We start from the raw sequence: 56,141 nt of genomic DNA, 5'->3' as shown, positions 1-56,141 counted from the left end.
GCCTTGTTGTTCGGTCGAAGCATCTTATCCTCCTCCATTGGATGTTTTCTTTCGGTTCACGCGGCCCTGCCGCGGGCCAGCACCGGGCGGGCCAGGATGATTCCGCCCACGACCAGCAGCACCTCCAGCGTCGAGACGACGGCCAGTACCGGGTTCAGCTGATAGTTGATGTCCGCCCACAGCATCAGCGGCAGGGTCTTCATCCGCGGGCTGGACAGGAACAGCGACAGCACGAGTTCGTCGAACGAGTGCAGGAAGGCAAAGAACACCGCCGCCGCCAGGCCCGGCGCGATGGCGGGCAGCGTTACCGTGCGGAACACCGTCAGCGGCGAGGCGCCATGCACCGCGGCGCCCTGTTCCAGCCGCTGGTCCACCGCCTGCAACGAGGCCGCGACGATCACCACCACGATGGGGATGCCGCCGATGGCATGGGCGGCGGCCAGGCCCAGATAGGTGCCCACCAGCCCCAGTTTCAGAAACAGCGCGTAAAGCGACAGGCCCAGCACCACCGGCGGCACGATCATCGGGCTGACCAGCAGCAGCATCAGCGCCGATTTGTGGCGGATATTGCTGCGCACGATGCCCATGGCGGCCGTCGCGCCCAGGCTGACCGAGATCACCGCCGAAAGCGAGGCGATGCCCAGCGAGTTCCAAAACGCCGTCATCCAGTTGCTGTCCGAGAAGAATTTCTCATACCAGCGCAGCGACCAGTCGGGCGGCGGGAAGGTCAGGTAGCTGGCCTTGCTGAACGAGATCACCATGACGACGAAGATCGGGACGATGACCGTGACAATCACGCAGGCGCCCATGATCCACACCGTGGCGCGTCCCCAGCCGGCCGGCAGCCGGCCAAGCAGCCGCAGCAGCGGCCAGCCCAGCATATCGGCCAGCACCATGGCAAGCCCGCGGCGCGGCGCCCGGCTGCGGGCGGTCTTGTCGGCGGCGGGTTTGGCGGGCGCGTCGCCCAGCTTGCCCCCGCCCCAGATGAATTGGAAACCCATGATCCGGCCTGCCAGGCCGACCACGACCAGCGTGATCACCAGCAGCACCACCGCCAGCGCTTGCAGGAACCCCTCGCCGGTGATGGAATCGGCTTGCTGGGTGATGTGCATGGCGAACATCTGGTCCCCAGGCCCCCCCAGCAGCGTGGGGGTGATGAAGAAACCCAGCCCGGCCACGAAGACCAGCAAGAACCCCGCGCCGATGCCGGGCAGGGTCAGCGGCAGCAGCACCCGCCAGAACACCGCCAGCGGCCCCGCGCCCGAGGCCAGCGCCGCCCGCGTCAGCCCCTGGTCCAGCCGCGCCACGGATGCATAGATGCTCAGCACCATCAGCGGCAGCAGCACCGCGGTCATGCCCAACAGCACCGAGCCGCGGTTGAACAGCAGCGCCAGCGGCGTGTCGATCAGCCCCAGCGTTTGCAGCAGCTTGTTGATCGGGCCGTTGCGGCCCAGCAGCACCATCCAGGCATAGGTGCGGATCAGGATGGCGATGAAATAGGGCAGGATCACCGCGGTCGCGATCAGGACCTGCACGATCCCGCGCGTGCGATGGATCAACAGCGCCGTCGGATAGCCCAGCAGCGCGCAAAGACAGGCAACCGTAAAGGCGATCTGCATGGTGCGCAGCAGCGATTCCCAGTATAGCGGAACCGAGAACACCCGCTCGAAATGCGTGGACCAGGTCGGACCGGACATGCTGACCCGGAACAGGTCGATCAGCGGCATCAGATAGAACAGCGCCAGGAACAGCACCGCCGGCACCAGCAGCAGCGCCGGGTTCTTCAGCCGCTGCGCAAGGCCCGCGCGGGCGGCGGGGGCAAGGCTTGCCTGGGTCATGACAGCACCCAGCTATCGGCCGCGCCCCAGCCGACATTCAGGCGCGCGCCGACCGCCGGCAGGTCGCGCCCGGCGATGTCGGGACAGCGGATCAACAGGGTCTGGCCGTCGTCCAGCACCACCTCGATGCGCAGCACCTCGCCCAGGAACAGCGCCGAGGTCACGGTCGCGGGCATGCTGCCCGGCACCGGCGCGTCATGCAGGGCGATGCGTTCGGGGCGGACCAGCACCGTGGCCCTGTCGTCCTGGACGCCGTGGCGCGACTGCGCCTCGAAGACTTGACCGCCGGGCGTGCGCAGCGTCAGGACCCGGCCGTCGCGTCCGACCACCTGCGCGTCGATCAGGTTGCTTTCCCCCACGAACGAGGCGACGAAGCGGCTTTGCGGGCGGCGATAGATTTCGGCCGGGCGGGCGATCTGCACGATATGGCCGGCATCCATCACCGCAATGCGGTCGGACATGGTCAGCGCCTCGGACTGGTCGTGGGTCACGAACAGGATGGTGCTGCCGATGGTCTGGTGCAGTTCGCGAATCTCGATCTGGATCGATTCGCGCAACCGGCGGTCAAGCGCGCTCAGCGGCTCGTCCATCAGCACGACGCGCGGGCGCATGACGATGGCGCGCGCGATGGCGACGCGCTGCTGCTGGCCGCCCGACATCTGCGAGGGCAGCTTGCCCGCATGGTCCGAAAGCCGCATCATTTCCAGCGTTTCCGCCACGCGCCGGTCGCTGGTGGCGCGGTCCATCTTGGCCATGCGCATGGGAAAGGCCACGTTCTGCGCCACGGTCATGTTGGGAAACAGCGCATAGCTTTGGAACACCATCCCAAAGCCGCGCCGATGCGTCGGCACGTTCTGGATCGGCGCACCATCGACCAGGATCTCGCCGGCGTCGGGTGCCTGAAAACCCGCCAGCAGGTTCAGCAGCGTGGTCTTGCCGCTGCCCGAAGGGCCCAGCAGCGTGATGAATTCGCCCGGCTCGATGTCCAGGCTGATACGGTCTGCCGCGACGAAGGCGCCGTAATTCTTGACCACGTTGCGAATCGTGATGCCCGCGCCGATCGCCCCCTGCGAAGGTATGGCCCGCGCCGCTTGCATGTCCGGCGATTCCAGGCGCAATTCGCGCCGCGCCAATGTCTGCGCCATGTTTCCCCCTCTCGTTCTATATTACAGAACGTCATTCCGTATTTCATTCTCCGCGCTCTGCCCGACTTGTCAAGACAATCTGCATTCCGGAACAAACAGCACGGAAACCGGCCGAATGGAACGGATTGACTTGCCGGCCCGGCTCTGCCTATCATGATTTTCAGAATACTGTTCTATATTACAGAACAAAGGGCGCCCTGGGTGCCGAAAAGGGTGGAGGAACCATCATGCCAGATGATCTGCGGGCCTTGGCCAGCCGCGTCCGGCCCGGCATGTCGCTGGCGCTGCCGGTGGATTATGCCGGGGTTTCCATGGCGATGACCCGGCCGCTGATCGACCATGGCGCGGGCGACCTGCATCTGACATGCGTGCCCACCGGCGGGCTGCAGGTCGATATGCTGATCGGCGCCGGCCTGGTGCGCCGGGTCGAGACCAGCGCCGTTTCCCTGGGCGAGGCCGGCGGCGCGCCGCGCTTCAACCAGGCGGTGCGCGATGGCAGCATCCAGATCCTGGACGCGACCTGCCCCGCGATCCATGCCGGGCTGATGGCGGCGCAAAAGGGCGTGCCCTTCATGCCGATGCGCGGGCTGATCGGCTCGGACATCCTGGCCAACCGCCCCGAATGGCAGGTGATCGACAACCCCCTTGCCAGCGGCGATCCCATCGTGCTGATCCCGGCGATCCGCCCCGATGTCGCGATCTTCCACGCCCCCATGGCCGACCGCGAGGGCAATGTCTGGATCGGCCGCCGGCGCGAATTGGCGGCCATGGCCTATGCCGCGACCCAGACCCTGGTGACGGTCGAGCGTATCGTGGACCGCAGCCTGCTGGCCGACGAGCTGACCGCCGCCGGCACCTTGCCCGCGCTTTATGTCGCCGCCGTGGCGCTGGCGCCGCGCGGGGCCTGGCCCTATGGGCTGTGGGGCGAATACGCCGCAGACACGGCCGAGCTGATGCGCTATGCCGCCGCCGCCCGCACCGCCCAGGGCTTTGCCGACTATATGGCGCAAAAGGTGCCGGCATGACCGCCCTGCCCCGCGAAATCCTGATCTGCACCATCGCACGCCTGCTTGACGGCGTGCGCCATGTCGCGGTCGGCGCATCATCGCCCATGCCGGCGGCCGGGGCGATGCTGCGCCGCGCATTGGATGACGGCGCGCGGCCGGTGCGGCTGTCGATCCTGGGCTCGGTCGAGCATAATTTCTTTACCAACGGCTCGGCCGAACTGTTCGACAGCGCCGGACAGGGGCGGCTTGACGCCTTTTTCCTGGGCGGCGGCCAGATCGACGGACGGGCCAATGTGAACCTTGTCGGCGTCGGCGACTATCCGCAGGCCAAGGTGCGCTGGCCCGGCTCTTTCGGCTCGGCCTATCTTTACTTTACCGTGCCGCGCGTGATCCTGTTCCGAGAGGAGCATTCCCCGCGCGTGCTGGTGGACAAGGTCGATTTCATCAGCGCCCCAGGGGTCAGCGAACCGGATGTTCACCGGCCGGGCGGGCCGGTGGCGCTGCTGACCAGCAAGGCGCTGTTCGGCTTTGACAGGGCGCGGGCGGGATTTGCGCTGGAAAGCATCCATCCCGGCCATGACCTGGACGAAATCCGCGCGGCGACCGGCTTTGCCTTTGACCACGCCGCAGCACCTGCCACGACCCCGGTTCCCGATGCGGCCACACTGTCGCTGCTGCGCGGCCGGGTGCTGGACGAACTTGCCGAAACCTATCCCGCCTTTGCCGCCCAATGGCGCGGCGATCTGGCGGCCATGACTTCCGAAGGGGCGACCGCATGACCAATACCGGCTCATTGGCCAATCTCAAGATCATCGATGCAAGCCGGGTTCTGGGCGGTCCCTATGCCGGCCAGATCCTTGCCGATCACGGCGCCGACGTCATCAAGCTGGAACCGCCGACCGGGGACGAGACGCGCGGCTGGGGTCCACCGTTTCTGGGCGACGCGGCCAGCTATTTCCTGGGCCTGAACCGCAACAAGCGCGGCATCGCCGTGGACCTGTCGCAGGAAATGGGCCGCGAACTGCTGCTGGCGCTGCTGGAGGACGCCGATGTCCTGATCGAGAACTTCAAGACCGGCACCATGGAGCGCTGGGGCCTGGGCCAAGAGGAATTGTCGCGGCGCTTTCCCCGGCTGATCCATTGCCGCGTCTCGGGCTTCGGCGCGGACGGGCCGATGGGCGGGCTGCCGGGATACGACGCCGCCATCCAGGCGCTTTGCGGCATCATGAGCGTGAACGGCGAGACGGGCGGCCAGCCCCTGCGCGTCGGCCTGCCGGTGGTGGACATGGTGACGGGCCTGAACGCCGCGCTGGGCATCATGATGGCGCTGAACGAACGGGCGGCCAGCGGCAAGGGCCAGTTCGTCGAGACCAGCCTTTACGATTGCGGCGTCTCGCTGCTGCATCCGCACCTGCCCAATTACTACCTGTCGGGCAAGGTGGCGGGGCCTTCGGGCAATGCGCATCCCAATATCTGTCCCTATGACACTTTCGCCACCGGGACCGTGCCGATCTTTCTGGCCGTGGGGAACAACCGGCAATTCGCCGCGCTTTGCGCCGTGATCGGCCGTCCCGACCTGCCCGACGATCCGCGATTCTCGGACAACAGCCGGCGCAATCTCAACCGCGACGCGCTGAAAGAACTGTTGGAGGCGGCGCTTTCGCCCTTTGACTGCGCCGAGCTGTCCGAGCGGCTGATCCGGGCCGGCGTGCCCTGCGGGGCGGTGCGCAGCATCGACCAGGTGATCGCCGACCCGCATACGATCCACCGCGAGATGGTCGTGGATATCGGCGAATATCGCGGCACCGGCAGCCCGATCAAGCTGTCGCGCACCCCCGCCAGCTATCGCCTGCCGCCGCCGGCATTCGCCCAGCACAGCGCCGAAGTGATGGCCGAGCGCGCATTGGACCCCGACAGCTATCGCCAGGTGCTGCCGGGCCTGGACCCCGAACCCCAAGCCAAGAGAAAAGCATGACGGACCGCCTGACCATCGGCATCATCGGCGACGGTTTCATGCAGCCCGGTTTCTTTGAAGCCGCGCTGCGCGAGAAACTGCCCGGTCGCGACCTGGACATTCGCAGCCAGGAAATCGACTGGCCGCTGCGGCTGAAATCCACCAAATACGACCCGACCCTGCCCGTGGGCGAGTTCGTCGGCCGGCCCGAGGACTATTTCGGCTTCCTCGCCGATCTCGACATCCTCATTACTCATCTGGCGCCGATCACGGCGTCGAGCCTGGACCATGCCCCCCGGCTGAAGGCCATCGCCGTGTCGCGCGGCGGGCCGGTGAATATCGAAATGGCCGCGGCCCGCGCGCGTGGCATCGCGGTGGTGAACACGCCGGGCCGCAATGCCTCGGCGGTGGCCGAGTTCACCGTGGCCTCGCTGCTGGCGGAAACCCGCAACCTGATCCGCGGGCACATGACCGTGGCCAGCGGCAAGTTCGGGCGCGAGTTCTATCACTATGCCAATACCGGCCCCGAACTGTGCGAACTGACCGTGGGCATCGTCGGCTATGGCGACATCGGCACCAGGGTCGCGCGGCTCTTGCAACCCTTTGGCTGCGGCATCCTGATCTATGATCCGTTCAAGGAACTGACGCCCGAGGAAAAGGCCGCGGGTTTCGAAAAGGCCGATCTGGACGAGCTGATGGCGCGGGCCGACGTGGTGACGCTGCATCCCCGCGTCACGCCCGAGACCAGGGGCATGATCTCGCGCGAGCGCATCGCGATGATGAAACCCGGCGGCTATATCGTGAACACCACGCGCGGACAGGTGCTGGACTATGACGCGCTTTACGACGCGCTGGTCTCGGGACAGCTTCGCGGCGCGGCGCTGGACACCTTCGAGCCCGAGCCGCCGCCCGCCGACTGGCCGCTTCTGACGCTGCCCAATGTCACGCTTTCGCCCCATATCGCCGGCGCCTCGCGCTATTCCGCGATCAAGGCCGCGACAATGATCGCCGGCGACATCGCGCTGATCCTTGACGGCAAACCGCCGCTTTATCCCTGCAAGTGAGGCATCCCATGACCGACGAAGAACGCGCGCTGCGCCTTGAACTGATCGAATCCTGCCGCGCCATGAACCGGCTGGGCATCAACAAGGGCACCTCGGGCAATATCAGCGTCCGTCACGGCGACGGCTTCCTGATCTCGCCCACCGGCATCCCCTATGACAAGTTGCAGCCCGAGCATGTCGTGGCGATGAACTGGGACGCGACCTATGCAGGCGAGGTGCAGCCGTCCTCGGAATGGCGCTTTCACCGCGATATCCTGCAAGCCCGGCCGGACCTGAACGCGGTGGTCCACACCCATTCGACCCATGCCACGGCGCTGTCGGTCCTGGGCCGCGACATTCCCGCGATCCATTACGTCATCGCCGCCGCCGGCGGCAGCAGCATCCGCTGCGCCCCCTATGAGCTGTTCGGCACGCAGGAACTGGCCGACCGCGTGGTCAAGGCGCTGGAGGGGCGGCGCGCCTGCCTGATGGCGCATCACGGCGTCATCGCCGCCCATGCCAATATCGCCCGCGCGCTGGCGCTGGCCGTCACGGTCGAGGAGCTGGCCAGGCAATACCTGCTGTGCCTGCCGCTGGGCGAGCCCCCGGTGCTGTCGGACGAGCAGATCGCCGAGGTTCTGGTCAAGTTCAAGACCTATGGCCAGCAAAGCAGTGCGGCGCTGGAAGGGCTGCGCCAGGCGTCCTGAACCATGACCGGCGCGCTTCTCTGCCTCGATTCCGGCACCACCTCGGTCAAGGCGGCGGCCTTTGACGGGCACGGCCGCCTGCTGGCCGCGGCCGAGCGTGCGAACGGCGCGCTCTACCGCGACGGCTTGCGGGTCGAACAGGACATGGACCTGACCCGCGCCGAGGCGCTGGCGGTGCTGCGCGATTGCGTGGCGCAGTTGCGCGGCGACGTGGCCGGGCTGATCGTCACCGGGCAGGGCGACGGCCTTTGGCCGGTGGACGGCACCGGCCAGCCGGTCGGCCGGGCGCTGACCTGGCTGGACGGGCGCGCCCGCGGCCTGGCCGCGGACATGGCGCCGGCGCTGGATGCGGTGCAGGCGGCGACCGGGTCGCGGCCGACCGCCGCCTCGGCCAGCCTGCAGCTTCTGTGGCTTCAGCAAAACGACCCCGCGCGCCATGCCCGCATTGTCCATGCGCTGCGGCTCAAGGAATGGCTGTTCCTGTCGCTGACCGGCCGCGCGCTGGCCGAGCCGACCGCGCTGCTGCCGGTCTGGGGCGACTGGCGCAGCGGCGCGCTGGCCCCGGCCGTGGCGCAAAGCCTTGGCCTGTCGCGCGGGACCGAGCTTTTGCCCGAGCTGGCTTGCGTGGGCATGGCGCGCGCCGGCCTGTCGGCGGCGGCCGCGCAGGCAACCGGGCTGGCGCAGGGCCTGCCGGTGCTGATCGGGCCGGGCGACGTCCAGGCCACGCTGATCGGGCTGGGCCTGGGCAGCCGGCCGGGCGTGTCGCGCGCCTCGATCTTCGGCACCAGCGCGATCCATGCCTGTTTGCTGGACGATCCCGCCGCCATGCCGCAGGTGCCCGCCGGCGCGATGATCCAGCAATTCGCGCTGGGGCCGGGCTATCTGTGCTTTCATCCCTGTTTCAACGGCGCGGCGCTGCTGAACCACCTGTCGCGGCGCTTTGCCGACCTGCCGGCCGCGCCCGCGCCGGATTATTCGGCGCTGATCCTGCACCCCTTTCTTGAGCCGGGCGGAGAGCGCGCGCCCTGGACCGACCCCCATGCCAGCGGCGCGCTGTTCGGTCTGGGCGCCGCCGCCACGCCGGGCCAGATCGCCTGGGCCGGACGCGAGGCGCTGGCCTTTGTCACCCGCACCAGCCACGCGATGATGGGCGCCCCGGACGGCGCGCTGTCGCTGGGCGGCGGATTGGCCGGGGACGGCAATTTCGCGCAATTCCTGGCGACGCTGACCGGCTGGACGGTGCAGCGCAGCCCCGGTTCGCATGCCGGGCTGCGCGGGCTTGCGGCCATCGCCGCGCGCTTCCTGCTGGATGCGCAAGACCCCGCCCCCTGGATCGGCGAGCCCGAGCAAAGCCTTGCGCCCGAACCCGGTCCGGTCGCAGCCTATGCCGAACGCAAATACCGCCTTTTCACCGCATCGCTGGAAGCCTCGGCCCCGTTCTGGGAACCGCTTTCCGCGCTGCGGGCCCAGGCAGAACGACTGATGGAGACCCCATGAACGGCGCCGATCTTCTGTGTGAAACCCTGTTGGCGAACGGCATCGACACCTGTTTCGCCAATCCCGGCACGTCCGAGATGCATTTCGTCGCGGCGCTGGACCGCCAGCCGGGGATGCGCTGCGTGCTGGGCCTGTTCGAGGGCGTGGTGACGGGCGCCGCCGATGGCTATGCCCGCATGGCCGACAAGCCTGCCGCGACCCTGCTGCATCTGGGGCCGGGCCTGGCGAACGGGCTGGCGAACCTGCACAACGCGCGGCGGGCACGTTCGCCCATCGTCAATGTGGTGGGCGATCACGCCACCTATCACCTGCAATATGACGCGCCCCTGACCAGCGATATCGACAGCCTGGCCCGGCCGATGTCGCATTGGCTGGGCCGGGCCGAAACCGCCCCGACGGTGGGCACCCGCACCGCCCAGGCCATCGCCGCCGCCAAAAGCGGCGCGGGCGGCATCTCGACCCTGATCCTGCATGCCGATGCGGCCTGGACGGAAACCTCGGCCCCCGTCCCCGCCGCGGTGGTCCCGGCCCCGCCCGCCGCGCCCGATCCCGCGCGCATCCGCAAGGCGGCCGAGGCGCTGCGCAATGGCAGGCGCACCACCATCCTTGTCACCGGCCGCGCCTTGCGCGCCCCGCAGGCCCAGATGTTGGACCGTATCGGGCAAAAGACCGGCGCCCGCGTCCTGGCGCAGCAGGCCAACGCCCGGATGCAGCGCGGCGCCGGCCGGGTGGCGCTGGACCGCGTGCCCTATGTCATAGACCAGGCCCTTGCCGCCTTTGCCGATACCGAACAGCTCGTGCTGATCGGCGCAAAGGCTCCGGTCGGCTTCTTCGCCTATCCCGGCAAGCCCGGCCCGATGCTGCCCAAAGGCTGCCGGGTGATCTCCATGGCGGATGCCGATGACGACCTGCCCGCCGCCATCGCCGCCCTGGCCGATGCGACCGGCATGGCCCCGGCGGCGCGCCTGGCCAGGCGCGGCGCCCCCGACATGCCCGAAGGCGCGCTGACCCCCGGCGCGATCGCCGTGGCGCTGGCGCATCTGATGCCGGAAAACGCCATCATCTGCGACGAATCCGTCAGTTCGGGGCGGGACTTCTTCCGCTGGACCCATGGCGCGGCGCCGCATGATTTCCTGCAATTGACCGGCGGCGCCATCGGCGCGGGCATTCCCATGGCTACCGGCGCCGCCGTGGCCTGTCCCGACCGCAAGGTGATCGGCCTGCAAGCCGATGGCAGCGGCATGTATACCGTGCAGGGCCTGTGGACCCAGGCCCGAGAGCGGCTGGACGTCGTGACCATCGTCTTTGCCAATCGCCTTTACAAGATCCTGCATGGCGAGTTGAAAAACGTCGGCGCGGGCGCCCCCGGCGAAAACGCCCGCCGGATGCTGGACCTGGACGATCCGGCGCTGGACTGGGTATCCATCGCGAACGGCATGGGCGTCGAGGCGGCGCGGACCGACACCGCCGAAGCCTTTTTCGACCTGCTGCGTTCCGCCATGGCGCGCCAGGGGCCGTTCCTGATCGAAGCCGTGGTCTGAAAGGGGCCGACATGATCCAGCGCATTCCGCATTGCAGCCATTGGGGCGCCTATACGATCCTGGTCGAGGACGGCCGCATCGCCGGCGTCGAGCCGCTGGCCATGGATCCCGCGCCCTCGGACATCATCCATTCGGTCGCCGAATGGGCGAAGCCCGACCGCCGGGTGCTACGCCCGATGATCCGCGAAGGCTGGCTGGCCAAGCGCAAGGGCAGCGACCGCCAGGGCCGCGGCCGCGAGCGGTTCGTGGCCGTTCCCTGGGACGAGGCGCTGGACCTGGTCGCCGCCGAGATCGCGCGCGTAGCAGACACCCATGGCAATGCCTCGATCTTTGCCGGCAGCTATGGCTGGACGTCTTGCGGGCGGTTCCACCATGCCTCTTCGCTGCTCAAGCGGATGCTGAACCTGGCCGGCGGCTATACCGGCCATGTCGATACCTATTCCATCGCCGCCGGGCCGGTGATCCTGCGCCATGTGCTGGGCGACGACCGCGCCTGCGGCGGACAGGCCAATACGCTGGACAACATCGCCGAGAATACCGAAACGCTGGTGGTCTTTGGCGCCATGTCGCCCCGCACCGCGCAAAGCGAGGCCGGCGGCATCGGCGCGCATTACCTGGAAGGCTATCTGCGCCGCATCGCGGAACGCGGGGTGCGGGTGATCCATGTCTCGCCGCTGCGCGACGACCTTCCCGATTGGCTGGGCGCGCAATGGTGGCCGATCCGGCCCAATACCGACGCAGCGCTCATGCTGGGCCTGGCGGGCGAGATCGTGGCGGCCGGGCGGCAGGATGACGGCTTCCTTTCCCGCTGCACCAGCGGTTCGGACAAGTTCCTGGCCTATCTGCGCGGCGACGCGGACGGGCAGCGCAAGGATGCGGCCTGGGCGTCGGGCATCACCGGCCTGCCCGCCGACGCGATCCGGGCCCTGGCGCTGCGGCTGGTGGACAGCCGCAGCATGCTGACAGTCAGCTGGGCCTTGCAACGCGCCCATCATGGCGAACAGCCCTTCTGGGCGGCGCTGGGGCTGGCGGCGGTGGCGGGCCAGATCGGCCTGCCGGGCGGCGGGGTCGGTTACGGCTACGGCTCGCTTGGCGGCGTGGGCGCGCCCTTTTCCATCGGCAAGTCGCCGGGCATGTCGCAAGGCGCCAAGCCCATCGACAGCTTCATCCCGGTGGCGCGGATCAGCGACATGCTGCTGAACCCCGGCGCGCCCTTTACCTATCAGGGCGAGACGCGGCACTATCCCGACACGCGGCTGGTCTATTGGGCGGGCGGCAATCCCTTTCACCACCACCAGGACCTGAACCGGCTGTCCCAGGCGTGGACCCGGCCCGAGACGATCATCGTCCAGGACCCGATGTGGACCGCAACCGCGCGGCGGGCGGATATCGTGCTGCCGGCCTCGACCTCGATCGAGCGCAACGACCTGGCGGGCAACAAGCGCTGCGACCTGATCCTGGCCATGCGGCAGGCCATCGCGCCGCTGGGCCAGTCGCGTTCCGATTTCGACATCTTCGACGCATTGTCCGGGCGGCTGGGCGTCGGCCCCGCCTTCAACGAGGGCCGGGATGAAATGGGCTGGATCCGGCATCTTTACGACGAAAGCCGCGCCCATGCCCTGCGCGCGCACGGCTTTTCGATGCCGGATTTCGACACGTTCTGGGAATGCGGCCATGCCCCGGTGCCGGTGCAACGCGACCATGTCTATCTGGCCGGTTTCCGCCAGGACCCGGCGGGCAACGCGCTGGACACGGAAAGCGGGCGGATCGTGCTGGGCAGCAAGACGCTGGCGCGGCTGGGCCATGACGACTGCCTGGCGCATCCGGCTTGGCTGCCGCCCGCCGAATGGCTGGGCAAGGCCGGGCGGGACGAATTGCACCTGATCTCGCACCAGCCGCAGGGGCGGCTGCACAGCCAGTTGGAAACCGGCGCGGCCAGCATGGAAGGCAAGCGCCATGGGCGCGAGCAGTTGCGGCTGAACCCCGCCGATGCGCAGGCGCGCGGCATCGCCGATGGCGCCACGGTGCGGCTGTGGAACGCGCGCGGCGCCTGTCTTGCGACAGCCTGCATCAGCACCGACACCGCGCCCGGCGTCGCGGTGCTGCCGACCGGGGCCTGGTTCACGCCGGCGGGCGACGGGCCGGAACTGTCGGGCAATCCCAACGTGCTGACGCTCGACATCGGCACCTCGGCCTTTGGCCAGGGCTGTTCCGCCCATACCTGCCTGATCCGCGTCGCGCCCCATGCCGGCGACAATCGCGACCCGATGCGGACCTATCAATCGCAACTGGCAGAGATGCTGCCCGACCCGGAGGAGACCCCATGACCGCAACCGCCGACGCCCCCGTCAGCCGCTTTGCCGTGCCCAAGCTTGCCGACATGCCCGAGGATATCCGCACCCGCATCGAGGCGGTGCAGGAAAAATCCGGCTTCATCCCCAACGTGTTCCTGACGCTGGCGCACCGGCCGGACGAATTCCGCGCCTTCTTCGCCTATCACGACGCGCTGATGGAGCGGCCGGGCAACCTGACCAAGGCCGAGCGCGAAATGATCGTCGTCGCGACCTCGACGGTGAACCAGTGCCAGTATTGCGTCATCGCCCATGGCGCGATCCTGCGCATCCGCGCCAAGGACCCGCTGGTCGCCGACCAGGTGGCGATCAACTATCGCAAGGCCGACATTACGCCCCGGCAAAAGGCGATGCTGGATTTCGCCATGAAGGTCTCGGCCCGCGCGCAAGAGGTCGGCGACGATGACTTTGCCACCCTGCGCGGCCACGGCTTCGACGAGGACGACATCTGGGACATCGCCGCCATCGCCGCCTTCTTCGGCCTGTCCAACCGGCTGGCCAATGTCACCAGCATGCGGCCGAATGCCGAATTCTACGCGATGGGCCGCTGAGCATGGCCCTGGGCTACAAGCAGATGCTGGCCGATGCCGATGCGCTCGTGCGCTCGGTCTCGGTCGGTGAAGCCGCCGCCATGCAGGCAGATCCGCAGCTGGTCATGGTCGATATCCGCGACCCGCGCGAACTTGACCGCGACGGGATGATCCCCGGCGCCTTTCACGCCCCGCGCGGGATGCTGGAATTCTGGATCGACCCGGAAAGCCCCTATCACAAACCCCGCTTTGCCGAGGGCAAGACTTACGTGTTCTACTGCGCCTCGGGCTGGCGGTCGCTGCTGGCGGCGCGGGTGGCGCAAGAGATGGGGCTTGACGCGCGGTCCCTGCGCGGCGGATTCGGGGAATGGCGCAAGGCCGGCCAGCCGGTGGCCGAACGGCACGCCAAGGGCTGACCGCCGGGCGCGGCAACAGATCGGGAAGAAAGCATGACCAAATACGAACAGGGGCTGGAAAGAAGGGCCGCCAACCACCAGCCGATGACGCCCATCTCGTATCTGCGGCGGACGGCGCGGGCCTTTCCCGACCATCCGGCCGTCATCCACGGCCGCCAGCGCCACGGCTATGCCCGCCTGTGGGCCGATTGCTGCCGGCTGGCCTCGGCGCTGGTGGGGCGGGGGATCGGCCAGGGCGATACCGTCTCGGTGCTGCTGTCGAACACGCCGCCGATGATCCATGCCCATTTCGGCGTGCCGATGGCCGGTGGCGCGGTGCTGCATTCGATCAACACCCGCTCGGACCCCGCGACCTTGGCCTTCCAGCTTGACCACGCGGAAAGCCGGGTGCTGATCGTGGACCGCGAGTTTTCGGCGCTGGCGGCCGAGGCGCTGGCGCTGGCCCAGGTGCGGCCGCTGGTGATCGACTTCGACGACGCCGAATATCCCGACGATGCCCCCCACCCCAAGGGCGCGCGCATCGGCAGCCTGGATTATGACGCCTTCCTGGCCGCAGGCGACCCCGATTTCGCCGGCGCCCTGCCCGGCGACGAATGGGACGCGATCTCGCTGAACTATACTTCGGGGACGACCGGCAATCCCAAGGGGGTCGTCTATCACCACCGCGGCGCGGCGCTGATGGCGCTGAACAACGTCATCCATGCCGGCATGGACAGGCATCCGGTCTATCTGTGGACGTTGCCGATGTTTCACTGCAACGGCTGGTGCTTTCCCTGGACCGTGCCGGTGCAGGCCGGCACGCAGGTCTGCCTGCGCTGGGTCCGTGCCGGCGCCATCTATGATGCCATCGCCGATCACGGCGTCACGCATCTATGCGGCGCGCCCATCGTCATGTCGACGCTGCTGAACGCGCCCCAGGGGCAGAAGCGCAGCTTTCCCCAGCGGGTCGTCTTCAACACCGCCGCCGCCCCGCCCCCCGAAACCGTCCTGCGCGCCATGGCCGAGGCGGGTTTCGGCGTCACGCATCTTTACGGCCTGACCGAAACCTATGGCCCGGCCGTGGTCAACGAATGGAACCCCGGCTGGGATGCCCTGCCCGGCCCCGAACAGGCGGCGCGCAAGGCGCGGCAGGGGGTGCGCTACCTGTCGCTGGACGAGCTTGCGGTGATGGATCCCGAAACCATGCAGCCGGTGCCCGCCGACGGCAAGACCCTGGGCGAGGTGATGTTTCGCGGCAATGTGGTGATGAAAGGCTATCTGAAGAACGCCGATGCCACGGCCTCTGCCTTTGCCGGGGGCTGGTTCCATTCCGGCGACCTGGCGGTGATGCATCCCGACGGCTATATCCAGCTCAAGGACCGTTCCAAGGACATCATCATCTCGGGCGGCGAGAACATTTCCTCGATCGAGATCGAGGAACAGCTTTACCGCCACCCCGCCGTCGCGATCTGCGCCGTCGTCGCCATGCCCAGCCAGAAATGGGGCGAAACCCCCTGCGCCTTCGTGGAACTGCACGAGGGCCACGAGGAAACCGAGGCCGGCCTGATCGCCCATTGCCGGGCCGGGCTTGCGGGCTACAAAAGCCCGTCGCGCGTGGTCTTCGGGCCGCTGCCCAGGACCTCGACCGGCAAGATCCAGAAATTCGCCCTGCGCGCGCGTGCGGCGGAACTGGCGCAGGCGCCGGCCTGACGGGCAGGCCCGGACCCCCCGCCGGGCCGGTTCCCGGACGCCCTGTCGGCGGAGTATTTGGGAAACGGTGAAAGCCAATGGCGGCGCGAAGGGCGGCGAGGGATGGAACCGGGGCCGCCCCGGTTCCATCCGCGGGTCCTATCCCGCGATGTCGATGACCACGCGGCCGCGGATGCGGCCGGCGACGATATCGGCCGCAAGTTCGGGCAGTTTCGACATGGGCTCCACCCGCGCGATGCTGTCCAGATGCGCCTTGTCCAGATGCGCGGCCAGCGTCGCCCAGGCGCGGTCGCGCTTGGCCTGCGGCGCCATCACGCTGTCGATGCCCAAAAGCGCGACCGCGCGCAGGATATGCGGCATGACCGTCGCCGGCAGGTCGAAGCCGCCCGCCAGCCCGCAGGCCGCGACCGCGCCGCCGTAACGCGTCTGCGCCAGGACATTGGCCAGCGTGGTCGATCCCACGCTGTCCACCGCCCCCGCCCAGCGTTCCTTTTGCAGCGGGCCGGCCTTTTCGGCCAGCGCGGCGCGGTCCACGAAGCCCGTGGCGCCCAGCCCGGCCAGGTAGTCATGCGTCTCGGGGCGGCCGGTGGCGGCGGTGACGGCATAGCCCTTGGCCGACAGCAGGCTGATCGCGGTCGAGCCGACGCCGCCCGCGGCCCCCGTCACCAGGACCTCGCCTTCGCCGGGCCGGATCGCGCCCCAATCTTCCAGCGCATCGACGCAAAGCGCGGCGGTATAGCCGGCGGTGCCGATGGCCATGGCATCCTGCAACGAAAACCCCTGCGGCAGCCGGGTCAGCCATTCGGGCTTGAGGCGCTGGAACCGGCTGTAGCCGCCCCATTCGGTTTCCGACAGGCCCCAGCCGTTCACGATCACCTTGTCGCCCGGCTGCCAGCGGTCCGAGCGGCTTTCGACCACCGTCCCGGCAATGTCGATCCCCGCCACCATCGGCAGGCGGCGGGCGATGCGGCCCTTGCCGGTGATCGCCAGCCCGTCCTTGTAGTTCAGCGTCGAATAGGCGACCTCGACCAGCACGTCGTGGTCGGGCAGCGCATCGCGGGTCAGGTCGCGGAAACCCGCCACCGGCTTGCCGTCGCGATCCTCGATCAGCAGGGCGCGGAATGTTTCGGTCATGAGGTTCCTCCTTGGCGTTTGTCGATATTGCGGCGGGCCAGCGCCTGATCCAGCACGGTGCGCATGTCCTCGACATGGTCCCGCATGAGCTGCGCGGCCGTTTCGGCATCGCGGGCGGCGATCGCGGCGCGGATATGCTGGTGCGCGGCGACGGTGCGGCGGCGTTCGTGATCGCGATAGATCAGCATGTTGGTGATCGGGATGAAGCTTTCGATCATCGCGTGCATCATCAACTGCACCGGGCCGTTGCCCGTGGCCTGCACCACGGCGCGATGAAAGCGCACGTCCGAGGCGCAGAAATCCTCGTCCGACAGGGTCTCTTCCCCCAGCAGGGCGATCTCGTCGGCCATCGCGGCAAGATCGGCTTCGCTGCGGTTCGCGGCGGCAAGGCGGCAGCACAATGCCTCGGTCTCCATCCGCGCCGCCACGATCTCGTCGATGTCGAAACGGCCCATGCCGACCAGCAGCGTCGCGGTGTCGGTGATGGTGCGGGCGGCGGCGTCCTTATCGGGGCGGTTGACGAAGGTGCCCCCCGCAGGCCCGCGGCGCGAGCGGATCAGGTTCTGCGCCGCCAGCACCTTCAGCGCCTCGCGCACCGTGGGGCGCGAGATGCCGAAGCGGCGCGCCAGCTCGTCCTCGGTCGGCAGGCGTTCATCGACGGCAAGCCGGCCTTCAAGAATGGCGGTGCGGATCAGGTCGGCCACCTGCCGGGCCAGCCCGCCGCGCACGATCTCGTCATATTGCAGGCTCATGCGGCACCCTTTCCTTTCGGGCATGTTAGCAGCGTGGTTGAAAACATAAAAGGTCTGACGAATATTAAAATTGATGCGCGACGATGCCGGCAAGGCGGCGGATACACAAGCCGGTTGACAGCGCCCGTCCGCCCGCTAGAGCAGGGACGATGTTCCGTGAAAGGCTGATCATGTTAGATTTGGATGACGAAACCGACGATCTGGTCCTGGTTGAAAACGCGATTGTCGTGCCCCCCGGCCCCAAGGGCCAGGGAAAATGGCAACCATCCGGCGTGTTGGACAGCGAAGGCAGGTTCGTCACGAACTCGATCAGCTGGTCGGCGACGGATGACCGGATCAACGGCGAACCGGAAATCCCCGATGCCAGGGACATCACCGACCTGCCCGGCACGCATATGTTCGCCGGGATCAGCTATGGTCATTTCGGACATTTCATCACCGAAAGCATGACCCGGATCTGGGCGCTTGACGAATTGCGCGACAAGATCGACGGGCTGGTCTTTACACCCAAGAACCAGATGAAGGACAACCTTCGCCCGTTCGAGGTCTATGCCGACCTGATCAACAATCTGGGGCTGGCCGGAATTCCCATCACCTGCCCCGCCGGTCCGGTGCGCGTCGAACGGCTTTATGTCCCCTAACAGGGTTTCGGCCTGGGCGACCTGACGGGCGGCAGCCGCAAGTTCCGGAATTACATCAATGCCCATGCCGGGATGAATGTCGAAGCAGCCGGGGCGAAAAAGATTTATATCTCGCGCTCGATGCTGCCGCCGGAACGCGGTGGCATCCTGGGCGAAAGCAAGCTTGAAGAATATCTGACCGCCGAAGGCTATACGATCTTCCATCCGCAGCGGGAATCCAAGCTGGACCAGCTTGCGCAATACAAGGCGGCCGAGATGATCATCGCGGTCGATTGCTCGCCGCTTCATCTTGTCGGCTATGTGGGCAATTCCGGGCAGCATGTCGGCATCTTGCGCCGCCGCAGCATGGCCTTTGGCGAACTGTTCTCGCGCCAGCTTGGCGAATTCAAGGGCATCACCTGCCATCAGGTCGATGCGCTGGTGAATGACTGGCTGCCGGAAAACACCAATCGGCCCAGCCGCAGTTCGTTCGGAGAAATCAAGCTGGTCGAAATGTATCGGATGCTCAAGGCCGCCGGCATGATCGAATCCGATACTCCGTGGGAAGAGCTGACCCTGGAAGAACGGAACGCCGATCTGCACCGGCTGGAAAAGCTGCACAAGCTGCGCTTCAAGCCGTTCCAGCCAGATGACAGTTTCGAAACCAGCATCGTGCCCGACAGCGCGGACCAGCAGGCTTGATGGCCAGCCAGCGCGGCCGGGATTTCCCGGCTGCGCTAGTCGAACTGGCCCTGTTCGGCCAACCGGCAGATCAGGTCAATCGCCTTGTCGCCGATGCGCACCCCGATAAGCCCCTGCTTGATCGAACTGATTTCCGATGGATCGTCCTGGGCGGTGTCCGCGAACACCACCGAATAACGGCAGCCCGAGGCGTGGGCGTTCCCTAGGAAATCGCCCCAGCGGTGAAACTGGGTCTGCACCGATCCGACCTCGATGACATGCGCATTCGGATTGGCGAAAATCATATTCCCAAAGAATGCCCCATGCGCCGCGCCGATCACCTCGGCGGCATGAACAGCCGCAATCTGTTCGAGGGGCTCCATCCTTTCGAAAAACATCTGCTCGAAGCCCAGATCGCGCAGCCGGGCCACAAGCTTTTCCTCTCCGACAAGCGGGCGCTGGTTCACATTGGCATTGCGATCATCCCGGCTAATCCAGATGCGCTTGGGCATCTTGTCCAGATCGGCCTGGCTGATCTTGGACAGCGCCCGTTCGCGCAACAGGCGCAGCGATGCGTCATAGGTGTTTTTCAGGATGAACTTGCGGCGCTGCACATGCGCCGAAACCGTCTGCCATTCCGGGTCGCCCTGGGCGCTTTCGATGGGCTGCTGGATGCGCGGATCGCCATTTGCATAGATCATATGCCGCAGGTTCAGCGGAATATTCACCCGCTCATAGCTTGTCGCGCGCGCCGTAAAGGACACCCGGTCGTGGATTTCCGGGAAAACCGCGCGGATGAAGCGATCCGAGAAACCCGAAGGGTCGTCATTACGGCAATGAAAGGTAATCCGCTCGGCCTGCGAATCCACGTAATGGACCAGAAGCGGAAGCGACTCGGTCATGAAGTGATAAAAGTTCGTCCGGTTCCGGCATTCGATCCCGATCGGTATCCGCCCTGATTCAAGCGGCCATATCGGCAGGTCCATCGTGGTTTCCTGCCGTGCCGCAGCGAAAAAGCGGTTGGTCTGGCGAAACGGCCGCAGGCCGGGATTATGCTTGAGATAGCGCGAGAAACTGCGATCCCCCGACGCGCCATTGGGCAGGAACCTGTCCTGCACCTGCGCGCCCCCGCCCCGGAAGGTGACATCCTTGCCGATCACCGGCAGGGTGTTGGTTTCCAGAACCAGGGGCTGGGTTTCCTGCCAGCGGGGTTCCAGGTTCTTTTCGATGACCTCTTGGACATTGGCGTAATCGCTGCATGCGTATTGGCGCACCCGCGCACCGGGAACAGGGCGGACCAGCCATTCCGGCGGCTCGACGAACCACAGGCCGGGGTCGCGGCCCACGACAAAGAAATACTCGTCGGGCGGGCCGGCCCAAAGCGGGCTTTGCTGTTCCATATCCTGCATATTCCGTCGGCGGGCCTGCTGCTGTCACGTTTCCATGCGGCTGTCGAATGGGATCAGCGGGTGAACTTCTTGTATTTCACCCGCTTCGGCTCGACCGAATCGGCGCCCAGGCGGCGGATCTTGTCGGCTTCGTAATCCTCGAAGTTGCCCTCGAACCATTCCACATGCGCCTCTCCCTCGAAGGCCAGGATATGCGTGCAAAGCCGGTCGAGGAAGAAGCGGTCGTGCGAGATGATGACCGCGCAGCCGGCGAAATCCTCTAGCGCCGCTTCCAGCGCCTGCAAGGTTTCCACGTCCAGGTCGTTGGTCGGTTCGTCCAGCAGCAGCACGTTGCCGCCGGATTTCAACAGCTTGGCCATATGCACCCGGTTGCGTTCGCCGCCCGAAAGCAGCCCGACCTTTTTCTGCTGGTCGCCGCCCTTGAAGTTGAAGGCCGAGGCATAGGCGCGGCTGTTCATCGTCGCATCGCCCAGTTCGATCTGCTCGGCCCCGCCGGAAATTTCCTCCCACACGGTCTTGTTGGGGTCCAGCGCGTCGCGCGACTGGTCGACATAGCTAAGCTTTACCGTGTCGCCATAGCTGATCTCGCCCGCGTCGGGCGGTTCCTGCCCGGTCAGCATCCGAAACAGCGTCGACTTGCCGGCGCCGTTCGGGCCGATCACGCCGACGATGCCGCCCGGCGGCAGGCTGAAGGTCAGATCCTCGATCAACAGCTTGTCGCCCATGGCCTTTTTCAGGCCGTCGACCTCGATCACCTTGTTGCCCAGCCGCTCGCCATTGGGGATGATGATCTGGGCGTTGGACAGCTTTTCCCGCTCGGACTGGCCGGCCAGTTCGTTATAGGCGTTGATCCGGGCCTTTTGCTTGGCCTGCCGCGCCTTGGCGCCGGCGCGGATCCATTCCAGTTCCCGCTCCAGCGTCTTTTGCTTGGCCTTGTCTTCGCGCGCTTCCTGCTCCAGCCGCTTGGCCTTTTGCTCCAGCCAGGCCGAGTAATTGCCCTCATAGGGGATGCCGCGACCGCGGTCCAATTCGAGAATCCAGCCGGTGATGTCGTCCAGGAAATAGCGGTCATGGGTGACGATCAGGATGGTGCCGGGATATTCGATCAGGTGCTTTTGCAGCCAGGCGATGGTCTCGGCATCCAGGTGGTTGGTCGGTTCGTCCAGCAGCAGCATGTCGGGCTGTTCCAGAAGCAGCTTGCACAGCGCCACCCGGCGGCGTTCGCCGCCCGACAGGCTTTCCACATCGGCGTCGTCCGGCGGGCAGCGCAGCGCCTCCATGGCGACGTCGATCTGGCTGTCCAGATCCCACAGGTTCTCGGCGTCGATCTCGTCCTGAAGCTTCGCCATCTCCTCGGCGGTCTCGTCCGAGTAGTTCATCGCCAGTTCGTTGTAACGGTCGAGCTTGGCCTGCTTGGCCTTGACGCCTTCCATGACGTTGCCGCGCACGTTCAGGGCGGGATCAAGCTGCGGCTCCTGCGGCAGGTAGCCGACGGTCGCGCCCTTGGCGGCCCAGGCTTCGCCGGTGAAGTCCTTGTCGATGCCGGCCATGATGCGCAGCAGCGTGGATTTACCGGCGCCGTTGACGCCGACGACGCCGATCTTGACGCCGGGCAGAAAGTTCAGGCGGATATTTTCAAACGTCTTCTTGCCGCCCGGATAGGTCTTGGACACCCCGTCCATGTGGTAAACGAACTGGTAGGAGGCCATGATCTTTCCCCGTCTTAGAAATCGGTGTGAACTTGGCCGCTATGTAGTCGAGCGGGAACGAAAGGGGAAGGCTCAGCGGAAAGCCTTGGTGAATTCCGGGCCGAATGTCTGGTCCAGAAAGCCGAATTGCGGTTCCAGCTTTTCGCGCAGCCGGGCGCGGGCCTGGTCGGGGACCACCAGCGCATTGTCCGAGGCGAAGACCTTCTTGCCGATGTCGCGATAATCATGCGCCGGCAGGTCCAGGAAGCTTTCGACGCGGCGCAGCAGGCCCAGGGGGTCGCGGGCGATCACGCCAAAGGGCAGGTAAAGCAGCCGGTCGGGGCCGAAATGCGCATTCCAGCGCGGCACATAGGTCATGTAGTCGCCGCGATCCATCAGTTCCGGGGCCTCAACCTCGGCCAGCCAGTCCTCGACGGTCCTGGGTTTGCGGCGCGCCCGCGTCAGGTTCATCTTAAGCTGCGAGATGGCGCGGTCCACGGGATGGCGGATGATATAGACGAACTTCGCCTGCGGCAGGAATTTTGCAACGAAGTCTACGCCTTCGGGTGGAAGGGTCGAATATTCCGGGGTGACGTCGATGGTCCTGGCCCCCTGCGGCGCCGGGGCGAAGACCAGCTTGTACCAATGGTTGGTAAACATCGGCTCGCGGGTGATGCGGTCCAGATAGCGCACCATGTCGGGCGGCATTTCCTGGCCGCGGGCGGCCCAGCGTTTCTCGATATTCTGGCGGCCGCGGCGGAAATGCCAGGGCAACCATTTGCGATGCTCTTCGATAAAGCGATGGTTGAAGAACTGCACCTCCTTGAAGGGCGGCGTCCAGACATCGGGATGCTGCCCCAGCATCTGCGACAGCCAGGTGGTGCCGGCCTTTTGCGCGCCGATGCCCAGGAAATCGGGTTTGCGGGGCTTGCCTTCGGGGTCCCAGTTCATCCATGCCGCCTTGTTGTGTCGCAGCCCTTGAATAAGCCGGCGGCGCCAAGGCCACAACCGGCGCCATTATCCGCTAGAGCCGGCCCCACAGATCATATTCGCCGGCCTCGTCCACGGTGACGCTGACGATGTCGCCGGGGGCCAGGCTTTCGAAGCCGTCGTCGATGAACAGGTTGCCGTCGATTTCCGGCGCATCGGCCTGGCTGCGGCAAGTTGCGCCCTGGTCGTCCACGCTGTCCACGATCACCTCGATGCGGCGGCCCACCTTGGCGGCCAGCTTGGCTTCGGAAATCGCCTGCGCCTTTTGCATGAAGCGGTCCCAGCGGTCCTGTTTCACATCGTCGGCGACGTGGTCCGGCAGGTCGTTGGCGCGCGCGCCCGTGACGTTTTCGTATTGGAAGCAGCCGACCCGGTCCAGTTGCGCCTCGTCCAGCCAGTCGAGCAGGGTCTGGAACTCGGCCTCGGTCTCGCCGGGATAGCCGACGATGAAGGTCGAGCGCAGGGTGATGTCCGGGCAGGCCGCGCGCCAGGCGGCGATCTCGTCCAGGGTCCGCGCCGCCGCAGCGGGCCGGGCCATGCGCTTCAGCGTGTCCGGGTGGGCGTGCTGAAAGGGGATGTCCAGATAGGGCAGAACCAGCCCCTCGGCCATCAAGGGGATCAGGTCGCGCACATGCGGATAGGGATAGACGTAATGCAGCCGCACCCAGGCCCCCAGCGACCCCAGGTCGCGGGCCAGGTCGGTGATATGGGCGCGGTGGCCGCGTTCGGTCGCGAACTTGCGGTCCAGCCCATAGGCCGAGGTGTCCTGCGAAATCACCAGCAATTCGCGCACCCCGGCCTCGACCAGCTTTTCCGCCTCGCGGATCACGGCATGGGCGGGGCGGCTGACCAGACGCCCGCGCATGTCGGGGATGATGCAGAACTTGCAGGCGTGATTGCAGCCTTCGGAAATCTTCAAATAGCTGTAATGGCGCGGCGTCAGCTTGACGCCCGAGGCCGGCAGCAGGTCCAGGAACGGGTCGGGGCTGGGCGGCACCGCCAGATGCACCGCGTCCAGCACCTGTTCGTATTGTTGCGGCCCCGTCACCGCCAGCACGCTGGGATGCGCGCCGGTGATGTATTCCGGCTCGGCCCCCAGGCAGCCGGTGACGATCACCTTGCCGTTTTCCGCCAGCGCCTCGCCGATGGCGTGCAGGCTTTCCGCCTTGGCGCTGTCCAGGAAGCCGCAGGTGTTCACGATTACCGCGCCGGCGCCCTTGTAGTCGGGGCTGATCGCATAGCCCTCGGCCCGCAGCCGGGTCAGGATGCGTTCGCTGTCCACCAGCGCCTTGGGACAACCAAGGCTGACCATGCCGATGGTTGGCTGCCCGTCCCTTCGCGTGGTGTCGAAGATCGGGCTGGGGGCTAGATCGGGGCGCAACAGGGGCGGGTTCTGGCTCATGGCCCGGCATATAATCCGGCTCGCGCGGCTTGTTAAGCGGCAAGCGCGGCTCGCCGGAACGTCATTTGGACTTGTGCGTTCGCCAAGGCATAGCAAGGGACATGAACATGCCTTCCCTTATGACCCGCCTTTCTTCGGCGCTTGTCCTGGCGCTGGCCCTTGGCGCCGGCGTCGCCAGCCTGCCCGCGACGGCCCAGGCGCAGGCGCAGCCGCGCGGCAAGCCCATCGTCATCCTGAACAACCGCGGCGGCAATGTCATCAAGGCCATCCGCCAGCGCAACAAGCTGGCCGCCAGCGGCCGCCCGGTCGAGGTGCGCGGCTATTGCCGCTCGGCCTGCACGATCTATATCACCCTGCCCAATGCCTGCCTGGGGCCGGGGGCCACGGTCGGCTTTCACGCGCCCCGCATCCCCGGCACCACCATCATCCCGCCCATCGTGGACGAGTTGATGGCGCAATATTACCGGGGCGGCATCCTGCGGATGTGGAACTCGCAGTGGAAGCATTCGTTGAAGATGCACAAGATCTCGGCCCGCGACTATGTCCGGCTGGACCCGCAAACGCGGCTGTGCAGGAAATAGATGACAAGTCCGCGGCCTTATGTCACATTTGTCTGAAAGGGAGGAAGCAGATGATTCGACAGTCATTTTTCATTACCGCCGCCGCGCTGCTATTGGCCCCCGCCGCCAGCGCGCAGGGCCCGGACGGCCAAGCCGTGCAGCCGCAGCAGCCGCGACCCGCTGCTGCCCAGGACATGCAGGCGCCGCTGAACTGCGCGCTTTGGGCGGAACGCGAGCGGCTGGGCGCCAATTACCGGCATCTGGCACAGGCCCAGGGGCGGGACACGGCCGAAACCTGGCTCAAGCAACAGGCGACGGCCTTCAACCTGCACGCAGCCCGGATGGGCAAGACCGCGATGCCCTGCCCGGCCTAAGCTGTCATTCGCGCAACCGCCAGCCGGTCAGGAAGATCCAGCGGATCACCGCCAGGCAGACCAGGATCATCAGCCCGACGGCGGCCAGCGACAGGCCCACCGGGACGTCGGCGAAGCCGAAAAAGCTCCAGCGGAAGCCTGAAATCAGGTAAAGCACCGGATTCAGCTTCGCCACCGCTTCCCAGAAGGGCGGCAGCATCGAGGCCGAATAGAAGGCCCCGCCCAGAAACACCAGCGGCGTGATGACCATCATCGGCACGATCTGCAACTGCTCGAAATTCTTGGCCCACAACCCGATGATGAAGCCTAGAAGCGAAAAGGCCAGGGCGGTCAGCAGCAAAAAGGCCAGCATCCAGAACGGATGCGCGATATGGATGCCGGTGAACCAGAAGCTGGTCGCCAGGATGACCAGCGCAATCATGATGGCCTTGGCGGCGGCGGCGCCGACATAGCCCAGCATCACCTCGACCCAGCCGGTCGGCGCGACCAGGATTTCATAGATCGTGCCGGAAAATTTCGGGAAATAGATGCCGAAACTGGCATTGGCCACCGATTGCTGCAACACGGTCAGCATCATCAGCCCCGGCACGATGAAGGCGCCATAGGCCACGCCCTCGACCGCCTGGATGCGCCCGCCGATGGCGGCGCCGAAGACGACGAAGTAAAGCACCGTCGACAGCACCGGAGAGGCCAGCGATTGCCAGACCGTGCGAAAGAACCGCGCCATTTCGTGACCAAAGACCGCGCGGACGGAACGCCAGTTCATGCGGTTTCCTCCTCGACCAGCGAGATGAAGATTTCCTCAAGGCTGCTTTGCTTGGTCGAGACGTCGCGCACGCTTAGCCCCAGGCCGGCCATTTCGGCCAGCAGATGCGCGATGCCGGTGCGTTCGGCCCTGGAATCGTAGTCATAGCCCAGCTCTCGCCCGTCCGGTGACAGAACCAGCCCCCGGCCGGCCAGTTCCGGCGGCAGCGCCGCCAGCGGCTGGTGAAGCGAGATGGTCAGGTGCTTCTTGCCGAACTCGCCCATCAGCTCGTCCTTGGGCTTGACCAGCAGGATCTCGCCGCGGTTGATGACGCCGATGCGGTCGGCCATGTCCTCGGCCTCTTCCAGGTAATGCGTGGTCAGGATGATGGTCACGCCCTGGGCGCGCAATTCGCGCACCACCTGCCACATCTCGCGCCGCAGCGTGACGTCCACGCCCGCGGTCGGCTCGTCCAGGAACAGCACCTTGGGGCGGTGCGACAGCGCCTTGGCGATCAGCACCCGGCGCTTCATGCCGCCCGACAATTCGCGGGTCTTCGCGTCCCGCTTGTCCCAAAGCGCCAGGCTGCGCAGCAACTGCTCGATATAGGCATCGTCGGGCGGCTCGCCATAAAGCCCGCGGGTAAAGCGGACGCAGTCGATCACCGGCTCAAAGGGCTCCAGCGCGACCTCTTGCGGGACAAGGCCGATCAGTTTCCGGGCCGCGCGCCAGTCCTTGCGGATGTCGTGGCCGCCGACGCGCACCGTGCCGCCGCTCGGCACCACCAGGCCGCAGACGATCGAGATAAGCGTGGTCTTGCCGGCGCCGTTCGGTCCCAGCAGCGCAAGGATCTCGCCCTCGTCGATGGACAGCGACACATCGTTAAGCGCCGGGGTGCCGCTGCCGTAACGCTTGGACAGATGTTCGATCTCGATGATGGGACGCATCCCGCCCTCCTGTTCCGCCCTTGGCGGGCCCGCAAATCGGCCCGCAGGGTGAACCGCCGCGGGCAAGGGCGCAATGGCGAAAGCGCCCGCGCTGTCACCGGACCGGCAGGCCCCCCGCCTCGGCCAGCAGGCGATCGCTTGCCGGCTCGATCCGCTCTTCCAGCAGTTCCGTCGCCGCGGCCGAGCGCGGCCCGGCATGAAGCGGCGCCAGGAACTCGACCACCGCCGTGCCGCCGCGGACCGGGAAACCGCGCCGCGGCCAGAACAAGCCGCAATTGACCGCTACCGGATGGATGGGCAGGCCGGTGGCGCGCTGGATGGTGCTGGCTCCATGCTTGTAGGGCAGCTTCTGTCCCGGCCGGGTGCGGGTTCCTTCGGGATAGATGATCAACTGGCCCAGCCCCTGGGGCCGGGCGCGGGCGGTCTCGACCTCGGCGATGATCTGCTTCATCGCCTCCTTGCCGCGGGCGCGGTCGATGGGGATGCAGCCGACCTTGCGCGCGAACCAGCCCATGATCGGCACGCGCAGCACCTCGCGCTTCATCACGAAGGCGCGGCGCGGACAGGCATGGGCCAGCGCCAGGATGTCGAGAAAGCTTTGGTGTTTCGAGGCGACGATGCAATCGCCCGCGGGCGGCGTGCCGCGATATTCGACCCGGACGCCCAGGATCAGTCGGGCCGCGCCCAGCATCTGGCCCAGCCACAGGCTGGCCACGCGATGCGCGCGTTCGGGGCGGACCAGCACCTGCGGCAGGCCCCACAGCCCCAAAGCCAGCGTCGCCAGCGCCGCGTAAAGGTAATAAAGCACCGTTCGCGGCCAATCTAGGATCGAAGGTGGGCGCGGATGATAGCGGCTCATCACCGCACCTCGCGCAGCATCTTCAGCGCCGCTGCACGGGTGGCGACAAAGCCGATGGCGGCGGCCGCGACGGGGATCAGCAGCGGCCATAGCCAGCCCCAGCCCTGGAACCCCAGCCCGGTCAGGAAACTGCCCGCCTGGTCCATCTCTGGCAGCGCCCAGACCGCCGCCGTGGCCAGGGCGGTGCCGCCGGCCGCACCCATGGCGGCGCGGCGGGTAAAGCGGCGCACGAAGGCGGTGGCGATGGTGATGTCGCGCGCGCCGATCAGCCGCAGGACGCGGATGACCTGCCCGTTCGCCGCCAGCGCCGCTTTGGCCGCCAGCGTGATCATCGCCCCCGAGGCGGCGGCGATCAGCAACAGCGAGAACAGCCCCAGCACCCGCAGCCGGTTGGCGGCCGAAACCAGCGGCTGGCGCCAGCGGGTATGGTCGTCCAGAACCGCGTCCGGCGCCTCGCCCTCCAGCCGCAGGCGCAGCGCCTCGGCGTCGAAACCCTCGGCGGCGCGCGTCACTTCGATCAGCCGCGGCACCGGCAGCGCCTCGACCGGGACATCAGGGCCGAACCAGGGCTCCAGCAGCCCCTCGACCTCGTCATCGGGCAGCAGCCGGGCCTGGGCGATGCCGGGCGTGGTCTTCAGCGCCGCAAGCACCGTGGCGGTCTGTTGGTCTATCTGCTCGGGCGGGGCGGTGATGCGCACGGTCACGGTCTGGGCCAGTTCGCTGGACCACCGTTCGGCCATCCGCCCGGTGGCCAGCGCCAGCGCCAGGGCAAAGACCGCCAGGAAGGCCATGGCGGCGGCCGAAAACACCGTCAGTTGCGCGGTGAAGCCGGTCGGCGGCACCACGCGGTCGGTTCCGGCCGGGTCGGGCCGGGTCAACCCGCGCCACAGCGCCGCCAGGTCCAGCGATTTCTTCAACTCGGCCCTTTTCACAGATCCGCCCCCGCCAGTTGCAGCCTTTTGCCGGCGATGCGCAGCACCCGCGCCTGCACCTGCTGCTTGGCGGCCCGGATCAGGTTCAGGTCATGGGTGGCGATCAGCACCGCCTTGCCGGAATGGTTCAGTTCGATCAGCAATTGCAACAGCCGCATGGACATGTCCCAATCCAGGTTGCCGGTCGGCTCGTCCGCCAGGATCAGGTCGGGCGACATGATGACGGCGCGGGCCAGCGCGGCGCGCTGCCGCTCGCCCCCCGACAGTTCGGGCGGCATGGCGCGGGCATGGCCGGATAGCTGCACCCAGGCCAGCAGCTCGCCCAGGGCCGGCATGTCCACCTGTTCGCCCGAGACCAGCAGCGGCAGGGCGATGTTTTCCGCCACCGGCAGGTGGTCCAGGAACTGCGTGTCCTGATGCACCACGCCCACGCGGCGGCGCAGCCCGGCGATGCCGTCGCGCGACAGCCCGCGCACATCCTGGCCAAAGGCCGCCATCCGCCCGCCGCTGGGCAGCAGGTCGGCATAGCACAGCCGCAGGAAGGTGGTCTTGCCCGCCCCCGAAGGCCCGGTCAGAAAATGGAACGAGCCCGGCTGAAGCGTCAGCGACATGTCGGCCAGCAGCGGATCGTTGCCGCTATAGCCAAAGGACAGGTTCTGCATCTCGATCACTGATCGTCCTTTCTGAACGGGCCTTTCCCCGCGGGCTGCTTGGCGCGCGGTTCGGGGCTTGATAGAACAGTCGCGCGGCGAATGCGAGACGCCCGCATGACCGAAACGACCCCAGAGCCGAGCCGAAAGACCAGACCATGCGCCTGACCTGCCCCCGCTGCGCGGCCCAGTACGAGATTGCGCAATCCGCCATTCCCGCCCTGGGACGAGAGGTCGAATGCTCGGCCTGCGGCCATGTCTGGCGCGAAGGCGGGCCGGGGAAATCCGGCCCGTCCGGCGCAGCCGGGCCTGCCCGGCCCGCCGATCCCGACGCCCGCCCGGTCCTGAACCGGCCGCTGGACGAATCGATCCTGGCGATCCTGCGCGAAGAGGCGCAGAGGGAATTGCGGGCGCGCGAAGCCGAAACCCGCCCCGCAACCCGCCCCGGCGCGCGCGATCACATTCCCGCGACAGGGGACGGCGCCGCGCCGCAGGCGGGAACCGCAGAGCCCGCCCAGCCGATGGCGGCGACCACGGCGGACCAGGCCGATTGGCCGGCCGTCACCGTCACCGCCCCCCCGGCCGCCGCCGAAACCCCCGCCCCGGCCGCGCAACGCCCGCCCGACCCGCCCCGCCCGGATATCCAGGCGCCCGACCCTGGGCCCGCCGATGCCCCGGCGCCGGACGGGAACGCTTTGCCCGAGGCGGCCCCGCCGGTCCTGGCCCTGCCCGATGCCGAGGAACTGGCCGCGACCCTGACCCGTTCGGCGCCGCCCTCGGCAAACGCCCCGGCCAGGGATGGGCAGCTTCCGCCGGCCACAGCGCCCCTGATCCGCCCGGCGGCGGCCGGGACCGCGCCGGCGGAACCTGACCCCCAGCCCCCGCGCGAAGCGCCGGTACCGGCCCTGGTGACGCCGGCCGCGCCGCGCCGCGGCGGCTATGTCTCGGGCTTCGGCCTGGCGGCCATGCTGGCGCTGGGGGTGGTGGTGCTTTACGCGCTGGCCCCCCAGGTCGCGGTCGAGGAAGGCGGCGGCTGGCTGGCAGAATGGCGCGACGTCGTCGACCGCGGCCGCCTGTGGCTGCACGACCGCATTCTGGACCGCCCATAGCGGCATCGCGCCCCTGGCCCCTGCCCGGCGACCGACCGACTTCGCGTTGCGCGCGGGTTTCAGAAATTCTCCAGCAGCCGGCCCAGATAGTCGCGCTCGTCGCGCGGCCGCTCGCGTTCGCCGCTGCGCCGGCGGATCTCGTCCTGCAACTCGCGGGCCTTGGCAGAGCGGTCGCCCCCCTCGGCCAAGGGATCGCCCGAGGCGATCGAGCCGCCGTCGCCCGACAGCGCCCGGCCCAACGGGTCGGTCTGCGGCTGCCGGTCAAAGGGTTGGGCCAGCCCGCGCTGGCCGCGGGGATCGGCGGAGGGGCCTTGCGGGCCGTTTTCCTGGCCGCCCTGCTGCGGCTGGCCCTCTTGCCCCTGCTGGTTCTGCGCGGTCATCTCGCCCAGGGCGCGCATCCCCTCGCGCATGGACTGGATCGCCTGGGCCTGGCGCTCCATGGCGCCGGCGGCATCGCCCTGGCGCAGCGCCTGCTCGGCATCCTCCATGGCGCGGCCGGCCTCGTCCAACTGGCGGCGCGCCTGTTCGCCCTCGGGCGTGCCGCGACCGGGCAGCAACCCGCGCTGCCGGCCCAGATCCTCGCGCAGGTCGCGCTGGCGGTCGGCAAGCTGCGATCCGTCCTGGGTGCCCTGCCCCTCGTCCTGCTCGCCCGGCGGCTGCCATTGGCCGAACTCGTCCTGCATCTGGCGCATCGCCTCGTCGGCCAGTTTCTGCTGGTCGCGCAGCGTCTGGGCCAGCCGGTCCGAGGGGCGCTGGCGTCCGCCCTCGCCGCCCTCGGATTGCGTGACTTGCATGTTCTGCATCATGCGGTTGAACTGCTCCAGCAATTCCTGGGCCTCGGCCATGCGGCCCTCGTTCATCAGGCGCTGGATCTCGTCCATCATCTGCTGGATCTGGTCGCCGGTGATCTGCTGGCGGTTCTGGGGCGAGCGGTCGAAGCGTTCGGCCGGGTCCTGCCCCTGCTGCTGGGCCAGCATGTCCAGATAGTCGTCGGTCGCCTGCTTCAGCTCGTCCATCAGGCGCTGGACCTCGTCGGAACTGGCGCCGTTGCGGATCGCCTCGGACAGCCGCTCCTGCGCCTGGCGCATCCGCTCCAGCGCATCGGCCAGCCCGCCATCCTCCAGCGCCACGGCCGCGTCCCACAGCACCTGCGCCAGCCGGTTGCGCGCCTTGTCGTCCAGATCGCCCGCCTCCAGCGCGGCGATGGCGCCCTGCAAGCCCTGGTGCAGCCCCACGTCCATGAAACCCTCGGGCTGCCAGCTTGCCGCGCGCAGCAACTGGGCGCTGCGGGCGGCATTGTCGCGCGACCACAACAGGTCGCGGCGCAGCTCGATCAGCGCCGCCGCCACCGGGTCGAAGAACCGCCGCCCCGGCAGGACCATGCGCATCGGCTGGGAAACGCCCGCCTGGCCGATGCCGTCCTCGACCTTCAGCGCCACCGTCACCGGCAGGTTGGCCCAAGGGTGGCGCGCCAGATCGCCCACCAGCCGGCCGCGCACCTGCTGGCGGCTGCCGGTCGCGGGCAAGGGCAGGTCCAGCTCCACCGGCTCGCGCGGCTCGGGCGCGATCGCCAGACCGAACCGGCGGTCCACCGCATCCAGGTCCAGCGCGATGACCGCCTGCCCCGCGGCGATGCCATTGTCGTCGCTGGCGGTGAACTCCTGCACCAGCCTTCCGTCGGCGCGCCGCTCGGGCGCCTTGCCCGGCGCCACCACCGGCGCCGCATCGGGCAGCACGGTCACGTCAAAGCGCCGCCCCGCGACCTCGACCACGCCGTCGTGCTCTGCCATGAACTCGGGCGCCGCGGGATCGCCGCCCGGCACCGCCGCCCCGACATCCTGCCCGATCTCGGCGCCCTCGCCGTAAAGGCGGAAACTCAGCTTCGATCCCTTGGGCAGCTCCAGCCCCTGGCCCTCGGGCAGGGCGTTCAGGTAAAGCGTCGGACGGCGGGTATAGGCGGGCGGCTCGGCCCAGCCCTCCCATGAAGGACCGCCGGCGGCCTCGGGCAGCGCGCCGGGCACCGGGCGAAAGCTCGCCCCCAGCGCGGCCAGGCCCTGGCCCAATTGCCCGGTCGGGGCAAAGACCAGCGCCATGGCCAGCGCCACCAGCCCGACCAGCCGCAGCGCCACCGGGTCGCGCCAGCGCAGCCGCGCATCGGGGAGAACGGGGCGCGCGCCCAGGGCCGCCGCCTGCATCCGCGCCAGATGCGCCCGCCACAGCGCATCCGCGCCCTCGTCCCCGGCCCCCACCGCCATCCGGTCGCGCAGCGCCGAAAGCGGCCGTCCCGGCAGGGTCCGGTCGACCCGCAGCCGCGCCGTCCTGGCCGAGGGGCGCCGGAACCGCCGCAGCCCCCAACCGAAAGCCAGCAGCACGGCCAGCCCGACCAGCCCCATCAACCACAACAGCACCCGCGAGGGGAAAAGATCGGTCGCGCCAAAGGCCAGCGCCGCCAGCGCCAGCGCCAGGACCACGCCCAGGGGCCAAAAGGCAGCGGCCAGCGCCTCCCACCACATGCCGGCGCGGGTCAGCCCCACCGCCCAGCCTATCCGGCGCGGCTCAGCGGGTTCCATGGTCCCGCCCCCCCGTTCTTCCGTGAGGAAATATCCCACGGGGGTCCGGGGGTGTGAAACCCCCGGCGACCACGCAGCAGGAAGCGATACCTATAGCCATTCCGGGATGGTATCGCGTCCCAGCATTTCCTCAAGCGTCGGTCGCGCCCGAATGACGGCGAATTGATCGCCGCTGACCAGCACCTCGGGCACCAAGGGCCGGGAATTATATTCCGAGGCCATCACCGCGCCATAAGCCCCGGCCGAGCGCAGCGCCACCAGGTCGCCCGGCGCCAGCACCGGCAGATCGACCGCCTTCTGGAAGGTGTCGCCGGTCTCGCAGACCGGGCCGACCACGTCATGCCGCGCCACCTCGGCCCCCGGCGCCGGCTCGCGCACCGGCACGATGTCGTGATGGGCCGAATACATCGCCGGCCGGATCAGGTCGTTCATCGCCGCGTCGAGGATCAGGAAATCCCGCCCCTCGCCCTGTTTCAGATAGATCACCGAGGCAAGCAGGATGCCGGCATTGCCGGCGATGTTGCGCCCCGGCTCGATCTCGATCTCGCAGCCCAGGTCGCCCACGGCATCGCGGATCACCTGGCCGTATTCGATGGGCAGGGGCGGGGCATTGTTGTCGCGGCGGTAGGGGATGCCCAGGCCGCCGCCCATGTCCAGCCGGGTGATGGCATGCCCGTCGGCGCGCAGGGCGCGGGTCAGTTCCGCCATCTTGGCATAGGCCTGGCGATAGGGCTCCAGGTCGGTCAACTGGCTGCCGATATGCATGTCGATGCCGACCACCTTGATGCCGGGCAGGCGCGCGGCATGGGCATAGACCTCGCGCGCGCGCGCGATGGGAATGCCGAACTTGTTTTCCGACTTGCCGGTGGCGATCTTCTCATGCGTCTTGGCATCGACATCGGGGTTCACCCGCACGGCGACCGGCGCCTCGACCCCCATGGACGCGGCGACGCGCGACAGCAATTCCAGTTCCGGCTCGGATTCGACGTTGAACTGGCGGATGCCGCCTTCCAAGGCCATGCGCATCTCGGGTTCCAGCTTGCCGACGCCGGAAAAGACGATGCGCTCGCCCGGCACGCCCGCCGCCCTGGCCCGCGCATATTCCCCGCCCGAAACGATATCCATGCCGGCGCCCAGGTCGCCCAGAAGCTTCAGCACCGCGATGTTCGAATTGGCCTTGACCGCAAAGCAGACCAGGTGATCGGTCCAATCCAGCGCCTGCTGGAACAGCTTGAAATGCCGGGTCAGCGTGGCCGCGGAATAGACATAGACCGGGGTGCCGACCCTGGCCGCGATGCGGGCCAGCGGCACTTCTTCGGCATGAAGCCAGCCGTCGACATAGTTGAAGTGATCCATCAGGTGATCCTGCGAGAGCGGATGAACAGATAAAGCGGCAGCGCAAAGCCGATCCCCAGCGCCAGCCCCGGCAGCGTCAGCAGCGCCGCCCAGTTGCGGCGCAGCATGGTCTCGACCAGACACCACAGCGCCAGGGTGGCCTGCGCCAGCAGTTCGGACCCGCCTGTGCCCTGCCACAGCGCCTCGCCCCGCCACAGCGCCACGGCGGCGCCGGCCAGTGCAAGCGCGATCCAGACCAGCCGCAAAGGCGTCAGGTCAGAGTTCCGATATGACACCGAAACGCGCCTCTCCGCTGATATGCACGCCGGGGACGTGGTCGGTGTCGCGGCTGGGCTCGGGCCGGGTCGGGGCGCCATCGACGCCGCAGCCGGCCAGGCTCGCCAGGATAAGCGCGAAGGCGGCGAAAAGCAGGTGCTGCGTCATGCGGGGTTCTCCTCGAGTTTCTGTTTCCAGCGGGCGATCTGGGCGCGGACCTGCTGGGGCGCGGTGCCGCCATAGGACATGCGCGAGGCGACCGAATTATGCACCCCCAGCACGGTATAGACATCCGCGGTGATCGCCGGGTTGACCGATTGCATCTGTTCCAGCGTCAGGTCGGGCAGATCCACGCCCGATTTCTCGGCCATGGCCACCAGCGCGCCGGTCGCGTGATGGGCGTCGCGGAAGGGCAGCCCGGCCTTGCGCACCAGCCAGTCGGCCAGATCGGTCGCGGTGGAAAAGCCCGATCCCGCCGCCGCCTCCAGCCGTTCGCGGTTCGCGGTCAGGTCGGCCAGCATCCCCTCCATCGTCGCCAGGGCCAGCATCAGGTTGTCGCTCGCGTCGAAGACCTGCTCCTTGTCCTCCTGCATGTCCTTGGAATAGGCCAGCGGCAGGCCCTTCATCACCACGAACAGCGCCACGGCCGCCCCAAGGATGCGGCCGATCTTGGCTCGGATCAGTTCCGCCGCGTCGGGGTTCTTTTTCTGCGGCATGATCGAAGAGCCGGTCGAGAAGCGGTCCGACATGGTGACAAAGCGGAACTGGGCCGAGGACCAGATCACCAGTTCCTCGGCCAGCCGCGACAGGTGGACGGCGCAGATCGCGGCCGAGGACAGGTATTCCAGCGCGAAATCCCGGTCGCTGACCGCATCCAGGCTGTTGGCCATCGGCCGGTCGAACCCCAGGGCCTGCGCCGTCGCCTCGCGGTCGATGGGGAACCCCGTCCCCGCCAGCGCCGCCGCGCCCAGGGGTGATTCGTTCATGCGCTGGCGGGCGTCCCGGAACCGCGACAGGTCGCGGCCGAACATCTCGACATAGGCCATCATGTGATGGCCCCAGGTCACCGGCTGCGCGGTTTGCAGATGGGTAAAGCCCGGCATCACCCAATCCGCACCGCGTTCGGCCTGCGACAAGGCGGCGCGGATCAGCGCGTCAAGCCCGGCAATGGCCGCGTCGCATTGGTCGCGCACCCAAAGCCGGAAATCCGTCGCCACCTGGTCGTTGCGGCTTCGCGCCGTATGCAGCCGCCCCGCCGGCTCTCCGACGATCTCCTTGAGCCGCGATTCCACGTTCATGTGGATGTCTTCCAGCGCGGTCGAAAAGGGAAAGCCCCCCGCCTCGATCTCTGACAAGACCGTGAGCAGCCCTTTCCCGATCGCCTCGGCATCGCTAGTGCTGATGATGCCTTGTGCCGCAAGCATCGCGGCATGGGCGCGGCTGCCCCGGATGTCCTGGGCATAAAGCCGCCGGTCGAAGCCGATCGAGGCGTTGATCGCCTCCATGATCGCGTCCGGGCCTGCGGCGAAACGTCCGCCCCACATCTGGTTGGCGGTGGTAGGCTGCTCGGTCATGACTTGTCCTTCGGGGGGTGGAATGCGTTGGCTGGTTCTTTATACGGCGCTGGTCCTTGGTGCAAATGCCGCTGTGGCGGGTGAAATCGACTGGCAGGCCGCGCATGACGGCGGGCTTGCCAAGCTGCAACGGACCGATCCGACGCCCGTGCCCGCGACCGCGTTCACCGACCCCGAGGGCGGCACCCACAGCCTGGCCGACTGGCGGGGCAAGGTGGTGCTGCTGAATTTCTGGGCGACCTGGTGCGCCCCCTGCCGCGAGGAAATGCCCTCGCTCGACGCGCTTCAGGCGCAGATGGGCGGCGAGGATTTCGAGGTGGTCGCCATCGCCGCCGGCCACAACCCGCCGCCCGCGGTCAGGAAATTCCTGGAGGAAGAGGGCATCACCCATCTGCCGGTGCTTCTTGACCCCCGCCAGGGCCTTGCGCGCGGGATGGGCGTCATGGGGATGCCGGTGACGGTGCTGATCGACCGCGACGGGCGGGAAATCGCGCGGCTGATCGGTGGCGCGGACTGGTCCTCGGACGCGGCCAAGGAACTGGTCAGGCAGGCGACAGCGCCCTGACGCGGGCATGGGCCGGGCAATGGGCCATATGGTCGTTGACCAGCCCGCAAGCCTGCATGAAGGCATAGGTGATCACCGGCCCGCAAAAATTGAAGCCACGCTTTTTCAAGGCCTTGGCCATGGCTTCGGATTGCGGCGTCTTGACCGGGACCTGGCTCATGGCGCTGAAGCGGTTCTGGATCGGCCGGCCGCCGACGAAGGACCAGATAAAGGGCGAAAACCCCTGCGCCTCCTCGATCTCCAGAAACAGCCGCGCGCCCTTGACGGCCGCCTCGATCTTGCCGCGATGGCGGACGATGCCGGGGTTTTGCAGGGCCTGCGCCACCTCGGCCTCGCCCCAGGCGGCGACGCGCTGGGGGTCGAAGCCTTCGAAGGTCTCGCGAAAGGCGTCGCGCTTGCGCAGGATGGTGATCCAGCTCAGCCCGGCCTGGAACCCGTCCAGCACCAGCTTTTCCCAAAGCGCGCGCGAATCATATTCCGGCACGCCCCATTCATGGTCGTGATAGGCGACGTAAAGCGGGTCGGTGCCGCACCAGGCGCAGCGTTCCGTCAGGTCGGGCAAGGATCGGTTAACCTCGAGTCGAAAATATGGCTCCAGTTTACCCGATCTTAGCAGATGATCGCCAGAGTTCAGGCGATGACAGGAGCTTGGCATGACTGAATATATCGATTCGCAACCCGAAACGGCCTCCCCGCTGGATTTCGTCGTCGACCAGCAATCGCGGGTGACGATGGCAACGGTGCGGCGCGCGGTATCGCGCGGCGACGCGGTTCTGGCCTATCAACCCGTGGTGCAGGCCGACCGGCCCGACCATGCCGCGTTCCATGAAGGGCTGATCCGAATCATTGACGAAACCGGCCGCATCGTGCCGCTGCGCGACTTCATGCCCCTGGCCGAAACGACCGAGCTTGGGCGGCAGATCGACTGCCTGTCGCTATCGCTGGGGCTGAAATCCCTGGCCGAAGAACCGTCATTGCGCCTGTCGATCAACATGTCGGCGCGTTCCATCGGCTATCCGGCCTGGCTGCGCGCGCTGCATGACGGCATGGGCGGGGATGACAGCATCGCGGAACGGCTGATCCTGGAAATCACCGAAAGCTCGGCCATGGGCCTGCCGGAACTGGTCGGGCAGTTCATGCAGGAATTGCAGGCTCGGGGCGTCAGCTTTGCGCTGGACGATTTCGGCGCCGGCTATACCTCTTTCCGCTATCTGCGGGATTTCTGCTTCGACATGATCAAGATCGACGGCCAGTTCATCCGCGACATCGCCGAACAGCGCGACAACCAGGTGCTGACGCGGGCGCTGCAATCCATCGCGCATCATTTCGACATGTTCACGGTCGCGGAATCGGTCGAGACGGCGGATGACGCTGCCTTCCTGATCGACATGGGAATCGACTGCCTGCAAGGCTACTATTTCGGCGCGCCGACCATCGTACCGCCCTGGAAATCGCCCCATTCGGCCGCGCGCCGCAGCTGATCGCAGCGCGCCACCTGCAACGGGTCCAGGCGGCCTTGGCCAGCTGTTTCATGCTGCGGCGCAAAGCCGCGCATTCGCAATTGCAGCATCTGCTGGCCGCGCCGGGCCGGAACCCGGCCCCATGCAGGCCGCGGCCGCGATCCTTTCCGGCGGCCGTGGCGCGACCAAGTCCGCTTGACCTCGGATAATGAAACGGCAAACAGTCTTCCTGTACCGATACTTTCGCCATCTGGGAAGGAGCCCTGTCATGACCAAAGCCGTAATCGTTTCCGCCGCCCGAACACCTGTCGGCAGCTTTCTGGGATCCTTTGCGAACATGCCCGCGCACGAGCTGGGCGCGATCGTGCTCAAGGCCGTCGTCGAACGCGCCGGCGTCGATCCGGCCGAGGTGTCCGAAACCATCCTGGGCCAGGTCCTGACGGCCGCCCAGGGCCAGAACCCCGCCCGCCAGGCCCATGTGAATGCGGGCTTTCCGCGGGAATCGGCGGCCTGGATCATCAACCAGGTCTGCGGTTCCGGCCTACGCTCGGTCGCGCTGGCGGCGCAGCAGGTGATTTTGGGCGATGCCAGGATCGTCGCGGCCGGCGGCCAGGAATCCATGTCGCTGGCCCCCCATGCCGCCTATATCCGCGCCGGGCAGAAGATGGGCGACATGAAGATGCTGGATACCATGATCAAGGACGGGCTGTGGGACGCTTTCCACGACTATCACATGGGCACCACCGCCGAGAATGTCGCCGCCAAGTGGGAAATCGCGCGGGCCGATCAGGACGAATTTGCCGTCGCCTCGCAAAACAAGGCCGAAGCCGCGCAAAAGGCCGGTAAGTTCGCCGACGAGATCGTGCCCGTGACCATCAAGTCCCGCAAGGGCGAAACGGTGGTCGATGCCGACGAATACATCCGCCATGGCGCTACCCTGGACGCCATGCAAAAGCTGCGCCCGGCCTTCAGCAAGGAAGGCACCGTCACCGCGGCCAATGCCTCGGGGCTGAACGACGGCGCCGCCGCCGTGCTGGTCATGACCGAGGACGAGGCGGCGCGGCGCGGCCTGACGCCGCTGGCGCGCATCGCCTCCTATGCGACCGTGGGCGTCGATCCGCAGATCATGGGCAGCGGCCCGATTCCCGCCAGCCGCAAGGCGCTGGAAAAGGCCGGCTGGACCGCCGCAGACCTGGACCTGGTCGAGGCGAACGAGGCCTTTGCCGCCCAGGCCATCGCCGTCAACCGCGACATGGGCTGGGATCCGTCGGTGGTGAACGTCAACGGCGGCGCCATCGCCATCGGCCACCCGATCGGCGCCTCGGGCTGCCGCATCCTGAACACGCTGCTGTTCGAAATGCAGCGCCGCCAGGCGAAAAAAGGCCTGGCCACCCTGTGCATCGGCGGCGGCATGGGTGTCGCGATGTGCCTGGAACGCCCCTGATCGCAGAAATGCGCGCGCAACTATCTTGCGCGCGCATCCGCGCTTCGGTAACACAATTTCACGACCATTTTCAAAGGGGGACGAGAAATGGCAAGAGTGGCCCTTGTGACCGGCGGCTCGCGCGGCATCGGCGCGGCGATCTCTAAGGCGCTGAAACAGGCGGGTCATACCGTCGCGGCGACCTATGCGGGCAATGACGATGCGGCCCGCGCCTTTACCGAGGAAACCGGCATCCAGACCTATAAATGGTCGGTGGCGGATTACGACGCCTGCGCCGCCGGCATCCGCCGCATCGAGGAGGAACTGGGCCCGATCGACATCCTGGTCAACAATGCCGGGATCACCCGCGACGCCATGTTCCACAAGATGACCCCCCAGCAGTGGAAAGAGGTCATCGACACCAACCTGACCGGGCTTTTCAACATGACCCACCCGGTCTGGTCGGGGATGCGCGACCGCAAATATGGCCGCATCGTCAATATCAGCTCGATCAACGGGCAAAAGGGCCAGGCCGGCCAGGCGAACTATTCCGCCGCCAAGGCCGGCGACCTGGGCTTTACCAAGGCGCTGGCCCAGGAAGGCGCGCGTGCCGGCATCACCGTGAACGCGATCTGCCCCGGCTATATCGGCACTGAGATGGTGCGCGCCATCGACGAAAAGGTGCTGAACGAACGCATCATCCCCCAGATCCCCGTCGGCCGCCTGGGCGAGCCCGAAGAAATCGCGCGCTGCGTGGTGTTCCTCGCGTCCGAAGATGCCGGCTTCATCACCGGCTCGACCATCAGCGCCAATGGCGGCCAGTTCGTCGTCTGAACCGCTGCCCGGAACAGGCAACGGCCCGCGACATCTCGCGGGCCGTTTCTGATTCCAGGTTCCAGCCTTTGGGCGGGCCGGGCCCGCCCTAGCCGCGGGTCAATGCGACAGGCGCGAGATCTCTTCCTTGAGGCGAAGTTTTTCCTTCTTCATCTGGGCGATGGCAAGGTCATCCATGGCGGGGCTGCGATGCGCGGCCTCGATGGCATTCGAAAGCGACTGATGTTTGCGGCGAAGCTCCTGAACATGGGATTCAACCGACATTTCGTCCTCCTCTTGGATTGATCGAACCCAGGAATTGCAGCACAGAATCGTCACATTGTCACCGGGAATCCCGCCCGCCGAGCGAAAGTGACGCACCCTCGCGCAAAACCGCCTGCGCGGCTGCGGTCAGATCCTCGGCATCGGCCGAATGTGACGGTTTTTCGTGCATGACAAAGGGCGATAGCAGGCGCAGCGGCGCCCGCGCACCCTTGCGGGCCGCAACGATCACCCGGCCCGCATCGCGCCCCTGGCGCGCCGCAACTGGCAGGATCGTGATCGCGCCGGCCCGCCCGTCCAGCGCGGCCAGCACCGCCGCCAGCCGGTCGGCGCGCTGGATCAGCGTCAGCCAGCCCCCCGGCCGCAACCGGCGCAGCCCCGCCCGGACCCACAGCGCCAGCGGCACCTGTTCGTGCCGGGCCAGGCCGCGGCCGGCATCCGGCGCGGACGGCCCGTCAAGGAAATAGGGCGGATTGGCGATGACATGGTCAAAGTCCCGGTCGCGCAGGGCGGCAGGCATCCGGGCCAGGTCGCCCTGATGCAGTTCGGCGGCGATGGCATTGGCTGCGGCATTCCGTCGCGCCAGTTCGGCATAGGCCGGCTGCACCTCCAGCCCCGCCAGGCGCAGGCCGGGCACCCGCGCGCCCAGGCACAGCATCGCCACCCCTGCCCCGCATCCCAGTTCCAGCGCCGATTGCCCCGCCCGCGCCGGGCAGGCGGCGGCCAGCATCACCGCATCGGCCCCGGCGCGATAACCGCGCGCCGGCTGGACGATGCGCAGCCGGCCGCCGAGGAACCCGTCCTCGCGCAGGTCGTCAACCATGGTGGACGCGATTGTCCCGCAGGATGGCGCGCGCCATGAACAGGTCGCGATCCGCCACCATCAGCCGGCGCGGCAATATGCCCAGCGAGCCCTCCAGCACGCTCATGTGCTGGTCCAGCGGAAAGGACTGGATTCCCTCGGCCGCCAGCAGGTCGGCGGCGCGGGTGATCAAAAGCGGGTCGGTGGTGCGCAGAAGCTCTTTCATGACTTGGGAAAGTTACGCGGCTGTTGCGCATGTGTCCATGGCGTGGCAATGGCATGCGGCGAAAGGGGATAGCTGATGGGCATGAACGAAAACGTCTCCAAGCCGCTGGACCGGCTTTCGGCGGAACTTGCCGGCGATATGGACCGGGTCAATGCGCTGATCCGCGAACGCATGGCCAGCCGCCACGCCCCCCGCATTCCCGAAGTGACCACGCATCTGGTCGAAGCCGGCGGCAAGCGGCTGCGGCCGCTGCTGGTGCTGGCGGCGGCGCGGCTGTGCGGCTATGGCGGCGACAGCCACATCCTGCTGGCCGCCGCGGTCGAGTTCATTCATACCGCCACGCTGCTGCATGACGACGTGGTCGACGAAAGCCGGCAGCGGCGCGGCCGGCCGACGGCCAACCTTCTGTGGGACAACAAGTCCAGCGTTCTGGTCGGCGACTACCTGTTCGCGCGCAGCTTCCAGTTGATGGCGGACACGGAAAGCATGCAGGTCATGCGCATCCTGGCCAATGCCAGCGCCACCATCGCCGAGGGCGAGGTGCTGCAACTGACCGCCGCCCAGGATATCGCGACCAGCGAGGACACCTATATCCAGATCGTGCGCGGCAAGACCGCGGCGCTGTTTTCCGCCGCGACCGAGGCGGGGGCGGTGGTCTCGGGCGCCGACCCGGTGGTGCAGCGGGCGCTGTTCGATTACGGCGACGCGCTGGGGATCGCCTTCCAGATCGTCGACGACCTGCTGGACTACGGCGGCTCGACCACGGCCATCGGCAAGAATGTCGGCGACGATTTCCGCGAGCGCAAGCTGACCCTGCCGGTGATCAAGGCCATCGCCGGCGCCGACGAAGCCGAGCGCGCCTTCTGGGAACGCACCATCGGCCAGGGCCGCCAGGAAAAGGCCGACCTGGCCACGGCGCTGGAAATCCTGCACCGCCGCGGGGCGCTGGAAACCGCGCGCGCCGACGCCATCGCCTGGGCCGGCCGGGCCAAGGCCGCGCTGCAAGCCGCGCCCGACCAGCCGCTGCGCCGGATCCTGGCGGATCTGGCGGATTTCGTGGTCTCTCGCCTGTCCTGACCGCCAACGAAAAAGCCCGGCCTGGCGCCGGGCTTTTCCTTTCGGCCTTGGGCCTGCCTAGCTGTTATAGGCGCTTTCGCCATGGGTGGCGATGTCCAGCCCCTGCCGCTCTTCCTGGTCCGGGACCCGCAGGCCGATCACCGCCTTGACGATCATCAGCGCGACGAACGACACGACCCCCGACCAGGCCGCCGCCACGATCACCCCCATGGCCTGGATCATGACCTGGCCCAGCATGTCATAGCCGGCTGCCACCGATTCGGTCGCATAGTCGTAAATGCCCGACCCGCCCAGCGACGGCGCGGCAAAGACGCCGGTCAGGATCGCGCCGACGATGCCGCCCACGCCGTGGATGCCGAACACGTCCAGGCTTTCATCCACGCCCAGCCGCGCTTTCAGGCTGATGACGAACCACATGCACAGGAAACCCGCCGCCAAGCCGATGGCGATGGCGCCCATCGGGCCGACGAAGCCGGCGGCGGGCGTGATGCCGACCAGCCCGGCGATGGCGCCCGAGACCCCGCCCAGAAGCGAGGGGTGGCCGCGCAGGAACCATTCACCAAAGGCCCAGGCCAAGGCCGCGGCGGCGGTGGCGACGGTGGTGTTCAGGATCGCCAGGGCCGCGGTGCCGGTCGCCTCCATGTTCGAGCCGGCATTGAAGCCGAACCAGCCGATCCACAGCAGGCAGCCGCCCAGGAAGGTAAAGGGCAGGTTGTGCGGCGCCATCAGTTCCCGGCCATGGCCAAGCCGGGGACCGACGACCACCGCGGCGACCAGCCCCGCGACGCCTGCATTGATATGGATGACCGTGCCCCCGGCGAAATCCAGATCGCCATGCCCGAACAGGAACCCGCCGGGCGCGTCATGGGCCGAGGGGCCGCCCCACCACCAGACCATATGCGCCATCGGCAGGTAGGAGAAGACGAACCAGATCGCCACAAAGGCCAGCACGGCCGCGAACTTCATCCGCTCGACCGTGGCGCCGACGATCAGCGCCGGCGCCAGGCAGGCAAAGGCCATCTGGAAGATGATAAAGGCATATTCCGGCACATAGACATTGGTGCTGAAGGTCTCGGCCAGGGACGAGCTGTCCACGCCGGCCAGGAACGCCTTAGAAAAGCCGCCGATGAACGGGGTCAGCCAAGTTGCCTCGTCAGCCGATGCCGCGCCGGTGAAGGCCAGGGAATAGCCAAAGGCGACCCACAGGATCGCCATGATGCAGAAGACGGTAAAGACCTGCATCAGCACCGACAGCATGTTGCGGGCGCGCACCAGCCCGCCATAGAACAGCGCCAGGCCGGGGATGGCCATCGCCATGACCAGGATGGCGGAAATCATCATCCAGGTGGTGTCGCCCTTGTCCAGCACGGGCGCGGCCGCCTGCATGGCGGCGGCCGGGCCGTCCTGGGCCAGCGCCGGCAGGGCCAGCACCGCCACCGGCAGGGCCAGCGCCGGGATCGCGGATTGCATCGCGGTTGGTTTCATCATCTTTCCTGCACCTTCTTTCTGCATCGCGGCAGCCGCGTCCCGGCCAGGAAACCCGGCGCCGCGGGGCCTGGGCAAGATCTTGGCGGCGCTTGGCCGGCCCGGCCCCGGCGCTGCCCGAAATAGCGGCAGGCCGGCGGGGCTTTGCGCCTGCTCGCGGCAGTTCACTGATCGGTCATCGCGGTTCTCAAGCCGGGGGCTTTGATGTATGTTGCGCGCCAACGGGCCGGAGCAATCGGCCGGGCAGGAAAGCAGGCATGAAGAAACCGACCGGCAAGGGCCGCATTGTCGCGGACAAGCGCAATTTCGACCAAGCCCCCCAAAGCCGAAACAGCGGTCCGCCGCCGCCTCTGGCAGGCCGCGCAAGCGCGCGCGGCGCGGCAATGTGGTGACGCGCGCCATCGCCGGATTCGTGTCCTTGGTCTGGCGGGTGATCTGGGGCAGCTTCTGGCGGCTGGGGCTGACGCTGGCGCTGATTCTCGGCCTGGCCAGCTTTTACTTCTACACCACGCTGCCCGAACCCTCGGCGCTGTTCGACGGCCGGGCCCGCGGCTCGGTCACGATGCTGGACAACGAAGGGCGGGTTTTCGCCTGGCGCGGGGAAACCTTCGGCATGGTCAGCGCCGACAAGATCGCGCCGGTCCTGAAGGACGCGGTGGTCGCGACCGAGGACAAGCGGTTCTTCCAGCATCTCGGCGTCTCGCCACGCGGCATCGCCAGCGCCATCAAGATCAACATGGCCGAGGGCCGAGGGCCGCTGGAAGGCAATGGCGGCTCGACCATCACCCAGCAGGTGGCCAAGCTGCTCTGCCTGGGCGAGACCTTCGACCCCATCCGCTGGAAATCCGAGGCCGAGTTCGAGGCCGAATGCCGCAAATCGTCGATCTGGCGCAAGATCAAGGAAGTCCCCTATGCGCTGGCCATGGAGGCGAAATACTCCAAGGAAGACATCCTCAACATCTATATGAACCGCTCGTATCTGGGCGCCGGGGCGCGCGGCTTCGAGGCGGCATCGCAGCGCTATTTCAGCAAGTCGGCGGCCGAGGTGAACGCCCCCGAGGCGGCGATGCTGGCCGGCCTGCTCAAGGCGCCCAGCTATTTCGCGCCGACCTCGAACCTGCAACGCGCACAGGACCGGGCCACGGTCATCCTGGGGCTGATGCACGACCAGGGCTATCTGGACGACGGCCAGCTTGCCCAGGCCAAGGCGCAGCCGGCGGCGCTGTCCAAGGCGGCGGCCGCGCGGGCCGGCGGCTATTTCGCCGATTGGGTGATGGAATCCGGCCCCGGCTTTCTGACCAGCGAGACGACCGAGGATGTCACGATCACCACCACCTTCGACCAGCGCGTCCAGCGCGCCGCCGAACGGGCGCTGACGCGCATCTTCGACGAGAAGGTCGCCGACGGCTCCAAGGCGCAGGCCGCCGTGGTGGTGATGTCGCCCGACGGCGCGGTGCGCGCCATGATCGGCGGGCGCGACAGCACCGCCATAGGCACCTTCAACCGTGCGACCCAGGCCAAGCGGCAGACCGGCTCCAGCTTCAAGCCCTTTGTCTTTGCCGCGGCGCTGGACCAGGGCTACAGCCCCAACGACACGGTACAGGACGCGCCGCTGACCATCAACGTGCGCGGTTCGGGTCCCTGGTCGCCGCAGAACTATACCCGCCGCTATGCCGGCGAGGTGACGCTGACCCGCGCGCTGACCCAGTCGCTGAATACCGCCACGATCCGCCTGCAAGAAATCGCCGGGCGCGACGCCGTGCGCCGCGTGGCCCGCGATTTCGGCTTTGCCGACGACCTGGCCAGCGGCCCTTCGCTGGGGCTGGGCGTGTCGGAATCGACGCTTCTGAACATGACGGGCGCCTATGCGGGCATCCGCAACGGCGGCACCGCCGTCAGCCCCTATGGCCTGGTCGAGCTGCGCATCAAGGGCGATGACCAGGCGCTGATCGGCCAGGCCGGCGGCATGGGCCAGCGGGTCATCTCGCAAAAGGCGGCGCGCGAACTGATCGGCATGATGCAGCAGGTGATCGAAGGCGGCACCGGCAGCCGCGCCCGGCTGCCCGGCCGTCCGGCGGCGGGCAAGACCGGCACCACCTCCAGCTATCGCGACGCCTGGTTCATCGGCTTTACCGGGCAATATGTCACCGGCGTCTGGATGGGCTATGACGACAACACGCCGCTGAAGGGCGTGACCGGCGGCGGGCTGCCTGCCGAGATCTGGCAGGCGGTGATGGCCGAGATCCACGACGGACTGCCGGTCGAATCGCTGGGCAGCTTTGCCTTTGACCCCGACAGCGCCGTGCCGCAGGTGGTCAGCACCGGCGGCGATGGCGCCGCCGACCCGCTGGCCGCCGCGCTGTCCGAGGCGCTTGGCCAGCCCTCGCCCCAAGGCCAGGGCCAGAATCAGGTCCAGGATCAGGCGCTGCCGATGGCCGAGGCCGGGCGCGCCCTGCCCGATCCGGGCGTGCAGGCACCGGGCGGCCCGCCGCTGTTCCCGGCCGAAACCGTCACCAGCGGGCCGGATGCCGAGATGCCGCCCCCCGGCGCCGATGGCGGCGAAGCAGGCGGCGACGACGCGCTGACCCAGGCGCTGCGCGGCATCCAGGGCGTCTATCAGGAATGAAAAAAGGCCGGTCCCGCAGGACCGGCCTTTTCCTTCGGCGGCGCCAACCTCAGCCGGCCTGTTGCAGATCCGCCGTCAGCGCCGCCAGGTCGCCCTTGTGCCGCGCCAGCATCGCCCCGATCTCGGCCCGTTCCGAGGCGAGCATGTTCACCCCCTCGATGATGATGTTGAAATAGCGGCTTTCCCCGGACTTGTCCGAGACATGCCATTCCACCTCCATCGGGCTGCGCCCCTTGAGATAGGCGACCGAGGTCACGGCGAAGAAGGATTTAACCGGCTTGGCGCCCGTCACCTCGATCTTCGAGCCGATGAACTCGCGGAAGCGCTTGCCGTATTTGCGGCCGATATAGCCTTGGAACGCCTGGCGATAGGCGGCGAACTCGGCCGCGCCCGCCTGCCGCGCCGCCGGGCCCAGGGCCGAGCGGGCGATGATCTCGACATCGGCATGGCGGGCGAAGATCGCCTCGAAGGCGCGATACATCTGTGCCGCCGGCTGGCCGGAATTGATGACGGCATAGACCTCGGCCAGGGATTTCTCGATCAGCGCCCGCGCCTGGCCCGTGTCCAGCGCCCAGGCCGGTCGGGCGGCGGCGGCCAGCCCGGCGCCGATCAGGCCCAGGAAGCCGCGGCGCGTGTCATTCGGCATAAGGGTCAATGTATTCTCCTTCCTCGCCCAGTTCGTGGCGGCGATGCTGCAACCAGATCAGCCGCGTCTGGGCATAACTATCGGCGCTTTCGTGCAGGATGGAATCGACGGAATCGCCGAACCGGCCCCGCTCACTGGCTTTTGAAGCAAGCCGCGCGCCCATGCCGATCAGATACTGATCGCGATTCAGCCAGCCGCGCATCGGGTCGATGGCCAGGTCCACGACCCGTCCCAGCACATCGCGCCCGGTCGAGGGGCCGACCAGCGGCAGTTCCAGATAGGCCCCTTCGCCGACGCCCCAGCGGGCCAGCGTCTGGCCGAAATCGGTATCCTCCTCGGGCAGGGCGAAATCGCTGGCGGCCGGGTCCAGGAACCCCGCCAACCCGACCGTGGTGTTCACCAAAAAGCGCAGGGTGCCGCGCGCCGCCGGACCCGGCCTGCCTTGCAGCAGGTGGTTCACCACCCTGCCCGGCTGCCCCAGGTTCGAGCCGAAATTGCCTAGCGCCTGAACGGCATGGCCGCCGATCCCGCCGCCGCCCTGTCCGCCCGCAAGCCCGCCGCCCAAAGGCTTGACGACATGGGCATCAAGGCCGCGGTTGAAGGCGTGGACCCGGCGATTCACCGGCTCGTAAGGGTCATGGATGCCGCCGCGGTCCGGCGCGGCAGGGGCACAGGCCGACAGCAGGCCGGCGGCAAGGAAGGCCAAGGAAAGGACGCTGGCGCGCAAGCTTTTGATAACCTTCTGCTACTATAGACTGGAATCTGACGCGATTCGGGATGGACATAAGGGCGGAAACGGGCTGTTTCCCCGCTATATCCTGGGATATGCGCTGCGGGTATTCCGGGCAAGCCCGGTCAGGTTAACGAGGAAGGAACCGGCATGGCCTTGCCGCCGATGCGACATGACGGCCTGGACGAATTGAAATCGGCCCGCCGCACCGGCTGGCAGCTTTATGGCATCGTCGGCCTGTTTTCCTTTGCAGTGAACCTGCTGATGCTGACCGGGCCGCTGTTCATGATGCAGGTCTATGACCGCGTCCTGGCCAGCCGGTCAGTCGAAACCTTGACGGCGCTTTTCCTGCTGGTGGTGTTCCTGTTCGTGCTGATGGGGGTGATCGACCTGGCGCGCAACCGGGTCATGGCCCGGATCGCCGCCCGCTTCCAGGAACGGATGGAAGAGCGGGTCTTTACCGCAGCGCTGCAAGACGGGCAGGCCGCGGGCTCGGACCTGGCCGTGCGCGGCGGCATGCGCGACCTGGAAGCGGTGCAGCGGCTGATCGCCTCGCCGGTGCTGATGGCGCTGTTCGACCTGCCCTGGGCGCCGTTCTTCCTGGCGGCGGTCTTTGTCTTTCACCCGCTGCTGGGCGCGGTGGCGATGGCGGGGCTGGTGGTGCTGGTCGTGGCGACGCTGCTCAACCAGTGGCTTGGCCGCGATATGCTGCAACGCGCCGCCATTGCCGGCCAGTCCGCCGAACGCATGTCCGATCTTTACCGCGACGAGGGCGAGGTGATCGGCTCGCTCGGCATGCGGGGGGCGGCCTTGCGGCGCTGGCAGGCGGCGCGCGACGCCGCGACCGAAGCGACGATGCGCGCCAATGACCGGGCCACCGGCTTCACCGTCTTTTCCCGCACCTTCCGGCTGTTCCTGCAAAGCGCCATCCTGGCCGCCGGCGCCTGGCTGGTGCTGCGCCAAGAGGTGTCGCCGGGCGCCATGATCGCCTCGTCCATCCTGATGGGCCGGGCGCTGGCCCCGATCGAACAGGTGGTGGGCGGCTGGTCGATCGTCCAGCGCGCCCAGGATGGCTGGAAGCGGCTGGGGGAATTGCTGTCGCGCCGGCCGCCGCCGGCCCGGCGCACGCCCCTGCCCCGGCCCGAGGCGCGGCTGGAAATCCGCAACCTGGCGGTCGTGCCTCCCGGCCAGGGGGCCGCGGTGCTGCGCGGGGTCAGCCTGGATCTGGGCCCCGGCCAGGCGCTTGGGGTGATCGGCCCTTCGGGCGCGGGCAAGACCAGCCTGGCGCGGGCGCTGATCGGCGCCTGGCCCATCGCCTCGGGCTCGGTCCGGCTGGGCGGCGCGACGCTGGATCAATACGACCCAGACGTGCTGGGCGGGCTGATCGGCTATCTTCCGCAACAGGTCACGCTGTTTGACGGCACCATTGCCGAGAACATCGCCCGCCTCGGTCCCGCGCCGGACCCGCAGCGCGTCGTCGCCGCAGCCAGCGCCGCAGCCGCGCATCGCATGATCCTGGACTTGCCGCAGGGCTATGACACCCGCGTCAGCCAGGCCGGCGGCCAGCTTTCCGGCGGCCAGATCCAGCGCATCGGCCTGGCGCGGGCGCTTTACGCCGACCCGGTGCTCTTCGTGCTGGACGAGCCGAATTCCAACCTCGACAACGAGGGGTCGGCGGCGCTGAACCAGGCGATCCGCACCATCAAGACGCGCGGCGGCGCGGTCATCATCATGGCGCATCGCCCCGCGGCCATCAGCGAATGCGAATTGCTGCTGGTGCTGGACCAGGGGCTGCGCCGCGCCTTCGGCCCGCGCGACGAGGTGCTGAAATCGCTGGTCAAGAACGCCGATCAGATCGTTCGCGCCCAGGGCCATGGCGGAGGCGTGACATGACCCAGCCCGATCAAACCCGGCTGGCGCCGGTCGAAAGCCTGCCGGTGGCGCCCAAGGGCTTGGCCAGCCAGCCGCTCGCCGCGCGCATCCGTCCCGAATGGTCGGCGCGCGGCCCGGTCCTGCTGGGGCTCGTGGCGATGCTGGTGCTGGTCGGCGGCTTCGGGCTCTGGGCCTGGAGCGCGCGGATCTCGGGCGCCGTCGTCGCCCCCGGCCAGGTCGAGGTCGAGCAGCGCCGCCAGGTCGTGCAGCATCCCGATGGCGGCGTGGTCGCCGAAATCCTGATCCATGACGGCCAGGAGGTGGCGGCCGGCCAGCCGCTGATCCGGCTGGACGGGGCGCTTCTGAATACCGAACGCACCATCGTCGAGGGGCAGTATTTCGAAATCCTCGCCCGCCGCGGCCGGCTCGAAGCCGAGCGTGCCGACCGCAAGACGATCACCTTCCCGCCGGACCTGGTCGAGGCCAGTGCAACCCGCCCCGAACTGCGCGCCCTGCTGGATGGGCAGTCGAGCCTGTTCCTGGCGCGGCTGGACACGCTGGAACAATCCCTGGGCCAGCTTGCGAAACAGGCCGAACAGGTGCAATCGCAGATCGACGGCGTCGATGCCCAGGCCGACGCCCTGCAACGACAGCGTGGCTTTATCACCCAGGAACTGCGCGACCAGCGGTCGCTGCTGGAAAAGGGCCTGGCGCAAGCGCCGCGGGTGCTGGCACTGGAACGCGAAGCGGCGCGGCTCGACGGTCTTCTGGGCGAAGCCACAGCCTCGCGCGCCCGCGCCGTCACGCAATTGGCCGAAATCGACCTGTCGCGGCTGGAAAGGACCGCGACGCGGCGCGAAGCCGCCGAAACCGAACTGCGCGAATTGGGCTATCGCGAACTGGAGCTGGCCGAGCGCCGCCGCGCACTCAGCGAAAGCATCGCCCGGCTGGAAATCCGCGCGCCGGTCTCGGGCGTGGTCCAGGAATTGCAGGTGACGACGCCGCGCTCGGTGATCCGCCCCGCCGATCCGGTCATGTTCATCATCCCCCAGGACCGGCCGCTGGTGGTCACCGCGCGCATCGCCACCATCAATGTCGACGAAGTGCATCCCGGACAGGACGTGGCGTTGCGCTTTTCGTCGTTTTCGTCGCGCAGCACGCCCGAGATCACCGGACAGTTGAGCCGCGTTTCACCCGACACGCTGGTCGACCCGGTCACGCAGGTGCCCTATTACCGGGCCGAGGTGACGATCTCCGCCTCCGAAGCGGAAAAGCTCCGCGGCCTCGACCTCATCCCCGGCATGCCGGTCGAGGTCTATGTCCAGACCGGAGAGCGCAGCCCCCTTGCCTATCTGCTCAAACCCCTGGCGGATTACTTCACGCGCGCCTTCCGCGAAGATTAGCGTCATGCGCGCGCCCTTCTTTCGTGTCGAAATATCCTGGGGGAATCCCGAAGGGATGGGGGCAAAGCCCCCCCCTTTGCCCGCCGCACCCGCTGCGGCGGTTTTTCCGTCGCATGCGGCGCCGGGCTGGCCTATCCTGGCGTGAAACGTAGAAAAAAGGGGGCGGCATGATCCGCATGATCCGGCGCATCATCCTTTGGCTTCTGGCGCTGGCGGTTCTCGCCGCGGCGGTTCTGGCCATCTGGGGGCCGGGCCTTGTCGAGCGCCGCCTGAATCCGGTGGCCATGCCGGACGGGGGCTGGCCCGTATCGCCCCAGGCCGATGCGCTGCACCAGCGGTTGGTGATCGGCGACTGGCATTCGGACGCGTTGCTGTGGGACCGTGATCTGCTCGACCATGCCCGGCGCGGCCATGTCGATGTGCCCCGGCTTGCGGCCGGCAATGTGGCGGTGCAGGTCTTCACCACCGTCACCAAAAGCCCGCGCGGCCAGAATTACGGCCATAACTCCGCCCAGGCGCCCGACAACATAACACCGCTTTTCATCGGCCAGTTGCGGTCGCCGGCCAGCTGGTTCAGCCTCAAGGAACGTGCGCTGGTCCAGGCCGCCGCCCTGCGCGCCGCGGCCGAGCGCGCGCCCGACCGGCTGATGCTGATCCGCTCGGCCCAGGATCTGCAAACCCTGCTGGCCGCCCGCCAGAACGGCGCCAGGACCGTGGGCGCCATCCTGGGCGCCGAAGGGGCGCACCCGCTGGAGGGAGAGATCGCCAACCTCCAGGTGCTTTACGGCGCGGGGTTCCGCCTGCTTGGCCTGACGCATTTCTTCGACAACCAGCTCGGCGGCAGCCTGCATGGCGACGGCGGTGCAACCGGCCTGACCCCCTTTGGCCGGCAGGTGGTCGAAGAGATGATGGCCAAGCGCATGATCATCGACCTGGCCCATGCCAGCCCGCAAATGGTGCGCGACGTGCTGGCCATCCCCGGCACGCGCCCGATCCTGTCCCATACCGGCATCCGCAGCCATTGCCCCAGCCCGCGCAACCTGGACGATGCGCTGCTCAAGGCCATCGCAAAGCGGGGCGGGCTGGTCGGGATCGGCTATTGGGGCGACGTGGTCTGCGGCGATACGCCCGCCGACATCGCGCGCGCCATTCGCGCCGCCATAGCACTTTTGGGCGAGGACCATGTCTCGCTCGGCTCGGATTTCGACGGGTCGGTCGGGGTGCCCTTCGACGCGGCGCATCTGGCGGCCCTGACCCAGGCGCTTCTGGACCAAGGGCTGAGCGAGCAGCAGATCGCCAAGATCATGGGCGGCAATATGATGGGCTATCTTGCCCGGACGCTCTGAGCGGGCCTAGACTGCCCCATGACAGGAGAAAGCCCATGCTGACCATCCACGGCGTCACACGCTCGCGCGCCTCGCGCATCATCTGGCTGTGCCACGAACTGGGCTTGCCGTTCAAGCAGGTGCCGGTGATCCAGGCCTATCGCCTGGCTGATCCCGATGCGCCGGACGCGCCGCTGAACACGCATTCCGCGGATTTCCTGAAGCTTTCGCCGGCCGGGGCGATTCCCGTCATCCAGGACGGCGACCTGGTGCTGTCGGAATCGCTGGCCTGCACCTTGCATCTGGCGCGCAAACACGGCCAGCCCTTCGGTCCCGCCGATGCCATCGAGGACGCGGTAATGCTGCAATGGAGCTTTTACGCGGCCACCACGATCGAACAGGACGCGCTGGTCATCCTGTTCAACCATGCAAGGGGACAGGCGCAGTCCGGGGCGGCCCAGGCCGCAATCGCCCATGCAGCCGAGCGGCTGGTCCGGCCGCTCGCGGTGCTGGAGAATCATCTTGCCCGCCACGGCCACCTGGTCGGCGGGCGCTTTACGGTGGCCGATCTGAACGTGGCCGAGGTTTTGCGCTATGCACAGGGCCATGGCGAATTGATGGCGCAGTTTCCCGCCGTCATGGCCTGGCTGGACGATTGCCAGGCCAGGCCGGCCTTTCGCAAGATGTGGCAAGAGCGGCTGGCCGAGCCGGAATGACCGGCCCCCAAGCGCCTTGTCACCGCCCGGCCGCCAGTTCCGGCGCCGGACGGATCGGCCAAGCGCGGCTGCCGGGTGCAACCGGCCGCATCCCCGTCCTGATCCGCCGCGGCTACGGCACGGCGGGGCTGCCGGCAAGCGGCCTTTGCGGCGCGGGCTCGCGCTGCCGGTCGGAATGCAGGGCCGTGCCCAGGATATGCTCGGCCGAATGGATCACATGGCTGGCATGGCCGACGATCAGCGGGTCGGGCGGCACGGCCAGTTCGGGATCCTTGTCGGCATAGTCCAGCGTGGACAGGAAATGCCGCATGCAATTCAGCCGCGCGCGTTTCTTGTCGTTGGACTTGACGATGGTCCAGGGCGCGTCGGCGGTGTCGGTGTAAAAGAACATCGCCTCTTTCGCCTCGGTATAATCGTCCCATTTATCAAGGCTGGCCAGGTCGATGGGCGACAGCTTCCAGCGTTTCAGCGGATCGGTCTCGCGCGCCGTGAACCGCGCGCGCTGTTCGTCGCGCGTGACCGAGAACCAGTATTTGTAAAGCCGGATGCCCGAGCGGACCAGCATGCGTTCGAATTCTGGCGCCTGGCGCATGAACTCCAGGTATTCCACCGCCGAGCAGAAGCCCATGACCCGCTCGACCCCGGCGCGATTGTACCAACTGCGGTCATAGAACACCATTTCGCCGGCGGTGGGCAGGTGCCGGATATAGCGCTGAAAGAACCATTGGCCCCGCTCGACCTCGGATGGCTTGCTCAGCGCCACCACGCGGGCGAAGCGCGGGTTCAGATGTTCCATGAAGCGCTTGATCGTGCCGCCCTTGCCGGCGGCATCGCGCCCTTCGAACAGGATCACGAATTTCTGCCCGGTCTCTTGCGCCCAGATCTGCACCTTGAGCAGTTCGGCCTGCAAAAGCGCCTTTTCCCTTTCATAGGCGACCCGCCCCATCCGGCGCGGATAGGGGTAGCGCCCGGTTTCGAAGGCCAGGCGGATCGCATCGGGATCAAGGCTGGGAAAGCGTTTCGGCCCGTCCATATCGGGCTTGGGCGGGGCGGATGGCGGGGCGGCTGATGGTTCTGCCCTCCCCGCCCCGGCGTGCTCTGCCGCTGGCGTGGCCAGTGTTTCACTTGCAACCGGATGACCTTGCATTTTCCCCCGTCCAAGCTGCGGCACGACGGCCAAGGGGATCATCGCACGGTGCAGGCTGGCGTCGTTTGATCTTGGTCAACCCGCCCGCGCTTTTCGGCCCTTGGGGCGGAAGGATTGGCTTGGCCCGGTCCCCGTCCCGTGCGTCCGGCCATCGCCCGGCCGCTTCCCCTTGCTCCCGGCCCATGCGGCATGAGATAACCGCGCCCCAGAAGAACAAGACGAGCAGGTGCCATGGCCGACGATCTCTTCCCCGCCGCGGATAAGGCTTCCGACAGCTATTCGGCCTCGTCGATCGAGGTGCTGGAGGGGCTGGAGCCGGTGCGCAAGCGGCCCGGCATGTATATCGGCGGCACCGACGAACGCGCGCTGCACCACCTGGTCGCCGAGATACTGGACAACTCGATGGACGAGGCGGTGGCCGGCCATGCCAGCCGCATCGAGGTCGAGCTTCTGGCCGATTTCAGCGTGGTGATCCGCGACAACGGCCGCGGCATCCCCATCGACCCGCATCCGAAATTCCCCGGCAAATCGGCGCTGGAGGTGATCCTGTGCACGCTGCACGCGGGCGGCAAGTTTTCGGGCGACGCCTATCAGACCTCGGGCGGGTTGCACGGCGTCGGCGCCTCGGTGGTCAACGCGCTGTCCGACAGCATGGTGGTGCAGGTCGCCCGCAACCGCGAACTTTTCGAGCAGCGCTTTTCGCGCGGCCTGCCGCTGGGCCCGGTCGAGAGGGTCGGCGCGGCGCCGAACCGGCGCGGCACCACCGTCACCTTCCACGCCGACGAGCAGATCTTCGGCCATCACCGCTTCAAGCCGGCGCGGCTGCTGCGCATGGTCAAGTCCAAGGCCTATCTGTTCTCGGGCGTGGAAATTCGCTGGAAATCCGAGATCGACGACGGCGAAACGCCGCTGGAGGCCACCTTCCACTTTCCCGGCGGGCTTGCCGATTACCTGGGCGAGGTGCTGGGCAAGGCCTCGACCTATGCCGACCGGCCCTTTGCCGGCAGCGTCGATTTCAAGGAAAAGTTCAACACGCCGGGCAAGGTGGACTGGGCGATCAACTGGACGCCGTCGCGCGACGGCTTCATCCAGTCCTATTGCAACACCGTCCCCACCCCCGAAGGCGGCACGCATGAAGCCGGCTTCTGGTCGGCGATCCTGCGCGGCATCCGCGCCTATGGCGAACGGGTCAGCAACAAGAAGGCGGCGCAGATCACC

Annotated in this window: 55 protein-coding genes (2 of these 55 running past the window's edge); 28 read left to right on the top strand and 27 right to left on the bottom strand. The window is 67.6% G+C overall.

Going from position 1 to position 56,141, the window contains the following annotated elements; all coding sequences use genetic code 11:
• The 3 genes in view from F3H32_RS01945 to F3H32_RS01935 are tightly spaced (at most 33 nt apart) and all read right to left on the bottom strand, a layout consistent with a single transcriptional unit that may run on beyond the window.
• Positions 1-23, bottom strand: the start of a protein-coding gene (locus tag F3H32_RS01945) for an extracellular solute-binding protein (protein ID WP_115756439.1). It extends 1,057 nt beyond the left edge of the window; 23 of the gene's 1,080 nt are visible here — the first part of the coding sequence; its start codon is at positions 21-23; its stop codon lies beyond the left edge, outside the window.
• A 33-nt stretch (positions 24-56) separates the two neighbouring features.
• Positions 57-1,838 (bottom strand): ABC transporter permease subunit, encoded by a 1,782-nt coding sequence (locus F3H32_RS01940; protein WP_149763928.1) that lies wholly within the window; start codon positions 1,836-1,838, stop codon positions 57-59.
• Positions 1,835-2,983, bottom strand: a complete 1,149-nt coding sequence (locus tag F3H32_RS01935) for an ABC transporter ATP-binding protein (RefSeq protein WP_149763926.1) — start codon at positions 2,981-2,983, stop codon at positions 1,835-1,837. Before F3H32_RS01935 ends, F3H32_RS01940 begins: the two co-directional genes overlap by 4 nt.
• 227 nt (positions 2,984-3,210) lie before the next feature.
• On the opposite strand from F3H32_RS01935, the gene F3H32_RS01930 reads away from it, so the two are divergent.
• From F3H32_RS01930 to F3H32_RS01880, 11 genes are read left to right on the top strand one after another with little or no spacing between them, the layout of a single operon-like run.
• Positions 3,211-4,008, top strand: a complete 798-nt coding sequence (locus F3H32_RS01930; RefSeq protein WP_149763925.1) for a CoA transferase subunit A — start codon at positions 3,211-3,213, stop codon at positions 4,006-4,008.
• The gene (locus tag F3H32_RS01925; protein ID WP_149763923.1) at positions 4,005-4,769 is read left to right on the top strand and encodes a CoA-transferase; all 765 of its coding nucleotides are present in this window, start codon (positions 4,005-4,007) and stop codon (positions 4,767-4,769) included. Before F3H32_RS01930 ends, F3H32_RS01925 begins: the two co-directional genes overlap by 4 nt.
• Positions 4,766-5,965, top strand: a complete 1,200-nt coding sequence (locus tag F3H32_RS01920; protein ID WP_149763921.1) for a CaiB/BaiF CoA transferase family protein — start codon at positions 4,766-4,768, stop codon at positions 5,963-5,965. The genes F3H32_RS01925 and F3H32_RS01920 overlap by 4 nt, the downstream gene beginning before the upstream one ends.
• The gene (locus F3H32_RS01915; protein WP_149763919.1) at positions 5,962-7,008 is read left to right on the top strand and encodes a 2-hydroxyacid dehydrogenase; all 1,047 of its coding nucleotides are present in this window, start codon (positions 5,962-5,964) and stop codon (positions 7,006-7,008) included. The genes F3H32_RS01920 and F3H32_RS01915 overlap by 4 nt, the downstream gene beginning before the upstream one ends.
• An 8-nt stretch (positions 7,009-7,016) precedes the next feature.
• On the top strand, positions 7,017-7,694 hold the full coding sequence (locus F3H32_RS01910) for a class II aldolase/adducin family protein (protein WP_149763917.1): 678 nt from the start codon (positions 7,017-7,019) through the stop codon (positions 7,692-7,694).
• 3 nt (positions 7,695-7,697) lie between these two features.
• Positions 7,698-9,191 carry an FGGY family carbohydrate kinase gene (locus F3H32_RS01905; protein WP_149763915.1) on the top strand — a complete coding sequence of 498 codons (1,494 nt, stop codon included), beginning with the start codon at positions 7,698-7,700 and terminating at the stop codon, positions 9,189-9,191.
• On the top strand, positions 9,188-10,732 hold the full coding sequence (locus F3H32_RS01900; RefSeq protein WP_149763913.1) for an acetolactate synthase large subunit: 1,545 nt from the start codon (positions 9,188-9,190) through the stop codon (positions 10,730-10,732). Before F3H32_RS01905 ends, F3H32_RS01900 begins: the two co-directional genes overlap by 4 nt.
• An 11-nt stretch (positions 10,733-10,743) precedes the next feature.
• Positions 10,744-13,059, top strand: coding sequence for a molybdopterin guanine dinucleotide-containing S/N-oxide reductase (locus tag F3H32_RS01895; RefSeq protein WP_149763911.1), 2,316 nt, complete (start codon positions 10,744-10,746; stop codon positions 13,057-13,059).
• Positions 13,056-13,634 carry a peroxidase-related enzyme gene (locus tag F3H32_RS01890; RefSeq protein ID WP_115755993.1) on the top strand — a complete coding sequence of 193 codons (579 nt, stop codon included), beginning with the start codon at positions 13,056-13,058 and terminating at the stop codon, positions 13,632-13,634. The genes F3H32_RS01895 and F3H32_RS01890 overlap by 4 nt, the downstream gene beginning before the upstream one ends.
• 2 nt (positions 13,635-13,636) lie before the next feature.
• Entirely contained in the window at positions 13,637-14,029 is a 393-nt protein-coding gene (locus tag F3H32_RS01885) for a rhodanese-like domain-containing protein (protein WP_149763909.1), read from the top strand.
• 33 nt (positions 14,030-14,062) lie between these two features.
• A complete protein-coding gene (locus F3H32_RS01880) occupies positions 14,063-15,718 on the top strand; it encodes an acyl-CoA synthetase (protein ID WP_149763907.1) in 1,656 nt (551 codons plus the stop codon).
• Between the two features lie 138 nt (positions 15,719-15,856).
• On the opposite strand, the gene acuI is transcribed toward F3H32_RS01880, so the two are convergent.
• Positions 15,857-16,852 (bottom strand): acrylyl-CoA reductase (NADPH), encoded by a 996-nt coding sequence (acuI, locus tag F3H32_RS01875; protein WP_149763905.1) that lies wholly within the window; start codon positions 16,850-16,852, stop codon positions 15,857-15,859.
• Positions 16,849-17,604, bottom strand: a complete 756-nt coding sequence (locus tag F3H32_RS01870; RefSeq protein WP_149763903.1) for a FadR/GntR family transcriptional regulator — start codon at positions 17,602-17,604, stop codon at positions 16,849-16,851. Before F3H32_RS01870 ends, acuI begins: the two co-directional genes overlap by 4 nt.
• 149 nt (positions 17,605-17,753) lie before the next feature.
• Here F3H32_RS01870 and F3H32_RS01865 point away from each other — a divergent pair, with 149 nt between their 5' ends.
• Together F3H32_RS01865 and F3H32_RS01860 are read left to right on the top strand one after the other, a co-directional pair.
• Positions 17,754-18,245, top strand: a complete 492-nt coding sequence (locus F3H32_RS01865; protein WP_188128563.1) for a glycosyltransferase family 61 protein — start codon at positions 17,754-17,756, stop codon at positions 18,243-18,245.
• Positions 18,246-18,257: 12 nt separating this feature from the next.
• Positions 18,258-18,926: a glycosyltransferase 61 family protein gene (locus tag F3H32_RS01860; protein WP_316700711.1), complete on the top strand. Its 669-nt coding sequence runs from the start codon at positions 18,258-18,260 to the stop codon at positions 18,924-18,926.
• Positions 18,927-18,961: 35 nt separating this feature from the next.
• Here F3H32_RS01860 and F3H32_RS01855 read toward each other — a convergent pair whose 3' ends face one another.
• The 4 genes from F3H32_RS01855 to rimO all read right to left on the bottom strand — a co-directional run bounded on the left by F3H32_RS01855 (position 18,962) and on the right by rimO (position 24,394).
• Positions 18,962-20,305 carry a glycosyltransferase family 61 protein gene (locus F3H32_RS01855; protein ID WP_188128562.1) on the bottom strand — a complete coding sequence of 448 codons (1,344 nt, stop codon included), beginning with the start codon at positions 20,303-20,305 and terminating at the stop codon, positions 18,962-18,964.
• 62 nt (positions 20,306-20,367) lie between these two features.
• The gene (gene ettA, locus F3H32_RS01850) at positions 20,368-22,023 is read right to left on the bottom strand and encodes an energy-dependent translational throttle protein EttA (protein WP_115755986.1); all 1,656 of its coding nucleotides are present in this window, start codon (positions 22,021-22,023) and stop codon (positions 20,368-20,370) included.
• A 72-nt stretch (positions 22,024-22,095) separates the two neighbouring features.
• The gene (locus F3H32_RS01845) at positions 22,096-22,953 is read right to left on the bottom strand and encodes a sulfotransferase family protein (protein WP_149763895.1); all 858 of its coding nucleotides are present in this window, start codon (positions 22,951-22,953) and stop codon (positions 22,096-22,098) included.
• Positions 22,954-23,026: 73 nt separating this feature from the next.
• On the bottom strand, positions 23,027-24,394 hold the full coding sequence (rimO, locus tag F3H32_RS01840; protein ID WP_149763893.1) for a 30S ribosomal protein S12 methylthiotransferase RimO: 1,368 nt from the start codon (positions 24,392-24,394) through the stop codon (positions 23,027-23,029).
• 119 nt (positions 24,395-24,513) lie between these two features.
• Between rimO and F3H32_RS01835 the strand changes: the two genes are divergently transcribed.
• Positions 24,514-24,975, top strand: coding sequence for a hypothetical protein (locus F3H32_RS01835; protein WP_223191317.1), 462 nt, complete (start codon positions 24,514-24,516; stop codon positions 24,973-24,975).
• A 50-nt stretch (positions 24,976-25,025) separates the two neighbouring features.
• A complete protein-coding gene (locus F3H32_RS01830) occupies positions 25,026-25,328 on the top strand; it encodes a hypothetical protein (protein ID WP_149763891.1) in 303 nt (100 codons plus the stop codon).
• Between the two features lie 4 nt (positions 25,329-25,332).
• Here F3H32_RS01830 and F3H32_RS01825 read toward each other — a convergent pair whose 3' ends face one another.
• From F3H32_RS01825 to F3H32_RS01805, 5 genes are all read right to left on the bottom strand, one after another.
• Positions 25,333-26,094 (bottom strand): ABC transporter permease, encoded by a 762-nt coding sequence (locus F3H32_RS01825; protein WP_149763889.1) that lies wholly within the window; start codon positions 26,092-26,094, stop codon positions 25,333-25,335.
• A complete protein-coding gene (locus tag F3H32_RS01820) occupies positions 26,091-27,020 on the bottom strand; it encodes an ABC transporter ATP-binding protein (protein ID WP_149763887.1) in 930 nt (309 codons plus the stop codon). The genes F3H32_RS01825 and F3H32_RS01820 overlap by 4 nt, the downstream gene beginning before the upstream one ends.
• A 94-nt stretch (positions 27,021-27,114) precedes the next feature.
• Positions 27,115-27,879, bottom strand: coding sequence for a lysophospholipid acyltransferase family protein (locus F3H32_RS01815; protein WP_149763886.1), 765 nt, complete (start codon positions 27,877-27,879; stop codon positions 27,115-27,117).
• Positions 27,879-28,784 (bottom strand): cell division protein FtsX, encoded by a 906-nt coding sequence (locus F3H32_RS01810; protein ID WP_394349605.1) that lies wholly within the window; start codon positions 28,782-28,784, stop codon positions 27,879-27,881. Before F3H32_RS01810 ends, F3H32_RS01815 begins: the two co-directional genes overlap by 1 nt.
• A gap of 23 nt (positions 28,785-28,807) precedes the next feature.
• Positions 28,808-29,482, bottom strand: a complete 675-nt coding sequence (locus F3H32_RS01805) for a cell division ATP-binding protein FtsE (protein ID WP_149763882.1) — start codon at positions 29,480-29,482, stop codon at positions 28,808-28,810.
• 137 nt (positions 29,483-29,619) lie between these two features.
• Here F3H32_RS01805 and F3H32_RS01800 point away from each other — a divergent pair, with 137 nt between their 5' ends.
• Positions 29,620-30,570, top strand: coding sequence for a zinc-ribbon domain-containing protein (locus F3H32_RS01800; protein ID WP_149763880.1), 951 nt, complete (start codon positions 29,620-29,622; stop codon positions 30,568-30,570).
• A 59-nt stretch (positions 30,571-30,629) separates the two neighbouring features.
• On the opposite strand, the gene F3H32_RS01795 is transcribed toward F3H32_RS01800, so the two are convergent.
• From F3H32_RS01795 to argH, 5 genes are all read right to left on the bottom strand, one after another.
• Complete coding sequence (locus F3H32_RS01795) at positions 30,630-33,140, bottom strand: DUF4175 domain-containing protein (RefSeq protein WP_149763878.1); 2,511 nt, start codon at positions 33,138-33,140, stop codon at positions 30,630-30,632.
• Positions 33,141-33,230: 90 nt separating this feature from the next.
• Complete coding sequence (lysA, locus tag F3H32_RS01790; RefSeq protein WP_149763876.1) at positions 33,231-34,496, bottom strand: diaminopimelate decarboxylase; 1,266 nt, start codon at positions 34,494-34,496, stop codon at positions 33,231-33,233.
• Positions 34,496-34,771 carry a DUF2834 domain-containing protein gene (locus F3H32_RS01785; protein WP_149763874.1) on the bottom strand — a complete coding sequence of 92 codons (276 nt, stop codon included), beginning with the start codon at positions 34,769-34,771 and terminating at the stop codon, positions 34,496-34,498. The genes lysA and F3H32_RS01785 overlap by 1 nt, the downstream gene beginning before the upstream one ends.
• On the bottom strand, positions 34,752-34,919 hold the full coding sequence (locus F3H32_RS17640) for a hypothetical protein (protein WP_188128560.1): 168 nt from the start codon (positions 34,917-34,919) through the stop codon (positions 34,752-34,754). Before F3H32_RS17640 ends, F3H32_RS01785 begins: the two co-directional genes overlap by 20 nt.
• Complete coding sequence (gene argH, locus F3H32_RS01780) at positions 34,916-36,325, bottom strand: argininosuccinate lyase (protein ID WP_149763872.1); 1,410 nt, start codon at positions 36,323-36,325, stop codon at positions 34,916-34,918. Before argH ends, F3H32_RS17640 begins: the two co-directional genes overlap by 4 nt.
• 22 nt (positions 36,326-36,347) lie before the next feature.
• On the opposite strand from argH, the gene F3H32_RS01775 reads away from it, so the two are divergent.
• A complete protein-coding gene (locus tag F3H32_RS01775; RefSeq protein WP_149763870.1) occupies positions 36,348-36,890 on the top strand; it encodes a TlpA disulfide reductase family protein in 543 nt (180 codons plus the stop codon).
• Here the strand turns inward: F3H32_RS01775 and F3H32_RS01770 are convergent.
• Complete coding sequence (locus F3H32_RS01770; protein ID WP_149763868.1) at positions 36,868-37,452, bottom strand: DNA-3-methyladenine glycosylase I; 585 nt, start codon at positions 37,450-37,452, stop codon at positions 36,868-36,870. The genes F3H32_RS01775 and F3H32_RS01770 overlap by 23 nt on opposite strands.
• 91 nt (positions 37,453-37,543) lie before the next feature.
• Between F3H32_RS01770 and F3H32_RS01765 the strand changes: the two genes are divergently transcribed.
• The 3 genes from F3H32_RS01765 to phbB all read left to right on the top strand — a co-directional run bounded on the left by F3H32_RS01765 (position 37,544) and on the right by phbB (position 40,607).
• Entirely contained in the window at positions 37,544-38,371 is an 828-nt protein-coding gene (locus tag F3H32_RS01765) for an EAL domain-containing protein (protein WP_149763867.1), read from the top strand.
• Positions 38,372-38,618: 247 nt separating this feature from the next.
• Positions 38,619-39,794, top strand: coding sequence for an acetyl-CoA C-acetyltransferase (locus tag F3H32_RS01760; protein ID WP_149763865.1), 1,176 nt, complete (start codon positions 38,619-38,621; stop codon positions 39,792-39,794).
• An 87-nt stretch (positions 39,795-39,881) separates the two neighbouring features.
• Positions 39,882-40,607 (top strand): beta-ketoacyl-ACP reductase, encoded by a 726-nt coding sequence (phbB, locus tag F3H32_RS01755; RefSeq protein ID WP_115755186.1) that lies wholly within the window; start codon positions 39,882-39,884, stop codon positions 40,605-40,607.
• Between the two features lie 99 nt (positions 40,608-40,706).
• Here phbB and F3H32_RS01750 read toward each other — a convergent pair whose 3' ends face one another.
• The 3 genes from F3H32_RS01750 to F3H32_RS01740 are packed head-to-tail and all read right to left on the bottom strand — an operon-like array spanning position 40,707 to position 41,896.
• Positions 40,707-40,871, bottom strand: coding sequence for a YdcH family protein (locus F3H32_RS01750; RefSeq protein WP_115755185.1), 165 nt, complete (start codon positions 40,869-40,871; stop codon positions 40,707-40,709).
• A 58-nt stretch (positions 40,872-40,929) separates the two neighbouring features.
• The gene (locus F3H32_RS01745; protein ID WP_149763863.1) at positions 40,930-41,691 is read right to left on the bottom strand and encodes a tRNA1(Val) (adenine(37)-N6)-methyltransferase; all 762 of its coding nucleotides are present in this window, start codon (positions 41,689-41,691) and stop codon (positions 40,930-40,932) included.
• Positions 41,684-41,896, bottom strand: coding sequence for a putative signal transducing protein (locus F3H32_RS01740; protein ID WP_115755184.1), 213 nt, complete (start codon positions 41,894-41,896; stop codon positions 41,684-41,686). Before F3H32_RS01740 ends, F3H32_RS01745 begins: the two co-directional genes overlap by 8 nt.
• Positions 41,897-41,971: 75 nt before the next feature.
• Between F3H32_RS01740 and F3H32_RS01735 the strand changes: the two genes are divergently transcribed.
• Complete coding sequence (locus tag F3H32_RS01735) at positions 41,972-42,973, top strand: polyprenyl synthetase family protein (protein ID WP_149763861.1); 1,002 nt, start codon at positions 41,972-41,974, stop codon at positions 42,971-42,973.
• Between the two features lie 57 nt (positions 42,974-43,030).
• On the opposite strand, the gene F3H32_RS01730 is transcribed toward F3H32_RS01735, so the two are convergent.
• The gene (locus tag F3H32_RS01730; protein WP_394349604.1) at positions 43,031-44,458 is read right to left on the bottom strand and encodes an ammonium transporter; all 1,428 of its coding nucleotides are present in this window, start codon (positions 44,456-44,458) and stop codon (positions 43,031-43,033) included.
• Between the two features lie 257 nt (positions 44,459-44,715).
• Between F3H32_RS01730 and F3H32_RS18040 the strand changes: the two genes are divergently transcribed.
• Together F3H32_RS18040 and F3H32_RS01725 are read left to right on the top strand one after the other, a co-directional pair.
• Entirely contained in the window at positions 44,716-44,850 is a 135-nt protein-coding gene (locus F3H32_RS18040) for a hypothetical protein (protein WP_262494977.1), read from the top strand.
• Positions 44,847-47,084, top strand: coding sequence for a transglycosylase domain-containing protein (locus tag F3H32_RS01725; RefSeq protein WP_223191316.1), 2,238 nt, complete (start codon positions 44,847-44,849; stop codon positions 47,082-47,084). Before F3H32_RS18040 ends, F3H32_RS01725 begins: the two co-directional genes overlap by 4 nt.
• A gap of 49 nt (positions 47,085-47,133) precedes the next feature.
• Here F3H32_RS01725 and F3H32_RS01720 read toward each other — a convergent pair whose 3' ends face one another.
• Positions 47,134-47,730, bottom strand: coding sequence for an MlaC/ttg2D family ABC transporter substrate-binding protein (locus F3H32_RS01720; protein WP_149764211.1), 597 nt, complete (start codon positions 47,728-47,730; stop codon positions 47,134-47,136).
• Entirely contained in the window at positions 47,720-48,457 is a 738-nt protein-coding gene (locus F3H32_RS01715; protein ID WP_149763857.1) for an MlaA family lipoprotein, read from the bottom strand. The genes F3H32_RS01720 and F3H32_RS01715 overlap by 11 nt, the downstream gene beginning before the upstream one ends.
• A 153-nt stretch (positions 48,458-48,610) precedes the next feature.
• Between F3H32_RS01715 and F3H32_RS01710 the strand changes: the two genes are divergently transcribed.
• From F3H32_RS01710 to F3H32_RS01695, 4 genes are all read left to right on the top strand, one after another.
• Positions 48,611-50,353: a type I secretion system permease/ATPase gene (locus tag F3H32_RS01710; protein ID WP_149763855.1), complete on the top strand. Its 1,743-nt coding sequence runs from the start codon at positions 48,611-48,613 to the stop codon at positions 50,351-50,353.
• Positions 50,350-51,735: an HlyD family type I secretion periplasmic adaptor subunit gene (locus tag F3H32_RS01705; protein WP_149763853.1), complete on the top strand. Its 1,386-nt coding sequence runs from the start codon at positions 50,350-50,352 to the stop codon at positions 51,733-51,735. Before F3H32_RS01710 ends, F3H32_RS01705 begins: the two co-directional genes overlap by 4 nt.
• A 167-nt stretch (positions 51,736-51,902) precedes the next feature.
• Positions 51,903-53,081, top strand: coding sequence for a dipeptidase (locus F3H32_RS01700; protein ID WP_149763851.1), 1,179 nt, complete (start codon positions 51,903-51,905; stop codon positions 53,079-53,081).
• 35 nt (positions 53,082-53,116) lie between these two features.
• The gene (locus F3H32_RS01695; protein ID WP_149763849.1) at positions 53,117-53,776 is read left to right on the top strand and encodes a glutathione S-transferase family protein; all 660 of its coding nucleotides are present in this window, start codon (positions 53,117-53,119) and stop codon (positions 53,774-53,776) included.
• A 112-nt stretch (positions 53,777-53,888) separates the two neighbouring features.
• Here F3H32_RS01695 and ppk2 read toward each other — a convergent pair whose 3' ends face one another.
• A complete protein-coding gene (ppk2, locus tag F3H32_RS01690) occupies positions 53,889-54,923 on the bottom strand; it encodes a polyphosphate kinase 2 (protein WP_149764209.1) in 1,035 nt (344 codons plus the stop codon).
• 231 nt (positions 54,924-55,154) lie between these two features.
• On the opposite strand from ppk2, the gene parE reads away from it, so the two are divergent.
• Positions 55,155-56,141 carry the 5' portion of a DNA topoisomerase IV subunit B gene (gene parE / locus F3H32_RS01685; RefSeq protein ID WP_149763847.1) on the top strand. Its footprint extends 984 nt past the window's final position, so 987 of the gene's 1,971 nt are visible here — the first part of the coding sequence; the start codon lies at positions 55,155-55,157; its stop codon lies beyond the right edge, outside the window.

It is taken from the genome of Paracoccus thiocyanatus, from assembly GCF_900156255.1.
In the GTDB taxonomy this organism is placed as follows: domain Bacteria; phylum Pseudomonadota; class Alphaproteobacteria; order Rhodobacterales; family Rhodobacteraceae; genus Paracoccus; species Paracoccus thiocyanatus.
The sequence above is the reverse complement of the archived record's forward strand: the minus strand, read 5'-3'. Positions and strand labels throughout refer to the sequence as shown.

Coding starts and splice junctions, on each gene's coding strand:
- F3H32_RS01940 (WP_149763928.1), bottom strand. CDS start 1,838: ATGACCCAGGCAAGCCTTGCCCCCGCCGCCCGCGCGGGCCTTGCGCAG.
- F3H32_RS01935 (WP_149763926.1), bottom strand. CDS start 2,983: ATGGCGCAGACATTGGCGCGGCGCGAATTGCGCCTGGAATCGCCGGAC.
- F3H32_RS01930 (WP_149763925.1), top strand. CDS start 3,211: ATGCCAGATGATCTGCGGGCCTTGGCCAGCCGCGTCCGGCCCGGCATG.
- F3H32_RS01925 (WP_149763923.1), top strand. CDS start 4,005: ATGACCGCCCTGCCCCGCGAAATCCTGATCTGCACCATCGCACGCCTG.
- F3H32_RS01920 (WP_149763921.1), top strand. CDS start 4,766: ATGACCAATACCGGCTCATTGGCCAATCTCAAGATCATCGATGCAAGC.
- F3H32_RS01915 (WP_149763919.1), top strand. CDS start 5,962: ATGACGGACCGCCTGACCATCGGCATCATCGGCGACGGTTTCATGCAG.
- F3H32_RS01910 (WP_149763917.1), top strand. CDS start 7,017: ATGACCGACGAAGAACGCGCGCTGCGCCTTGAACTGATCGAATCCTGC.
- F3H32_RS01905 (WP_149763915.1), top strand. CDS start 7,698: ATGACCGGCGCGCTTCTCTGCCTCGATTCCGGCACCACCTCGGTCAAG.
- F3H32_RS01900 (WP_149763913.1), top strand. CDS start 9,188: ATGAACGGCGCCGATCTTCTGTGTGAAACCCTGTTGGCGAACGGCATC.
- F3H32_RS01895 (WP_149763911.1), top strand. CDS start 10,744: ATGATCCAGCGCATTCCGCATTGCAGCCATTGGGGCGCCTATACGATC.
- F3H32_RS01890 (WP_115755993.1), top strand. CDS start 13,056: ATGACCGCAACCGCCGACGCCCCCGTCAGCCGCTTTGCCGTGCCCAAG.
- F3H32_RS01885 (WP_149763909.1), top strand. CDS start 13,637: ATGGCCCTGGGCTACAAGCAGATGCTGGCCGATGCCGATGCGCTCGTG.
- F3H32_RS01880 (WP_149763907.1), top strand. CDS start 14,063: ATGACCAAATACGAACAGGGGCTGGAAAGAAGGGCCGCCAACCACCAG.
- acuI (WP_149763905.1), bottom strand. CDS start 16,852: ATGACCGAAACATTCCGCGCCCTGCTGATCGAGGATCGCGACGGCAAG.
- F3H32_RS01870 (WP_149763903.1), bottom strand. CDS start 17,604: ATGAGCCTGCAATATGACGAGATCGTGCGCGGCGGGCTGGCCCGGCAG.
- F3H32_RS01865 (WP_188128563.1), top strand. CDS start 17,754: ATGTTCCGTGAAAGGCTGATCATGTTAGATTTGGATGACGAAACCGAC.
- F3H32_RS01855 (WP_188128562.1), bottom strand. CDS start 20,305: ATGGAACAGCAAAGCCCGCTTTGGGCCGGCCCGCCCGACGAGTATTTC.
- ettA (WP_115755986.1), bottom strand. CDS start 22,023: ATGGCCTCCTACCAGTTCGTTTACCACATGGACGGGGTGTCCAAGACC.
- F3H32_RS01845 (WP_149763895.1), bottom strand. CDS start 22,953: ATGAACTGGGACCCCGAAGGCAAGCCCCGCAAACCCGATTTCCTGGGC.
- rimO (WP_149763893.1), bottom strand. CDS start 24,394: ATGAGCCAGAACCCGCCCCTGTTGCGCCCCGATCTAGCCCCCAGCCCG.
- F3H32_RS01835 (WP_223191317.1), top strand. CDS start 24,514: ATGACCCGCCTTTCTTCGGCGCTTGTCCTGGCGCTGGCCCTTGGCGCC.
- F3H32_RS01830 (WP_149763891.1), top strand. CDS start 25,026: ATGATTCGACAGTCATTTTTCATTACCGCCGCCGCGCTGCTATTGGCC.
- F3H32_RS01825 (WP_149763889.1), bottom strand. CDS start 26,094: ATGAACTGGCGTTCCGTCCGCGCGGTCTTTGGTCACGAAATGGCGCGG.
- F3H32_RS01820 (WP_149763887.1), bottom strand. CDS start 27,020: ATGCGTCCCATCATCGAGATCGAACATCTGTCCAAGCGTTACGGCAGC.
- F3H32_RS01815 (WP_149763886.1), bottom strand. CDS start 27,879: ATGAGCCGCTATCATCCGCGCCCACCTTCGATCCTAGATTGGCCGCGA.
- F3H32_RS01800 (WP_149763880.1), top strand. CDS start 29,620: ATGCGCCTGACCTGCCCCCGCTGCGCGGCCCAGTACGAGATTGCGCAA.
- F3H32_RS01795 (WP_149763878.1), bottom strand. CDS start 33,140: ATGGAACCCGCTGAGCCGCGCCGGATAGGCTGGGCGGTGGGGCTGACC.
- lysA (WP_149763876.1), bottom strand. CDS start 34,496: ATGGATCACTTCAACTATGTCGACGGCTGGCTTCATGCCGAAGAAGTG.
- F3H32_RS17640 (WP_188128560.1), bottom strand. CDS start 34,919: ATGACGCAGCACCTGCTTTTCGCCGCCTTCGCGCTTATCCTGGCGAGC.
- argH (WP_149763872.1), bottom strand. CDS start 36,325: ATGACCGAGCAGCCTACCACCGCCAACCAGATGTGGGGCGGACGTTTC.
- F3H32_RS01775 (WP_149763870.1), top strand. CDS start 36,348: ATGCGTTGGCTGGTTCTTTATACGGCGCTGGTCCTTGGTGCAAATGCC.
- F3H32_RS01765 (WP_149763867.1), top strand. CDS start 37,544: ATGACTGAATATATCGATTCGCAACCCGAAACGGCCTCCCCGCTGGAT.
- F3H32_RS01760 (WP_149763865.1), top strand. CDS start 38,619: ATGACCAAAGCCGTAATCGTTTCCGCCGCCCGAACACCTGTCGGCAGC.
- phbB (WP_115755186.1), top strand. CDS start 39,882: ATGGCAAGAGTGGCCCTTGTGACCGGCGGCTCGCGCGGCATCGGCGCG.
- F3H32_RS01750 (WP_115755185.1), bottom strand. CDS start 40,871: ATGTCGGTTGAATCCCATGTTCAGGAGCTTCGCCGCAAACATCAGTCG.
- F3H32_RS01745 (WP_149763863.1), bottom strand. CDS start 41,691: ATGGTTGACGACCTGCGCGAGGACGGGTTCCTCGGCGGCCGGCTGCGC.
- F3H32_RS01740 (WP_115755184.1), bottom strand. CDS start 41,896: ATGAAAGAGCTTCTGCGCACCACCGACCCGCTTTTGATCACCCGCGCC.
- F3H32_RS01735 (WP_149763861.1), top strand. CDS start 41,972: ATGGGCATGAACGAAAACGTCTCCAAGCCGCTGGACCGGCTTTCGGCG.
- F3H32_RS01730 (WP_394349604.1), bottom strand. CDS start 44,458: ATGAAACCAACCGCGATGCAATCCGCGATCCCGGCGCTGGCCCTGCCG.
- F3H32_RS18040 (WP_262494977.1), top strand. CDS start 44,716: ATGAAGAAACCGACCGGCAAGGGCCGCATTGTCGCGGACAAGCGCAAT.
- F3H32_RS01720 (WP_149764211.1), bottom strand. CDS start 47,730: ATGCCGAATGACACGCGCCGCGGCTTCCTGGGCCTGATCGGCGCCGGG.
- F3H32_RS01710 (WP_149763855.1), top strand. CDS start 48,611: ATGGCCTTGCCGCCGATGCGACATGACGGCCTGGACGAATTGAAATCG.
- F3H32_RS01705 (WP_149763853.1), top strand. CDS start 50,350: ATGACCCAGCCCGATCAAACCCGGCTGGCGCCGGTCGAAAGCCTGCCG.
- F3H32_RS01700 (WP_149763851.1), top strand. CDS start 51,903: ATGATCCGCATGATCCGGCGCATCATCCTTTGGCTTCTGGCGCTGGCG.
- F3H32_RS01695 (WP_149763849.1), top strand. CDS start 53,117: ATGCTGACCATCCACGGCGTCACACGCTCGCGCGCCTCGCGCATCATC.
- ppk2 (WP_149764209.1), bottom strand. CDS start 54,923: ATGCAAGGTCATCCGGTTGCAAGTGAAACACTGGCCACGCCAGCGGCA.